This window comes from Motilimonas sp. 1_MG-2023, from assembly GCF_030547455.1.
Lineage (GTDB): Bacteria > Pseudomonadota > Gammaproteobacteria > Enterobacterales > CBDFNC01 > Motilimonas.
Genome location: NZ_JAUOPX010000006.1, coordinates 57672 through 115342, shown reverse-complemented (window position 1 = coordinate 115342; position 57671 = coordinate 57672). Strand labels below are relative to the sequence as shown.

Below are 57671 nucleotides of genomic sequence, written 5' to 3'. Positions count from 1 at the left end.
CCGGCAGAAACACGAATACGTCCCGGTTTAGAGTAATCACCTAAGTAATCACAGTTTTGTGCACAATAATTGGTATTGGCCCAATTAGAGTTAAACTCGGTATCCCAAGTTTCGCCAGCATCAATAAAAAAGCTGGTTCGAACTTGACGAGTGTAAGCCTCATCTAAAAATGGCGTCGGCATGATTAACTCGGTACTCAAGGTATAAACGGCATTACCACCAACAGAGTCATCGGTAGCAACAACTGTGTTATTACCGCCTTGGTTTTGTATGTGTAATGCCTTTGGACCGACGGTGTTACTAGTGAAACCACGAATAGTGCTAAAGCCACCCGAGTAGAAATTTTCAAAAAATGGCAGTATTTGATCGTTGTCATCAATCGTACCATAACCATTCCCATACCCAGCCGTCCCTCGAGCCAAGAACGACCAATTACCATCATCGGTAATGCGGTAATAATTTCGTATTTCGTAGTTAATTTTAAAATATTGTAAATCAGAGCTTGGCACCGTTACCTTACCAAATAAAGATTGGTACGATCCTGATGTCGCAAACTGACCGCGATCAAGGGTGTTGCGCGTCCAACTGGCAGTAAAGTCTAGGGTATCAAAAGCCACAGAACCGTCATCTTCGAGTTGGCTTCTATAAATATCCCAGAACTGCTGAACTTGAGTATAGGATTTTAGCTGCGATATTTTGTTTCGCTCTAAACCAACACCAAAATTAAGTCGATTAAATTCATTCACAGGGAAACCTAAGTTCCCCCTAATTCCGTATGTGGTGTTGTTATAGTCAACAATGTTAGCTTCACCAGCCTCAAATTCGGTATAGAACAGACGCCCGCCGGCACTCACACCATCACGGGTGAAATAAGGGTCAGTAAAGTTTAAATCGATACTTTTAGAGTAATCGTTTAATGATACATTAAAACCAACCGCGTTACCTGTCCCTAAAAAGTTATTCTGCTGTACGCCTGCTGATAAACTAATACCAGACTCAGTACCATAACCAATACCGGCATTAACAGAGCCCGCCGCTTGTTCTTTAACTTGTACGTCAACATCCACTAAATCTTCGCGGCCTGGCACACGGTTTGTATTGATATCTACGGATTCAAAAAAACCTAAACGATTTAAACGGCCACGTGATAACTCAATATTTTCACTTGATAACCAAGTTCCTTCCATTTGACGCATTTCACGCCTTAGCACCACATCTTTAGTTTCTTGGTTACCACTGATATTAATGCGACGAACATAAATACGTTGCCCTGGGTCAACAGCAATGGTTAATGAAACGGTCTTATCATCATCGTTAACTTCTGGATAAGTGGTTACCTTAGGATAGGCATAACCATGACGACCTAGGTACTTACTAATTGACTCTTCCGCTGCTGTGACATCGGCACCGGAATAAGTATTACCCGCAGCCAGTGCAACTATCTGCGTAATATCCTCTTCTTTACCTAGCAAGTTACCAGTCAAAGCAACATTTTTAACTGTGTACTTTTCACCTTCATCCAAGTTAACCGTAATATAGATACCTTTACGATCAGGAGTCATTGCCACTTGGGTTGCATCCAAGTTAACGCGAATATAGCCGCGGTCAAGGTAGTAGCTGCGTAATGTTTCTAAATCACCCGCTAGCTTTGGCTTCTGATATTTATTGTCGGCAAGAAAGTTCCACCAAGGCGCACTGTCGGTTAGTTCAAGCTGTTTTAATAAATCTTCTTCACTAAAAACAGTGTTACCAACAATATTTATTTGTTGGATCGCAGCACTGCGTCCTTCGACAAAGTTGAACTTCAAATCAACACGATTACGTGGCAAAGGAGTCGCAATGGCGGTTACTTTTGCACCGTATTTACCCACGCTGTGATAAAAGTCTTCTAGGCTTTTTTCTATATTTGCGAGAGAAGTTCGGTCCAGCGCTTCACCAATCCGGACACCGGACGCCTTTAGCGTCTCTTGCAACTGCTCTTCTTTAATTGCTTTATTGCCCGAAAGCTCAATATTGCTGATCGTTGGACGCTCAAGCACCTGAATAATGAGTTGGCCATTATCACGATATACTTTTACATCTTCAAAATTACCTGAACCGTAAAGTGACTTAACTGCCTGAGATAGAGCGAAAGAATCGACATCATCACCAACTCGTATTGGTAGATTTAACAGCGCAGCACCGAGGGTTACACGTTGTAGCCCTTCAATTTTAATGTCTTCAACAGTAAATGATTCAGCTATCACCGAATGTGAGAATAAACATGCGCCCATTAATAAGCTTGGGGTTAAGAATCTGCGTTTAGCCATCTTGTTATTATTTGTCCTTTATGCCCTATAACAGGTTGAAGTCGTTGAGCAGCGCGACGCTCATCAAGAGTAAAATAAAAGCGCCACCTATTCTAAAACCGATTTCTTGGATCCGCTCAGGGACGGGCTTACCACTAATAAGCTCTATACAGTAATAAAGCAAGTGGCCGCCATCAAGTACCGGAAGCGGAAATAAGTTGATTAAACCTAAATTTACACTGATTAATGCGACAAAACCCAAAAAATAGACTAATCCATAGCTTGCACTAGCACCCGCGCCTTTTGCAATAGAGACAGGCCCACTTAAGTTATTGATAGAAATAGTACCTGTAATTAGCTTACCTAAGGTGTCAAAGGTTAATGCTGTCAGGTGCCAAGTTTTCTCAATCCCCCGAGTAAGGGAATCAACGGGGCCATACTGGGTGGTAATAATATATTCTCTAGGGTATGAATCAACAAGAGGCGAAACGCCAATATGACCAATTTCATTACCTAACTCATCTTTCCTCACCTGAGGTGTGATATTAAGTGATAGTGTCTGATTATCCCTTAACACTTCAATAGCCATAACTTGAGCTGGGTGCGTACGGATCTCCTCTACCCATTGCTGCCAATTCTGCAGCGCGTTACCATTAGCACTAATAAATTTATCGCCAACAGCTAACCCCGCTTGCTCGGCGGCAGAGTTAGGTGTTATTTGCGCGACTTCTAAGTGGACTGTTGGCCGATAGGGTTTGAAGCCTAAGCTCTCAATAGGTGATACTTTCTTGGGATCAAACTGCCATTGACTTAAGTCAATGACCACTTGTTTAACTTGATTGCTCGCAGGGCCGATATAAGAAAGAGTCAGTTCCTCATCCCCAATGTAGCCAGCCAACGCTAGATTCACTTCTTGCCAATCAGGTGTTTTAGTATCACCAATAGCGATCACTTCAAAAGGGGTTTCAAGGCCCGCAGCAGCTATTGGTGAGTTAACCTCAACCTCGGGCACCATAGGTTTAACAGTGGTGGTGCCAAGCATAAACACAAGCCAAAAAGCGATGATGGCCAAAATAAAATTGGCAGCCGGTCCTGCGGCCACTATTGCAATGCGTTTCCAAACCGATTGACAATTGAACGCTAAGTGCAAATCTTGCTCTTGCACTTTCTCTAAACGGCTGTCGAGCATTTTGACATATCCACCCAAAGGGATTGCAGCAAGAGTGTACTCAGTGCCATCTTGTGCCGTTCGGGTGTATAGAGACGGACCAAATCCAACAGAAAAGCGCTGCACTTTAACGCCACAGCGCCTTGCGACCCAGAAGTGACCAAATTCGTGGATGGTCACGAGAATTCCCAACGCAATAATAAAAGAGGCCGTATTCCAGAAAAAGTCTATCATGGCTAAGCTTGCCTCACCCTTGTTGCAACTAAACTCAATGCCTTATTACGTGCTAAACCATCTAGAGCCATCACCTCTTCAATTGATGAAGCCTGGCTATTAGCAAACATGGATAACACATCCGCGGATATTGATGCGATTTGGTCAAAACGAATTTTGTGTTGTAAAAAAGCCTCTACCGCAATTTCATTTGCGGCATTGAGTAAAGTGGTAGCACCTTGCCCTGCGTAACAAGCTTCAATTGCAAGTTTAAGGCAGGGGTAACGTTCAAAATCTGGCGCAGCAAAAGTCAACTGACTAATTTGTGTAAAATCAAGGGGAGCAACCCCACTTTGAATACGTTCAGGATATTGCATGACATGAGCAATGGGGGTGCGCATATCTGGTAGCCCCATCTGCGCTAATACAGAACCATCGATGTACTGCACCATCGAGTGGATCACGGATTGCGGGTGTATCAACACTTGAATATCAGATTTTTCGGTATTAAACAGGCGCTTCGCTTCAATGTACTCTAAGCCCTTATTCATCATCGTAGCCGAATCAACTGAAATTTTTGGCCCCATTGACCAGTTTGGGTGATTGACTGCTTGTGCTGGAGTAAGGTGCTTGAATTCACTAATAGGTGTGGTTAAAAATGGTCCACCGGAGCCCGTTAATATCAGTTGTGAAATACCACTTTGTTTGAGGTTACAGTGACCAATAGCTCCTTGGCATTCAGGCGGTAAACACTGAAAAATAGCATTATGCTCACTGTCAACGGGTAGCACTTGCGCACCGCTGCGTTGCGCCGCGTCCATAAATAGCGCCCCAGACATCACTAAGGCTTCTTTATTAGCTAGGAACACTTGTTTACCAGCATTCACCGCTGCTAAGGTCGGAGCAAGACCGGCCGCGCCAACAATAGCGGCCATAACAGCATCAACTTCAACACCAGCGATACATGCTTCAAATTCAGCTTGGTCAACTAAGACTTGAGTTACATCTTGCTGCAACTGCTGTTTCAGCTGTGTATTCGCGCTAGGGCATGACATAAAAGCGAAGGGAACTTGATGAAGGCGACATAGCTCAACCATCTTGTCGACGTTACGCCACGCACTCAACAAAGTCAGCGACATCGTTTCAATGTTTTCAGCGTAAACAGCTAAAGTGCTGCTACCAATAGAGCCTGTTGCGCCAAGAATTGCCAGTTTTTTCATCACAAATTACAACCAAGCAATATAACAAAGGGTAAACACCGGCAACGCGGCCGTTAAACTATCGATGCGATCAAGCACGCCACCATGACCCGGCAACAATGTTCCACTGTCTTTAATGCCCGCTTGACGTTTGAACATACTTTCACTCAAATCACCTAGGCTTGATGCCAAGCTGGTAATAACAGCCGCAACGATAAACAAAAGTTGTTTGTCAGCTTCAATTGCAAAAGCATACATAGCAATAAAAGCAATGATCACCGTTGATATCAAACCACCAACAAAGCCTTCAATGGTCTTGCCGGGGCTTACCTTAGGTGCCAATTTATGCTTACCCAAGGATTTACCCGTAAAATAAGCGCCGGTATCGGCGCCCCAAACCAATAACATAACGAAAAGCACCAACCACGCGCCTTGCTGCGGCTCGTGGTAGAAGTTAACACTGCGCAACGTTAATAACGACCAAAAAAACGGCATTAAGGTCAGCAGACCAAATATTCCTTTTAGCCAAGCTTGGCTTTGCCATAGTTTTGCGCTGTTAGGGAAAGTGAGCACCAACGCTAAACAGCATAACCACCATAAACCTCCAGCACTTAATATACCTAAGACATAATGGTTTATCTGCGTCAGCCAAATCCCCTCGACCGGAATAGCGATTAAGGAAGCGCCCAACACCAAGCCAAATGGATAGAGGATAAATGCTCGCTTTTCACGAGAGACGAGGCTTCCCCATTCACGAGAAGCTAACAAAAAAATGGCAGCAACCAGTAAAGAAAATAGTTTTAAAGGAAGTAAAAAAATGGCGGCTATGGTCATTGGAGCTAACACACCGGCCGTAATAATTCGTTGTTTTAACAAAAAGCTACCCTTGTTTTAATGCTTGCACTTGAGCACTGGTATGGCCAAAGCGTCGTTCCCTGTTACCGAAACTAGACAATGCCAAAGCAAAGCTATCTTCGTTAAAATCTGGCCAAAGTGTATCAGTAAAGTACAGCTCTGCATATGTCAGCTGCCAGAGTAAAAAGTTACTAATGCGTTGCTCCCCACCTGTGCGAATCATTAAATCGACGTCTGTTAATGGCAGTTTTCTAATTTCATTATCTAGCGCCTGTTCGGTGACGTCCGCTACTTTAATGTCGCCCGCTAGCACCTTACCCGACAATGCCTGTGCCGCTTGCGCGATGTGCCAACGGCCACCATAGTTTGCCGCAATATTTAAGATTAGACCTGAGTTATCTTTAGTAAGCTGTTGAGCTTGTTTTATTTTTTCTTGTAGGCGCGGTGAAAAAGCACTCAAATCACCAATAATGCGTAGACAAATATTATTTTTATGTGATTTTTTTACTTCACGATTAAGTACCGTGAAAAACAATTCCATGAGTGTTGAAACTTCAGCAGGCGGCCGTTTCCAGTTTTCACTACTAAACGCAAACAGGGTCAAGGTTTTAATTTTATTTTGCGTGGCAAACGATACACAACGTCTTACAGATTTAACACCGGCTTGATGACCAAAAACACGAATTTTGCCTTTTTGCTCTGCCCAGCGCCCATTACCGTCCATGATAATTGCAACGTGTTGAGGAACGACATTCATTTCCTGCACAAATAACCTCTCGTGATGGACAAAAAAACGCCGTGTTAACACACGGCGTTAACAGCTAATATCTAAGCGAATTTAGATTTCCATTAGCTCTTTTTCTTTAATCGCTAGAATACTATCCACTTCTTTAATGGCTGCATCCGTTAATTTTTGCACATCATCTTCAGACTTACGTAATTCGTCTTCACTGATTTCTTTCTCTTTTTCTAATGCCTTTAAATCACTATTAGCATCGCGACGAATATTACGGATAGCCACACGGCCAGCTTCAGCTTCTGCACGAACGACTTTGATAAGGTCTTTACGGCGCTCCTCCGTTAACGCAGGAAGAGGAATGCGAATCACGGCGCCTGCTGAGTTAGGGTTCAGCCCTAGGTCGGAAGACATAATTGCTTTTTCTACCGCTTGGATCATTGCGCGATCAAATACTGTCACGGTAAGCGTACGAGAATCTTCAGTACTTACGTTACCCACTTGGTTAAGAGGGGTATCTGCGCCGTAATATGATACGGTGATGTTGCTTAATAAACTTGGATGCGCGCGGCCTGTTCTAATTTTAGACAGTTGCGATTTCAGTGCATCGATACTTTTGCTCATGCGCGTTTGAGCGTCGTCTTTAATTTCATTAATCACGGTATATTCCTTTTAAACATTTTAGGCTAGATTATATCAACCAAGTAGCCTTATTCTTCTTCTGAAACACTTGGCGCTTTTATCACTGTGCCTTCACTTTCACCCATAACCACGCGACGTAGCGCTCCAGGCTTGTTCATATTAAACACACGGATTGGCAGACCATGATCACGAGCCAGTGTAAAGGCCGCAAGGTCCATTACCTTCAGCTCTTTTTCAAGAACAGTAGAATAATCAAGTTCATCATACAAAACCGCATCAGGATTTTTCATAGGGTCAGCATCATAAACACCATCAACTTTCGTTGCTTTTAGCACGGCGTCAGCTTCAATTTCAATGCCACGTAAACATGCTGCTGAGTCAGTCGTAAAGAAGGGGTTGCCAGTACCGGCTGAAAAGATAACCACTCGACCAGACTTAAGTAGGCTGATTGCTTCTGCCCAGTTATAATCGTCACACACACCTTTTAACGGAATGGCGGACATCAAGCGAGCATTAACATATGCACGATGCAAAGCGTCACGCATGGCTAAACCATTCATCACCGTTGCCAACATGCCCATGTGGTCACCCACTACGCGATTCATACCCGCTTTCGCTAAGCCTTCGCCGCGGAATAAGTTACCGCCACCGATGACCAATCCAACTTGAACACCTAGTTCAATTAATTCTTTAATTTCTTGCGCCATGCGTTCTAGTACTTTGGCATCAATGCCAAAGCCTTCTTCGCCCATCAAGGCTTCACCACTTAGTTTTAACAGAATTCGTCTATAGCTTGGTTTCGGATTGGTACTCATTTTACGCGATTCCTAGTTGCAAAACAGCCGCAGCAATGGCCGCGGCTAATACTTATGATCTACAAAAGCAGAGCTTACTTAGCTTTAGAAGCTGCAATTTGCGCTTCAACTTCAGCAGCAAAGTCTTCTTCTTTCTTCTCGATACCTTCACCCACTTCTAAACGTACGAAGCTAGAAACAGAGATACCTTTCTCTTTAAGCACAACGCCTACCGTTTTCTTTGGTTCCATGATGAAAGGTTGGCCAGTTAGGGCAACTTCACCTGTGAACTTCTTCATACGGCCAGCAACCATCTTCTCAGCGATTTCTTGAGGTTTACCCTCATTCATCGCGATATCGATTTGAATTTCACGCTCTTTTTCAACAACTTCAGCTGGTACGTCTTCAGGGTTAACGTATTCAGGCTTGCTCGCTGCAACGTGCATTGCAATGTGCTTAAGTGAATCAACATCACCTTCACCTGCAACAACAACACCAATTGTCGAACCGTGCGAGTATGAAGCCAGGTTTACACCTTCAACGTAAGACACGCGACGTACATTGATGTTTTCACCAATTTTAGTCACAAGTGCAATGCGCTTTTCTTCGAATTGCGCTTGTAGCTCTTCGATGGTTACTTTAGAAGCAACAGCTGCATCAGCCACTTCATTAGCAAAACTTAGGAAGTTCACATCTTTAGCTACGAAGTCTGTTTGACAGTTAACTTCAACTAAAGCCGCAACATTACCTGCAGTTTTGATTAAGATAGCACCTTCAGCAGCAATGTTACCTGCTTTTTTAGCCGCTTTTGCTTGGCCATTTTTACGCATAAATTCGATAGCAGCTTCGATATCACCATTGGTTTCTTGAAGTGCTTTTTTACAATCCATCATGCCCGCACCGGTACGATCGCGCAGTTCTTTAACTTGAGCAGCAGTAATTGCCATTTTGAGTTTCCTCAACAATAAAAAGATGAAAAACAGGGGCCTGAGGGCCCCTGTTAACCAAAAAAAATGGTTTGGTTAATAAGGGCGAAAGCCGTTATTACTCTGCAGCTTCTTCTACAAAGCCGTCTTCTTCAGCCTGTACAACGATATCTTGTTGACGACCTGCTTTTACTGCATCAGCAGCAGAAGTTAGGTATAACTGTACCGCACGGATAGCATCATCGTTACCTGGAACAATGAAATCTACGCCGTCTGGGTTTGAGTTAGTATCAACGATAGAAACTACAGGAATGCCTAAGTTGTTCGCTTCTTTGATAGCGATATGCTCATGGTCTGCATCAATGATGAATAGTGCGTCAGGTAGACCGCCCATGTCTTTGATACCACCTAAGCTTTTCTCTAACTTCTCAAGTTCACGAGAACGCATTAGCGCTTCTTTCTTCGTTAGCTTATCAAATGTGCCATCTTCAGTTTGAGCTTCTAGCTCTTTTAGACGCTTGATAGACTGACGAACAGTTTTCCAGTTTGTTAACATACCACCTAACCAGCGGTGGTTTACGTAGAACTGGTCACAGCTTATTGCTGCTTCTTTTACTGCCACGCTTGCTGCACGTTTAGTACCAACAAAAAGAACTTTACCTTTTTTCGCAGAAACGCCAGAAATGAAATCCAGAGCTTCGTTGAACATTGGAACTGTTTGCTCAAGGTTGATGATGTGTACTTTATTACGAGCGCCGAAGATGAAAGGCTTCATCTTTGGGTTCCAGTAACGAGTTTGGTGACCGAAGTGCACACCAGCCTTCAGCATTTCGCGCATTGATACATTAGCCATGTTAAATTCCTCTTGGGGTTAGGCCTCCACACATCCCATAATCTCGACCCTTAACAGGCACCCCGAAATATGTGACGATGTGTGTGTGTTGTTTAATTAAGTTGATTTCGGGTTGTCGGCTACTTAATCGTGACCGATTATTGGTTAACAATGTAATTTCACATTGCCAATTCCCGGCGCGCTTTATACCATACCCAAGTCATAATCACAATCTGAGATGCGGAATTGGCGACAAAAACATCCCCGCGCCAGTCACACAAAAGAAGAGATAATCATGAGTGTAGTAATCAAAACAGCTGAAGAAATTGAAAATATGCGCATTGCTGGGAAACTGGCTGCCGATGTGCTAGAAATGATCGAACCCTTTGTTGTAAAAGGGGTAACAACAGACGAGCTGAATCAAAAATGTCATGATTTTATTGTTGATGTACAACAAGCCATCCCCGCACCATTAAATTATCACGGCTTTCCTAAATCTATCTGTACCTCGGTAAATGAAGTGGTTTGTCATGGTATCCCAAACCACAAAAAACTACGTAATGGCGATATTATTAATATCGACATCACAGTGATTAAAGACGGTTATCACGGTGATACATCAAAAATGTTTGTGGTCGGCGACGCGAATCCGTTGACGAAAAAATTAGTGCAAAACGCACAAGAATGTTTATACAAAGGCATTAAGTTAGTTAAACCAGGTATTCGCCTTGGCGAGATAGGTGCAGTGATACAAGCCCATGCCGAACAAAACGGGTTCTCGGTTGTACGTGAATATTGTGGCCACGGTATTGGCGCAACCTTTCATGAAGAGCCGCAAGTGCTGCACTATAAAAGCAAAACCGACCCCAATGCGTTGCTTATTTTAGAGCCTGGCATGTGCTTCACCATTGAACCTATGATCAATTTAGGTAAGCGACATACTAAATTAGATAAAAAAGATGGTTGGACGGTCACAACCAAAGACGGTTCCCGCTCTGCACAGTGGGAGCATACTTTACTGGTGACAGAAACAGGCTGCGAAATATTAACCCTACGTCAAGACGAAACCATTGAACGAGTGATTAATCACGCCTAGGCCAATTCCACTACTTTAACCATAAATAGGAGCTGCCCATGCAAGCCACTGAGACATTAGCTTTAGACGACCTGTCACTTAAGAGTGTCAAAGAGGCAATGGCGGAGTTTAACGCTAAACAAGCAGCGGCCTTCAGTCAGCTGGATGATATCAGTGAGCTGGTGCTAGAGCGCTCCGATTTTATGGACCAGCTGTTAACTCGACTTTGGCATAAATTTACCGATGGAATGGCGAAAGAGCTTAGCTTAGTCGCTGTTGGCGGCTACGGTCGCGGTGAGCTTCACCCAAAATCAGACATCGACTTATTACTATTAAGCGCTCAGCCTCTTTGCTCTGAAATCGAGCAACAAATCAGTGCATTTATTACTTTCCTGTGGGATTTGCGTCTCGAAATTGGCCATAGCGTAAGAACCATTGATGATTGTATTCAATTGGGGTTAGAAGATATTACTATTGCGACAAACCTTATTGAGAGTCGTTTAATCATTGGTAATGAAACCACCTTTACAACCCTTAAAACGCGATTACATGCTCCAACATTTTGGCCTTCTACTGCCTTCTTTAGTGCGAAACGCGAAGAGCAACGCCAGCGTCATCTCAATTATCGCGATAATGGTTATAGCCTTGAGCCTGACATAAAAAGTAACCCCGGCGGTTTACGTGATCTTCATACCTTATATTGGGTAGCAAGGCGCCATTTTGGCGCAGCGAACTTACTTGAAATGACCATCGATAATTATCTCACCCAAGCTGAATATCGTGAGTTACTTGAGTGTCAGAACTTTCTTTGGAAGATCCGTTTTGCCTTACACCTCGTCACTAATCGTGCCGACAACCGCCTACTGTTCGACTACCAAACCGATGTTGCCACCAAACTAGGCTATCAAGGACAAGGTAATGCTGGCATAGAGACCATGATGAAACAGTTCTATCGCACCATACGGCGAGTGGCAGAGCTGAACGAAATGTTACTACAACATTTTGATGAAGATATTTTAGGCAATGCTGAAATAGAATCAGTGCCCATTGATGATCATTTTCAGCTCAAGGGCGATCTGATCGTACTCGTGACGGCTGGGGAATTTTTTCATCGTCCCGAAAGCATTTTACAACTGTTCCTGCACATTGCTGACAACCCAAATATCAAAGGCATTTATTCCACAACCTTACGTGAAATTCGAGAAAGTCGACGTCGACTCACGTATTGGTTACAAGACATACCACCTTGTCGTGAAAAATTCATGGCTCTGCTTAAACACCCTAGAGGAATGGGCTTACCCCTTACCTTAATGCACAAATATGGCGTTTTAGCCGCTTACATTCCGCAGTGGAATAAAATTTTAGGACAAATGCAATTTGACCTCTTCCACGCTTACACTGTAGATGAACATACTCATCGACTGATTAAGTATATTTACAATTTCCCGACCAAGGAATCAAAAGTAGAACACCCTATTTGTGGCGATCTTTTTCCAACTATTAAAAAGCCTGAATTACTTTTTTTGGCCGCTATTTTTCATGATATAGCCAAGGGGAGAAAAGGCGACCATTCTGAACTCGGCGCCATTGATGCCCAAGCATTTTGTGATTTACACGGTTTAAGTGCTCATGATGGTCGTTTGGTCGCTTGGTTAGTTAAACATCATTTAGTTATGTCGGTAACAGCGCAGCGCCGTGATATTCAAGACCCAGATGTGATCACCGAATTTGCGCGTGTTGTACAAGATGAAAAATACCTTAATTACCTGTTGCTGCTTACCGTCGCCGATATTTGTGCAACCAATGATGATGTTTGGAATAGCTGGAAAGGCGCGTTACTCAAAGAGCTCTATTATCAAACCCAGAAAGCCCTCAGACGAGGCCTAGAAAAACCCATTGACGTACGTAGCCGTATCCGCGATCACAAGCAACAAGCACTGAACAAGTTACTCAGTAAGGCATTTAACTCAAACGCCGTAGAAACCCTTTGGAAGCGCTTTAAAGCAGACTATTTCTTACGCCACACACCGTCGCAGATTGCTTGGCACAGCGAGTATATTCTGCAGCACTATGAGAAAGACAAACCCCTAGTGGTGATCAGCAAGCGCGCCTCTCGAGGAGGCAATGAAGTGTTCATCTATTGTAAAGATTCATTAGACTTATTTGCCACTGTGGCCACCGAGTTAAACAATAAAAACCTCAACATTCACGACGCGACCATTATGAATAGTCGTGACGGCTACACCCTAGACACGTTTATTGTGTTAGAGCCAGATGGCGAGCCGTTAGCCATCGACCGAACGCGTGAAATAAAGCCGGCATTAGAGCAAGCATTGACTCACCCAGAAAAAGTGGTCGCACGCACCCAGCGATTGTCGCGCCGAAAAAAGCAGTTTTCGGTCGCCACTCAAGTGAACTTTCTCAGTAATAAAAATCATCGCACCATGATGGAGTTGATTGCTTATGATTCACCCGGCTTACTAGCAACCATCGGGGATGTTTTCCAAAAGCTAGATGTGGTGCTGCATACAGCAAAAATCACCACAATAGGTGAACAGGTAGAAGATTTTTTCATTGTCACTACCGAAGACGGTCACGCATTAAACTCTGAGCAGCAAAATGAATTAAAACAAGCATTAGTTGCTGCTCTCGCCTGTGACGCACACTCTTAAACATCATCAAATAGGTATCTGTTAGCTCAGCTGACACCTGTTTGACCCGATAAAGTAACTTTTTTATCAACGAAGAAAACAGTACACTACACATCTCATTAATTAACGATTTGATGATGACAATGAAACAGTTTTTTGAATTTATCCCGCTAATTATTTTTTTCGTTGCTTACAAATTTTACGACATCTATGTTGGCACTGCCGCGCTGATGTTAGCAACCGGTATCATGCTCGCTTTCAACTGGTTTAAATATAAAAAATTAGAAAAAATGCACCTCATTACCTTTGTGATGGTCATTGCATTTGGTGCTCTCACCCTTATTTTACGTGATGATGCGTTTATAAAGTGGAAAGTCACGGTGATTTATTGCCTGTTTGCTGCGGGATTATTGTTCAGCCAGTATGTGCTTAAGAAGAACTTAATAAAACAAATGCTCGGTAAAGAGCTCACCCTACCTGAGGCAGTTTGGCATAATTTAAATATTGCTTGGGCGGTGTTTTTTATTTTCTGCGGTACCCTGAATGTTTACGTAGCTTTCTACCTATCGCAAGATATTTGGGTCAACTTTAAAGTATTTGGTTTGATGGGTTTAATGCTCATTTTTACCTTTCTCACTGGTATTTATTTATACAAGTATCTCCCTCAAGAAGATAAGGAATAATCTTATGTGGTACTCCATCTATGCTTCAGATGTTGCTAACAGCTTAGCACTGCGCCAGCAAGCTCGGCCAGCTCATCTTGCCCGCCTAGAAGCACTAAACGCCGAACAACGCCTGTTGGTGGCAGGTCCATCACCAGCCATAGACAACGAAAATCCAGGGGATTCAGGCTTTACCGGATCGGTAGTAATTGCTAAATTTTCGTCTATTGATGAAGCGAAGACTTGGGCAGAGCAGGATCCTTATGTAGCCGCAGGTGTTTATGCAAATGTTGAAGTCAAACCCTTCAAACTCGTTCTGCCTTAACCCCTCCTGAATAATTTTCACACATAATAAGCCAGCACATGAATAATTCCTTCATGTGCTGGCCCCATTCATATTTATCCACTGCTCTTGCCAAATACTTATGTTGCCAAATAAAGTTTAGCAACCACTTTATTGATACATTTCACAATAAAGAGTAAAAAACCATTTATTATCAAATTTATCTCCTACCTTTACCCCTGCAACTAACAAAATAATCAATAGAGGATAATTATGAAACTACGTACGTTTATTGCCGCATCTTTATTTGCAGTAACATCTATGAGCCAAGTTGCCTTAGCAGCCGATACAGCAACAGATACTGGCGCTACTCAAGAGATAACAGCAGTTAGCCAACAAGTGATTAATATTAATACTGCAACTGAAGGCGAGCTCACTAAAATAAAGGGGGTTGGTGAGAAAAAATCAAAAGCGATTATTGCTTATCGTAAAGAGATTGGTCAGTTTAAAAATGTCGACCAATTACTTGAAGTAGATGGTATTGGCCAAAGTATTTTAGATAATAATAAAGATCTATTAGCAGTAAAATAGACGCGCCAGCCTCTCTAGGTGTCACTCGATTATAGTGGCACCGATTCATTCTTTGATACATCTAATTTCAACACATTGCCCAGTTGAGAGGTAAAGTTTAACTTAAGCAAGTTAGGGAGCGCGATCCGATCCTGCTGATACCTGTGCCCTGCTAATATACCAAGTCCCATCCCCGTGTATTGAAATAATTTATTAGGGGGGGCAAAGCCAGCATTTGAATAAGTCAGACAATGTCGGCTAGCATCAAGATAACATTGGATTGCATTAACTGGATGTGACAATGCTAAATCATGTATTTGATCATTTAGAAAGCGAATCATTTGAGCTGGTGATCGCAAACGATAATGGCTATTTGACTGATGTTGACGGTATGAGTCATTAAGTAAACTTTTAAGCAAAACCCCTATAACAGCCGCTTCAGTACCAAACAAAGAAACATCAAGCACAAACACACATACCTCATGCTGACTTAATGGATAATGAACAAGTAGCAAACCCAACGGTTGCGAGTCAACACGGAAAGAAAAACCACTGATGTCAAAGTTTTTTGCACTCGCTAACTCTTGCATCAAAAGCGTAGAAGCTGGATCATCTTGACGAAAGTGGGCCATATGACTCATTAATTCAGCATCGGCCATATGTTTATTCGATAGTACTTCAAAACCCGATAATTTCGGTTTTAAAATCGATAAAATACTTTGTTCTATTGTGAGCCAGTTTTGCAGTGGCTTCATGAAGTAATCTTTCGCGCCGTGACGCAATGCTTCTTCTATCTCAACCATTTCACTTGCTGCCGATATGACAATAACAGGCAGATTCGGATACTTACGCAAAATAGACTTAATGACTTCCTGACCGTTCATTTCAGGCATATACAAATCGCACAGCACTAAGTCTGGCTTTAAATCGGCAACAAGAGTCAGCCCATGACGGCCATTTTCTGCTTTTGCAACGATAGCGCCCCGTTGCTTTAAAAAGGCCGCTAATTGCTCGCGAAAAACCGCCTCATCTTCAATAACTAGAAAGGTAAAGTCAGCAAGTGTATAACTGCTTTTACTCATTCATAAACTCTTCCAATTCTTCATCTGATAGAGACGGCCCTATAGGGGAAACAAGGTTAGAGCCTTCCGTTTGAAAGTTCTGATATTGAATATAACTATCACGAATAAAAATATACGAGTCCAGTGATTGCTTAATTAAAGGATCTTGATCCAATAAAATAGCACGTTTATATAGCGCGTCTGTTCCCCAATGAAGTAAGTATTCAAAGTAAGTAAACTCACTGAATGGGAAATACAGCCCATCAACAATCCCACCGACCAATTTTCGAGTGGTGCGAGGGCCATAAAATGGCACCATGAGGTAAGGCCCATGATTGACCCCAACCATCGCTAATACGCTTTGGAATTCGGCCCTATTACGCTTTAAACCACTGCGCCCAGCAACATCAATCAACCCACCAATACCAAATGTAGTATTGACTACAAAGCGCATGACGCTCCCCATTGATGACTCAATATCAAGCATCAACAAATGGTTAACTGCGCTAGAAGGCTCATCAAAGTTCAAAATAAAGTTATTGATGGCTTCTCGGCTCCCCTCAGGGAGATGCAGATAGGCTTTAGTCGCGGGAACATAGATTGACTGGTCTAGGGCGTAGTTAAAATCCCAAACTACGCGGTTCACCCCTTCAAAAGGATCGCTAATTAGACTGTCGTCGACAGGCTTAATGGCTGCTACAGATGCAGAGAAGAACAAAAAAATTCCCACTATCACTACAGATAGTCGGTTAAATAAAGCGTAGATCACATACATACCTATAAAATACACAAAAAGAGCATTAAACCAGTCAGCACTGCAGCGCTGACTAGATTAATAGTAACACTATATCTTATGATCGATGGCTATTTCTATGACACCTTTTTGACCCGATTTAATCACACTACTCTCACCTTCCCACTCTCCTGCCGCAACCGCTACATTCTCATCATTAGATATGCGAGCCTTGATAATAAACTCAGCTTGTTGGCTTAACTTTAACTCAGGCATCATCGCGTCAGCATCAGACAAGGTGACAGTGGCTGGAAACTCAGATAAAGGCAGTTTCTTTGCCGCTAGTGGCATCTTAGGACCATTAACCATTTGCGCAAAAACAAACAAATAACCCGTTTCAGGTAAATCGACTTGCTCGTTAATCGTCACTTTTACTTGATAAGTCATCGAGCCTGCTGGCGAGCCCTTTTTCGCCTCATTTGCTTTCGCCAGTTGCTGCTGGGCATAAGCGATACTGTTTTTAACCATGCCATAGCGTTCACTCGATGGCGCGAGCAAAGGCAGTATTTTACGCCAGCGTTCAATCGCGCCCGCAAAGTCTTCTTGTTGCAGCGCCATAAAGGCATAGACAGATAAGGCTGGAATATTATCTGGCTCAAGCCCTACGGTAGCAATAATCAGGTTTTCCGCTTGTTTAAGCTTTAACACATCCTCTGTCTGCAACAACGCTTGAGCATATGCGACACGTACATGACTGTCTGCTGGCGATAGTTTATAAGCTTTATGTAGTGCATCTTGGGCCAATTGGCCGTCGCGTAAGGCAAAAGCAAGGCGGCCCAACATCAACCAACCTTGCGTGTCATCGGGTTGATTAGCAAGATGAGTACGTAAGGCTAACATAAAATCGTCAACTTCTTGTTTTGAAGGAGGCTGGCCATCCTGCATGGTCATTTTATGCTGTAGGGCTTCATAGTTGGTCATCACACTTTGCCAATGACTCACTTGTTGACCCGCGCCATATTGTAAATATAGGCCAATACATACCCCAAAAAATAATATGATTCCTGGGAGCAATAGCAAAGTTAAATTAATACGCTGAGCCGATGATTTAGCCTCTACCACATCTTCTAACAAATTTTGCTGCAGTTCAGTCAGAACCGCAGCTTGCTCAGCCACAAGCCCCTGCTCAACGTCTTGCTCAATTTCTTTAACGCGTCCTTTGTACAAGGTTTTATTCAGACTATCTCGATCAGCTTCAATCACTTGACGGTTTCTTAAAACCGGTACGATTAAAGCTAAGCTAGCAATGACTAACAGCAAAATACATAACAGCCAAAAAAGCAGCATTAGTCTTTATCTCCATTTAAAATTCGCTCCAGCCTTGCTTGCTCTGCTGGATCCATCACCGGTTTTTCAGCTAAGGCGGCATTTTTACGCGTTCTGAAAACCAATACAGCTAACCCACCCAACACAAAAAATAGCGGCCCTAACCACAAGAAGATCGTCGCGGGTGTCATGGGTGGATCATAGGTGACAAAATTACCAAAACGAGCGGCCATATAATCAACCACTTGCTCCCTATTCTTGCCTTCTTTAACTAATTCATATGCCTTTTGGCGTAAATCTTGTGCCAATGGCGCATTTGAATCTGCAATGTTTTGGTTTTGGCATTTAGGGCAACGCAACTCCTTAGTTAACTGCTGATAAAGAACTTCCTGCTCTTGGTTATCAAACTCGTAAACTTGAATTGCTGCTAAACCCGCGCTGCTCATCAATGAAATAAGCAATAAAGTAATAATACGCATTACTTCAAATCCTTAAAAATAGGTAATAAGGTTTGCTGCCAAACGTGATCGTTAACATCACCGACATGACGATATTGGATCACACCTTGACTGTCTATTAAGTAAGTTTCAGGTGCCCCATACACGCCTAAATCCAACCCTAACATGCCGTCTTTATCGTACAAGCTCACTTGATAAGGATTACCTAAATCCGTCAACCAGCGAATGGCTTTTTCTCTATCGTCTTTATAATTCAAACCTACAATGTAAACACCGTCAGCAGCCAACTTGTTCAAGTAAGTATGCTCTGCATAACAAGTTGGGCACCAAGTCGCCCAAACATTAAGTAACATCGGCTTACCTTTGAAAATCGACGCATCATGACGCGTTTCTGGCTCATAGAGATCTTGCAAGGTAAAAGTGGGTACGGGTTGACCAATCAACGCCGACTCTAATTTAGATGGATCAGAATACAATCCCTTAAATAAGAACACCACGGCCGCTAAAAATATCCCCAAGGGCAGCAGAAAGAGCCAAAGACGAGGCTTATTGTCCATTACTCATTCCTTTTCCACTAAAGCGATAGCGCTTATCTAACATCATCAGCACTCCGGCAAAAGCCATAATGAGGGCCCCAAACCAAATCCAACGGATAAATGGTTTGTAGTAAATACGTAATGCCCAAGCGCCATTATCCAGCTGCTCACCAAGAGCCGCATAAAGATCGCGAGTGAAACCAGCATCAATCGCTGCTTCAGTCATCACATTGCGCTGCACCCGATAAAAGCGTTTTTCTGCGCGCATGGTCGTCACGTACTTATCACCTCTATCCACTCGCAACACCCCAGTATGACCATCAAAATTTGGGCCTTTTAGCGCATCTACCCCTTCAAAGGTAAAACGATAATGCTCAAATTCAATTTGATCCCCAGGCACCATTCTCACATCTTTTTCAATGCTGTAATTTTGCGTCATGGTGATACCTATGACCATCACAGCAAAACCAATATGGCCAGTAATCATCGCCCAGTGACTAATACTGAGTTTTTTAACCCCAGTGAAAAAACGATGACGATGAGTTGCTCGCAGCCAAGTTTCTTGGCAAGACGTTACCACAACCCAAACCCCTAAGAAGCAACCCAACAAAGCCAGCCAAGTAACGTAAGGGGTACTGACCATAATGTAACAAGCGGTTAGAACAACGGAGGCGACAATGGCAACCAACAGTGTTGCGACTAAATCACCGGGATTTTGTTTTTTCCAACGAACCAACGGGCCTACACCCAATAGCAACATAAATGGCACAATTAATACGGTGAAGATACGATTAAAGAAGGGTTCACCAATCGAAATACTGCCTAAGCCCATTTCTTTATGTACTAAAGGTAATAGAGTTCCCAGCAACACCACAATAAGAGCAGCAATCAGCAAAATGTTGTTGCCCAGTAAAAATGACTCACGTGAAAACAAGCTGTAACTACCACGGCTTTTAACTGCATTGGCTTTAAAAGCATACAACAGCAGCGAGCCACCAATAACCATGATCAAAAAGCCTAAAATAAATAAGCCTCGCTCTGGATCACTGGCAAATGCGTGCACCGACACTAATACGCCAGAGCGCACTAAAAACGTCCCCAATAAACTTAATGAGAAAGCCGAAATAGCCAACAGTACCGTCCAAGCCTTAAATACACCCCGCTTTTCTGATACCGCCAAAGAATGAATCAGTGCCGTGCCCACTAACCAAGGCATAAATGAAGCGTTTTCTACTGGATCCCAAAACCACCAGCCTCCCCAACCGAGTTCGTAATAAGCCCACCAGCTACCAAGGGCAATACCTGCCGTTAGGAAGACCCATGCGGCCATCGTCCAAGGACGTGACCAACGTGCCCAAGCTGAATCTAAACGGCCTTGCATCAAAGAAGCAATCGCAAAAGCAAACGCTACAGAGAAGCCCACATATCCCATGTAAAGCATTGGAGGATGTAAAATCAAACCGATATCTTGCAGCAGCGGGTTTAAATCTCGGCCATCAACAGGAAAGTAAGGTAAGGTGCGCTCGAAGGGGTTGGAAGTGACAATCACGAAGAGGTAAAAACCTACTCCCAACATCCCCATGACGGCTAACACACGTGCGGCAGACTCTAATGGCAAATTTTTACTGAGCAATGCAACTGCGGCAGTCCAGCCAGATAAAATCAGCATCCACAATAACAAAGAGCCCTCATGTGACCCCCAAACCGCTGAAATACGGTACTGCAATGGTAGTTCGGAGTTGGAATGTGAGGCCACATAAGCCACCGAAAAATCGTTTACAATAAAGGCGTATGTTAAACAGGCATAAGAAAGCCCAACAAACAAGAACTGGCATACAGCTAAGGTTCGAGCACTATTCATTAACCCTGCATGCCCTTTGTAAGCGCCCCAAAGAGGATAAAAACTCAACAAAGCAGCTAAGCCGAAAGCAATGATTAAAGTAAATTGACCGAGTTCAGGGATCATTTATGGGCGCCTTCTAACTGTTCTTCGGTGTATTCAGGCTTGAAATGTTGCATCCCTTTAAGTGATTCAGCAATTTCAGGGGGCATATACTCCTCATCATGCTTAGCCAACACTTCCGACGCCGTGACTGTGGTCGCATCTTTTAAAATGCCCATTGCTACAATGCCCTGCCCTTCACGAAATAGATCGGGTAAAATACCATCAAACTCAACAGTGACTAAATCGCCACCCGCATCATAGAGTTTGAAGCTCACCTTTAAACTGCTTTGGTCCCGTACTACAGAACCCGGCATAACCATGCCACCAATTCTTAACCGCTGACCAACTTCTGGTTTAACAAGCTGTTTGCCTTTACCTTTAACCAGTTCTGAAGGCGTGTAAAACAGATCAATATTTTGCGATAAGGCATATAACACCAAACCAATTGCTGAGCCTATACCGAGTACTATCGCCAAAATAACGGCAAGGCGCTTTTTGCGTCTTGGGTTCATAACGTATTCTCCATACTGCGAGCGGCTTGCATACGCTTGTTGCGCTCAATGTTATTACGTACTTGTTTAAATAATCGTGCCCGCTTCATTCGCGTGTCAATGACTATCCCTAGCATGCTGATAAACGTCGCACCAAAAGACAACCAAACATAAAAGCCATAGCCGCCCATCGCAAAAAAATCAGCCCAACTTACAAATTCCATTACTTACCCCCCATCACTAAGGCTTTAACCCAAGGACGATGACTTTCTCTTTGCAAAATTTCATTACGAAAACGCATTAACATTAGGGCACCAAAAAATGTCGCAAATGCTAATAACATAATTAACAGCGGCCAAAGCATTGAAAGCGCGATGGATGGCTTATCAAACTTGGTAATGGAAGCCCCTTGATGCAAAGTATTCCACCATTCCACCGAGTAATGAATAATAGGAATATTAATCACGCCAACTAAGGTCAGAATACCGGCCGCTCGCCCTGCCAACACTTTGTCTGAAAACGCGTTATATAAAGCAATCACACCCAAATACAAAAATAACAAAATCAATTCCGAGGTCAATCTAGCATCCCAAACCCACCAAGCGCCCCACATGGGTTTGCCCCAGGCCGCGCCAGTAAATAAAGCAATAAAAGTAAACACTGCACCCACAGGAGCCATCGCCGCGACGGCCATATCTGAAAGGCGAATTTGCCAAACCAAACCGATAAATGCCGCCACGGCCATACTGGTGTAGGCTCCCATAGACAAAATAGCAGCGGGAACATGTATATAAATGATGCGAAAGCTATCACCTTGCTGATAGTCCGCAGGCGCGAAAGCTAAACCCCAGACTAAGCCAACAGCAAAAGAAATGCAGCAAACGACAGTAAACCAAGGTATAAGCTTTCCAGCCAGTTCATAGCTAGTTTGCGCTTTGGCATAAGGGTGTAACCACTTCCACATAGATTGACTCTCTATTTTATTAATGAGCGAACCATGCCCACTTAATCATAAAAACAATGTTGTAAATACAACGTCGTAAAACAATACACTTTGTTGGCAACCCACACCCATTTAAAGCTAAACGGGTACGGGATAACACTAAGAATTAGCTAACACTAACTCGTAACGATGCGGCAACTGCAAATGGTGCAAGGGTAATCGCAGTGACAAGCATTGCGCCCATAATAGCTAAGGCACCAATGTACGACTGGCCAAAGTTAGCAGCATCAATCGCCATGGTCGAAAAAATCAATACAGGAATACACAAAGGCAGCATAATTAAGCTAAGAATAACCCCCCCTTTTCTCAAGCCAACCGTCAGCGCAACACCTATTGCACCAATAAAACTCAAAATAGGAGTGCCTATCAGCAAAGTGAATAACACGGCCCAGTAAGTATTGAGATCAAGTGAAAGTAGGACCGCAATTAAGGGCGATATTAAGATAATAGGCAGGCCCGTGAGTAACCAGTGGGCAATGATCTTGGCCGTGACCAACAAAGATAATGGATAAGGGCTGAGCATTAATTGCTCTAAACCACCGTCGCTAAAGTCATCTTTAAACAAACGCTCGAGTGAAAGTAGTGACGCCAACAACGCTGCCACCCAAATAATGCCAGGGGCGATGCGTAACAACAACTGGGGCTCTGGCCCAACGCCAAGAGGAAACAAAGTGATCACTATGATAAAAAACCATAAGGGATTAAACACGTCAGCAATACGTCGAAAAGCCGTTAACAGTTCACGCCGCATGACCTGATAAAAAGCGTTTAGCATTTTTCCGCACCTATACCAACATACAACTCCTCTAATGATGGCTTGACCATCACCAGTTTAGAAAAATCAGCCGCGGGCAAATTTAGGTCTTGATGGGTAGTGAGTAAGATCATGCCTGAATTCTCTGCATGTTTAACAAACAGTTGCTCTAATACTTTCACGCCATTTTTATCAATGGCAGTGAACGGCTCATCTAAAATCCATAGCGGCGCCGTTGAAATCCAAAGCCGTGCCAATGCCACTCGCCTTTGCTGACCGGCAGATAATTGCGCGGCGGGCACCTCTTCCAGCCCAGCTAAACCAACCTGTGCCAACACACTGTAAAGATCGCCTTGATAGCTAGGCTCAAACATTTTTTGATAAAAACGTAAATTTTCAAGTGCACTTAACTCAGGCTTTACCCCACTCTGGTGACCTAAGTAGAGTAAATTTTGTTGATACGCTTCACGATCGTCAGATATAGCTAACCCTTGCCACAATACTTGGCCATGGTAAGGTGTCATAAGTCCAACTAATAAGCGGAATAAGCTGGTCTTGCCCACTCCATTTGGACCTTCAACTTGGATGATCTGACCGGGTTTAACTTTAAGCGATAAACCCTCGAACAGTAACCTGTCTTCTCTCACGCAACTGAGGGATTTTGCTTCCAGCATGGGTTACGCACTATGATTATAATTGGCTGCGGATCATAGCACAGATAATACCTTGTATTAACCAGTGTTCTCGCAGTTTTAGCTTGGTTTTACCGACATTTCACCTCAGGATAGATGATGGCTCAAAAGATAAACTCAACTCCGCCCCTCTCGCAACCCGCAAAGGTTCTGGAGAAAAAAGAGTTTAACAGTAACCGGGTAGCAAATAGCTCACCCGATCTTTTAGCTCCCAGCTCAGCAGAAGAAGTTAATAAGCAAATGGCTCAACTAACTCTCTTGGCAAAAAAACAACCTCTGTCTTCGCATTTGTCTCAGCTTATCGCCTTATTAAAAAAACTCCCCCTCACAAGTCAACCTAAGGCGCTACATACTTTGCTGGGTCAGCTGTTTCCCACTAGCCCATCGGCATTAACATCGTTACTGCAACAGCTTTTATCCCCTGAAAAAAATAAGGCCAATCAACTGGCACTGCGCTGGATCGCATTGACAATGAAATTTAAAGACTTGCAAGCCTCTAGTTTAGAGCACGCGATAAAAGATGTACTACAAGGAATTCAAGTATCGCAACATGATACTCCCAACCATCAAGTGTGGTTGATGCAATTACCATGGTTCATGCAACAGCAATTAAAAACAGTGCAACTGAAGATCAAACAGCCAAAAAAAAGCGAAAAGGGCAAAAAAAAATGGCAAATACAACTTAAGCTACCTATCAGTGACCATGAAATGTTAGCCCATGCAGTGATAGAGGAATCGATAGTTGATATAAAACTTTACACGACTCATGAGGCAGATTTAGCGAGAATACAAGCTTACCAAGGCTTGTTAAGCGAGCAACTTAGCAAAGCTGGTGTACGAAACCATTGCCAAAGCTTCCTCGGAAAGGTTACTGAGGATTTTTGTAAAGAAATACACAATGAAGCAGCTATCAATATCATCGTTTAATATTTAAGGATTCGGTATGAAAAAATCCATTGCTATTTCATATTTGGATAAATCTAAGTCACCTGTGGTTAGCCAGAAAAAGCAGGAACATGAAGCAGAAGCGTTAAATAAAGCCGCTCTCGAAGCAGGCTTAATCGTGCATCAAGATGAGCACTTACTTTCACTTTTAGACAGTTTAGAGCAGGGAGAAGAAATTCCAGAAGCTCTATATACAGTAATCGCCGAACTGATTAGTTTCTCATACTTACTCCAAGGAAAGTTCCCAGAACATTGGAATCATCCCCTAGAGCAAGTCGATATCAAGATATAGCCATTAATCAGTGCAGGTAAACTAACGAGACTTACCGTGTAAACTGAGCAACAACTCAGCTTCCGCTTTTGGTAACTCACACTCATTCATCAGTTCTTCTAAACCAGCGCCAAGGGCGACCATTTTCACAGCGCGCGTATACAGTTTATTGTCAGGTGCGGTATCAACAATTTCTTGTTGTTTTTCGACGGCCTCTTTCAACCCTTCATTTAATTGATGAAATTTTTTCCCTAAGCCAATTGAGCCTGAATGCAGCTCTCTGATTTGCTTATTGAGGGACTCTTTTGATTTTAATAGCTCTTTTGTTAATTGCTGTAAGGCTTGTATTTTCTTCGCCTGCTTTTTTTGCACCAGCGCCGAAAAAACAAGAGAAATAATAGCTAACAGTAATGCGAGCCCAATTAGGCTCGTCTGAATTAATGGGTCTAACATGGCTTATAATGCGCTCATTTCATCCCACTCTTCATCACTGAGTAACTTGTTCAAATCAACAAGAATCAGCAACTGGCCATCACGGTTACTGACGCCTTGAATAAATTTAGCGCTTTCTTCCGTTCCAACATTAGGCGCGGTATCTATTTCAGAGGCGCGCAGGTAAACCACTTCCGCCACACTATCAACCATAATACCGATAACTTGCTTTTCAGCTTCAATAATCACGATACGTGAATTGTCACTGACCTCTGATGGACACAATCCAAATCGAGAACGGGTATCGATAACCGTGACAACATTACCACGCAAATTAATAATGCCTAATACGTAATCAGGCGCACCAGGCACGGGAGCTATTTCGGTATAACGTAATACCTCTTGTACTTGCATAACGTTAATGCCGTAAGTCTCTTGCTCTAATTGAAATGTTACCCATTGTAACACTTCATCTTCAGACACATTTTCGGCTACATTTCGTTGTTCACTCATCCGCTTTCCCTCTAACCTAGAATATCGCTTTCTAACATAAAATTAGCACGACACTGATAATAATGGTTTAAAAACTCGCTTGTTTTAACAAAAACTTTGAAGAAAGACTTTTAAGCCCCTTCTATATTCACGCCACGCGACAACAACTTAACTAATTCACTTACATGAAGTAATGCGCACATCTTTTTCTTTACCATTCCTGCCAACCAAGGACGTTTACCTTCTTGATGGCGCCACTTAACTTGATCTTTGGTCAGCTTCTCTGTCCCTATCAAATTACAGCAACTTAGCCCCCAAGAAGTATCACCAAGTAAGATAAGATACTTATAATCGATATCTTCAGGGGCATTATCCGTCATCACCCATTTAGCGGTATCAACAACATTGAGCTTTTTTTCTCGTTGCGTCATCATGCCAGCAAACCAAGCAGGCTTACCGAAAATACTGGTCACGTTATCGATTTTGTGGATCCCGCCTAGCTCAGTCAACATCACAGCAAAAGATATGCCCGCAACTTCAAAAAACAAAGCTTGAAATTCATCTTCTGGCTCAATGTTTCGCCATTGATTAGACTCTGCTTGACTAACTGCTGAACTGACCTCACCTTTTATCTGAGTATCGATAACCGCTTCAACGCTTTGCTCAGGCTCAGGCTCAGGCTCAGGCTCAGGCTCAGGCTCAGGCTCAGGCTCAGGCTCAGCAAACACTAACTCACTAGGCAGCACAGAGCCAAAGGAAACTAAACCCGTTAATTGTGAGTCAACCTCTTCTAATAATGAATCAACACCGATTGATTGCTGTTCTGCAGCCAATGGCTGCGTTAACAACTCAGGCTCTGGCTGTTCAGGAGCAACGTTATTAAGTAGATTTTGTAGCGGCAACTCGCTGTTTGGCCTTGCACTTACAGCACGAGAAGTAAACGAAGCACGCGACTCTGACACAGGTGTAGCTTTTGCTTCCTGTTTAGGCTCGTCAAGCAACGCTGAAAAATAGCGTTCCATCGCGTCTTCATTGGGTAAACGACTCATTATTTAGCCTGATTCCTATTATTAATTCTAATGCTTAAGCATGCCACATTTAGGCTACTTTGATTGCTCTTTATTCTCTAATTGCTGTAAATGATTAAGTAATGTTTCATATGCAAATACCCCACGGCAGTTTCGAGAAAAGGCAGAAGGTGGAATATGCTTTAAACTTGCATCACGAAATTTAGTATCAATCGGGATCACTGAATTCCACGCATCCCTCGGATGCTTATCTTTAATTGCTTGCAACGTATTTAAAGACGCTTTAGTACGCTTATCAAACATGGTTGGAATAACACAATACTTAAATGGTTGTGGCCGCGAACGCTGCATAATATCGAAGGTACGGATCATCCGCTCTAAGCCTTTTAAGGCAAGGAACTCAGTTTGAACTGGAACCAATATCCGACTGCAGGCTGCTAATGCATTTACCATCATCACCCCCAATACAGGTGGACAATCTATCAATACATAATCATAGTCATCTCTGACTTGATCGAGTGCTCGCTTTAGAAATAGTCCCATGCCTTCTCGATTGCCAAGCACGCGATCAAGCGTCGCCAAAGCCATATTCGCCGGAATAATATCTAACCCCTCAAATGGTGTTTTTAAAGTATATCGCAATACCGTCGCCTTATCAGGTGAATGGGTCTGAAAAAGCTCATACAATGTGCCATCGATTAGATCTGAATCGTATCCAAGATAGCTTGTTAGGGAAGCATGAGGATCCGTATCAATTAACAAAACGCGGTGACCCCGTTCAGCAAGTAAACCTGCTAGGGAGATAACTGTGGTCGTTTTGCCAACCCCACCCTTTTGATTTGCAACTGTCCAGACTATCAAGTATTTATTCCTGTCGTGTGGTTATTCGTAAGCCACCATTTGGTAACTCAACTTCAATTATTTTACTGTAATCTGATGTATCGGCCGATGTTTCTGAAAGTATAGGCTCTATCGTCGCCTCTGTGGTGAGATTCCCTGATGCATTAACCGATGGAAGCGCCGTACTGGGCGGCTCATAAGCATACTTAGATAACGCGATCACCACTCTGCGATTTTTACGCCTGCCCGCGGCATCTTTATTACTGACAATCGGATAATATTCGCCATACCCCTCGACAGCTAATCGGGCTGGGTTAATACCATTTTGCTCTAATAGACGTAATATACTGGTCGCACGCGCGACTGATAGTTCCCAATTAGAGGAAAACACTTCATTGTTAATTTTTTGATTATCTGTGTACCCCCTGACTCGTAAAAAGTTGCTTACGGGTAAAAGAATGTCAGCAATTCGAGTGAGCAACTGCGCCGACGAGTTAGAAATTTGCGCACTGCCACTGGGGAAGATAATGCCACTACTAATATCAATGGTTAACCAATCACCATCAAGCGTGACGCTGGCTTGACCATTCTCTAATTCTTTTAAAAGGCTTTCATTTAATTCTGTTTCAAGGGAGGTAAGTGGCGCGCCTAGCTTATTCCGATCTAAATTCGAAAGATCTTGGCCACCATCAACAATTGAGCCAGCATCCTCTAATAATCCAGCCCCTTGCTCTTCTATTATTTCATCTGCTTCATTAGTTAAAATACCTTCAGTATCTGAAACTTCGACATGTTTTGAGAACTCTTTTGTTGCCGAATAAAAGTTCTCTATGACAACCTTATATTTGTCTTCATTAACTGTTGCTGCGGCGTAGAGGACAACAAACAGCGCAAACATCAAGGTCATATAGTCAGCGTAAGAAACCAGCCAACGTTCGGTGTGGTTATGCTCTGGGATATGTTTTTTTTTAACGCGCCGAGTCATATTAGTGACTCTCAACAGAAAAAGACTCTAACCGACGCTCTATAACTAATGCATTTTCTCCATTAACGATGGACACTAACCCTTCAATAGTCATTTCATGGTAAAGTGCTTGTTTGTAATTGAGCGCCCTTAATTTGTGGCAGATGGGTAGAAAAATAAAGTTAGCAAAGCCGACGCCATAAATAGTCGCCACAAAAGCAGCTGCGATACCGCGACCAAGCACACTTGGATCATCAATATGAGACATAGCTTGGATAAGCCCCATAACCGCACCTATTATACCCACTGTAGGGCTGTAGCCCCCCATCGCCTCATACACCTTAGCACTACGTTCATAGTACTCTTGCTTAAGGTCAACTTCTTGCTCTAACACACTACGTAATGTTACGGCATCGATCCCATCGACTATCATGGAGAGTCCTTTCTGAGTAAAAGGATCGATATTCTTATCTTCAATAGTCGACTCCAAGGCTAAAAAACCTTGTGCTCTTGCGATAGAAGACCATTGCTTTAAGTGGGTAATTTGCCGCTTTACCGGGTATACAGGGGGATTAACTAATTGAGGAAGCATCATTACCGCATGGCGAAATTGATCGGCGGTGGATTGGAACAGAACAGCACCTAGAGTCCCCCCTACCACAATAACAAAGGCGGCAAGGTTGAGTAAAAATGAAAGATTCCCTCCCGTGAATGACTCAGCAACTATCAATGAGGCGAATGCTAGAAATAAACCAAATAGCCCCAAGATATCCATTAGGAAAATTCCGTCATTATACGCTGAGCCACTTTATCAAGAGGCAATGATTCTGAAGAAATGCCTTCTTTGGTTACAGCTTGGGGCATGCCATACACCACACACGTTTTTTCATCTTGCGCCCAAATAGTTGCCCCCATATTTTTCAACATTCTGCCACCATCGCGACCATCAGCTCCCATTCCGGTTAATACGATAGCTAAAACCTTGCTTTGATAGAGCTTAGCTAAAGATGCAAACGTAATATCAACACAAGGCTTATAATTAACCTTATCGTTACCATCAATAATACGAATACGGGCACTGGCTCCTCGGCCTTCAACTAGCATTTGCTTACCACCGGGCGCAAGGTAAGCTTGCCCTTTGACAATAGGGTCGCCGTCTTGTGCTTCCTTAACCTTAATTTTACATAAGGAATTAAGCCTAGCAGCGAATGCTGCTGTAAAAGTAGCAGGCATATGTTGAATCAATAATATAGGCAGTGGAAAGTTCGCTGGAAGCGCTGTTAAGACTGTTTGCAATGCAACAGGACCACCAGTAGAAGTGCCAATAGTGAGAATATCGTAGCTTTTGCCAGTTCGTTTGAAATTAATGGGAGCACTACGAACCTCATTGACCGTGGTGGTGCGTGCAACCGGTGCCGCCGCGCGAGCGTTTAATTCAGGCCTTCTTTTTAGTTCTGCAGCAGAAGCTGAACCCACGGCAGCTGAAGAGCGTAAATTTGCTGAAGCGGCGCGGGGAGAAAAAACGCGACGCCTGGCTATCGCTTTCACTCGCTGTTGTAAAGTGCGAGTTGCTTCTTCCTTATCACGCGCGATATCTTCAAATTTTTTCGGCAAAAAGTCTAGCGCGCCAGCCTCTAGTGCTTCTAAAGTGGCTGTCGCACCTTGATGAGTCAAAGAAGAAAACATCAAAATAGGCGTAGGCGTCGACGCCATGATTTCACGCACGGCTGAAATACCATCTAACACCGGCATTTCAATATCCATGGTAATCACGTCGGGCTTCAGCCGCTGCGCCATTTCAACCGCTTCACGGCCATTTTTAGCTGTATCAATCACCTCTAACATTGGGTCTTGATTGATTATTTCACTTACACGTCTTCTAAAGAAGCTCGAATCATCTACAACTAATACCTTTATTGACATCTACCTTCTCAACTTCGAAGCATTAAGCGTAATGCTTTAATAAACTTGGGATATCCAAAATTAATGCAATACCACCATCACTGGTTATAGTGGCACCCGCCATGCCTGGCGTGCCTTGTAGTAAATCATCAAGGGCCTTAATCACCACTTCCTCTTGTCCAATTAGACTGTCAACCACGAAACCAACTTGTTTCATACCTAATTGCACTATCACAACATGGCCTAGACCTTCCCGCTTTTTACGGCTAGGGGCGGCACCATTTCTAATCAACCAATCTTGTAAATAGAACAGCGGAATGGCTTTTTCCCTAACAATAACAGTCAACTGACCATCCACTATATTGGTCTTACGTAGATCCAAGTGGAAAATTTCATTGACATTCGTTAAAGGTAAAGCAAATGTTTGCTTACCAACCAGTACCATGAGTGTGGGTAGGATCGCTAGTGTAAGCGGAACTTTAATTTCTAATCGAGTTCCAGTCCCTAGATTTGAATCAATATGAATTGCACCATTCAACTGAGTGATACTGGTTTTAACCACGTCCATACCCACGCCGCGACCTGAAATGTCTGAAATTTCAACCTTGGTTGAAAAGCCCGGGGCAAAAATAAGATTATAGGCCTCAGTGTTCGACATTCTTGCTGCTGTATCGGGATCGAGAATACCTTTGTTAATAGCAATGCTTTTAAGTTTTTCTGCATCCATTCCAGCGCCATCATCTTGGATAACCAGTAAGATATGGTCGCCTTCTTGCGAAGCTGAAAGTTTAATTTGCCCCATTCTTGGCTTGCCATTTTGTTCACGCACATCAGGCATTTCTACCCCGTGGTCCACCGCGTTTCGCACTAAGTGAACTAAGGGATCAGCAAGCGCTTCAACTAAGTTTTTATCTAAATCCGTATCCTCACCTTCAAGGGTAAGATTAATGTCTTTCTTTAGTGTTCGCGCTAAATCTCGCACCACCCGCGGAAAACGGCCGAACACCTTCTTAATTGGTTGCATGCGGGTTTTCATTACCCCGCCTTGCAAATCAGCAGTAACAACATCTAAATTAGCAACGGCCTTAGCCATTGCTTCATCACTGCTGTTGATGCCTAAACTCACTAAACGGTTTCGAACCAGTACAAGCTCGCCCACCATATTCATTATTTCATCTAAGGTGCGAGTATCAACTCGTACTGTAGACTCGCCTTGAGAAGGTGGATTGGCCCTGCTCGCAGCAGGTTTGTCCGCAGCAACAGGCGCCTGAGGCTTAACTGCAGCCGCTGGGGCAGGAGCTGGGGCAGGAGCTGGAGCGACAGAAGCAGTATCTTTAACGGGTTCACTGGGCTCAGGTGCACTAGCTATAGTTGGGCTTTGCCCTGCACCATGCAATTCATCGAGTAAACGCTCAAATTCATCATCGTCAATAACACTATCATCTGCTGGCGGAGGAGCCGCAGCAATTTTGTGCTGTCCCTTCCCGTGTAGCTCGTCCAACAAGGATTCAAATTCATCATCAGTGATGTCTCCCGAGCTAACACTTGGCGAAGCTGTAGCTTTCGATGGACTTGAATTACCATGTAGCTCATCAAGTAATCGTTCAAACTCATCTTCGGTAATTTCATCAATGCCAGCACCATCAGTTGCAGAACTTTCCTGTGTCATTTCAGGCTCAGGTGCAGCTATCGGTTCGGGGGTAATAGGAGGCTCAGGGGAGGCCACGGGCTCAGCTCCAGCGGGCTGACTCAGTTTATGCAGGGCATCTAGGATAGCTTGTGGCGCAGGCGTTAAAGGCTCTCGGGCCTGCACTTGCGCAAACATTTCATTAATGCAGTCCAAGGCTTCAAGGATAGTATCCATTAACTCAGAACTAACAGGACGGCCACCATTACGTAATGTGTCAAACACATTTTCCGCACCATGACAACAATCTACTAATTCAGTAAGAGAGAGGAAGCCGGCTCCTCCTTTAACGGTATGGAAACCTCGAAAGATGGCATTCAGTAAATTGGTATCATCCGGCTGTTTTTCCAAGTCAACCAATTGCTCAGAAAGCAGCTCGAGTATCTCGGCAGCTTCTACCAAAAAGTCTTGTAAAATGTCTTCATCGACCTCAAAGCCCATGCGCTACTCCTAGAATCCTAAACTTGATAACAAGTCATCAACATCATCTTGACCCGAAACGACATCATCTCTCGACTCGGCATTCATTATCGGGCCTTCAGCTTCAATCCCTGATATTCGAGGTGCATCGGTACTACTTTGTTTTGGTTTTTGTTCAAACTCACCAAACATAGTCAGCATTTCTACCAATTTCACTTCCACTTCCTGAACTAAAGTGATTACGCGCCGGATCATCTGACCCGTTAAATCTTGAAAATCTTGAGCCATTAAAATTTCAGTCAATAAGTGTTTTAACTTATCGGCGTCCTGCTCTGAATCCTTAAGGATCTTGTCTAACTTGTGACAAAGTTCCTTAAATTGAACCAGTTCGATTTCTCGATTCATCAAGCTGTTCCAACCTGGCAAAACTTGTTGGATGTTCTCATTGAGTCGATCGGCTAAGGGCAAGCTTTCATCCACAGCATCCATGGTTCGGTTCGCCGCTTTATCCGTCATTTCTATCACGTAAGTCAGTCTATCTTTCGCATCCGGTATTTCACTATTTGCTAATTCAGATAAGCGATTATCGTTTTGAAAATCAATTAGCGAGTCATGCAATTGACGCGTCAGTAAACCAACTTGCTCAAACAGTTCGTTCTTAGAGGGATCTGACAGCACACCAGAAATCAAAGAATTCGCCTGTGCAACTTCGCCAAGCTTAAGTAGTTCAACCAAATGCTGTGCTTGCTCAAGCGAAAGCAGTGCTTCGTTGGTGCTTGTCATCACGCCCCCTTACTGAAGTCGTTCGAAAATTTTATCAAGCTTTTCTTTCAACGTTGCGGCAGTAAATGGCTTAACAATATAACCATTCACACCTGCTTGTGCCGCTTCAATAATTTGTTCACGCTTGGCTTCAGCCGTTACCATCAGCACTGGCAGATGGCGAAGGCTTTCGTCTTTACGTACCTCTTTTAACAAGTCAATACCTTGCATTCCTGGCATGTTCCAGTCGGTAACAAGAAATTCAAAATCGCCATTCTTCAGCATAGGTAACGCTGTGCTACCATCATCCGCTTCATGGGTATTGTTGAATCCAAGATCACGCAATAGGTTTTTAATTATTCTTCGCATTGTTGAAAAATCATCAACAATTAGAATCTTCATGTTTTTATCCAACTTATTCTCCTCAAATGGCAGTTGGTTGTACTCAACTCTATGTGCTGAAGTGTTCTGTAACATACTACAAATCAGTATAGTTACTTAATATCATATCAACAGGCTAAGTTTGCCAATCAAGCATTCGCCCTTTTAAGCGGTGAATAGCTTGGCTGTGTATTTGGCTAACTCTCGACTCACTGACACTTAACACTTCACCAATTTCACGTAAATTTAGCTCTTCATCATAATATAAAGATAATACAAGGGCTTCGCGTTCGGGTAAGGATTTTATACAAGATGCGAGGTCATACTGAAATTTTTCTTCAAAAACCCCTTCAAATGGCGAATTTTCATCCAGCTCACTCGATGGCAAGGAATCTTGGCCTACGGCCAAGTCTTCGATACCGATTAGTTTACCACTGTTTACATCTCTGAGCATGGCATGGTAATCGTCAACACTCACTTGTAACTTGTTAGCGATATCACTGTCTTTGGCATCAGAGCCCAACTCTTTCTCTACGCTGTCGATAGCTTGTGCAATGAGACGGCTGTTCTTATGCACGCTTCTCGGCACCCAATCACCACGACGCATTTCATCAAGCATGGCACCTCTGATGCGAATGCCGGCAAAGGTTTCAAAGCTTGCTCCCTTGCTCGCGTCAAAATTCCGACTGGCTTCAAGCAAACCAATCAGACCCGCTTGAGTTAAATCTTCGACCAACACACTCGCAGGTAACCTCGCCATTAAGTGATGTGCAATCCGTTGCACTAAGGTTCCATAGCGTTCAACCAGTTCATTCGGCTGAACTTGACTGGTGTAAGCATGGACTTTATTCACTAATTTTCTCTCTTTTGTCTGCTGTGTTATCAAGCAGTTTTTCGATAAAAAACTCTAAGTGGCCACCAGGCTGATTGGGTACTGGCCAAGTGATCGCTTTGCTGGATAAGGCTCTAAATGCCAATGATGAAGGAGATTTAGGAAAAGACTCAACGACTAATTTTTGCTTGCGTACTGATTGACGAACATTGTTATCAAATGGAATACAAGCGACAAGCTCTAAGGCCGTGTCTAAAAAGCGATCAGTCACACGCGTTAACTTAGAAAATAATTCTTGCCCTTCGCGTAAGCTGCGAACCATATTAGCGACAATCTTAAAGTGAAACACGCCATATTGCGTATTTAACAACTTAATTAACGCATAAGCATCGGTAATTGACGTAGGTTCATCACAGACCACCACCACGATATCTTGGGCTGCTCGAGCAAAGCTGAGCACCATATCTGATATGCCCGCAGCAGTATCGACTAACAGCACATCAATAGGTGTTTGCAACTCACTAAACGCTCGAATAAGGCCAACGTGCTCAGCTGGCGTTAATTCCACCATGGATTTTGTGCCAGACGTAGCAGGTATTATTTTCATCCCTTGAGGCGCATCAATGATCACTTCATCTAAGGTGCATTCACCCGATAAAACATGGGATAGATTTTTAGTCACACGAAGGCCGAGTAGTACATCCACATTTGCCAACCCTAAGTCAGCATCTAGCACTAACACGCGTTTGCCTTGTGCTGCGAGAGAAGCGGCCAAGTTCAAGGTAACGTTAGTTTTACCCACGCCCCCCTTACCGCCTGTCACGGTAATCACTTTAACTTTGTTATTTTTCATCATTCGCAGCCCACTCGCCTGATCATTTAACATCGATTTATTCATAATACTCCGAAGTGTGGCAGTCATCTGCTTCGCTATACCACTGATGTTGGTCTTTCGCCATTTCCTGCTCCATTAAACTTAACGCGCTGGACACCATATATTTGGCGCTGGCTATTTTGATATCTTCAGGCACCCTTTGACCATTGGTAATATATGAAATAGGTAAAGCATGCTTAATTGTAACACTTAGTATTTCACCTAGACTCAAACTTTCATCTAGTTTCGTGAGAATACAACCAGATAAGGGTATTCTTCGAAAATGTTCGATGGCTTCTTGTACAACTCGACGCTGAGAAGTGGCGGGGATCACCAAAAAGCTGCGAATACGCACTCGCGAGTTTTTCATCAAGGTTTCCAGCTGCTCAGATAAACGAACATCTCTCTGTCCCATTCCGGCTGTATCAATCAGCACTAATCGCTTAGTTCGCATTTGATATAAAATATCAGATAGCTCATCGGCATCCTTGGCGACGCGAACCGAACAACCTAAAATTTTACCGTATGTCGCTAGCTGTTCATGGGCGCCAATACGATACGTGTCGGTGGTAATCAAACCGACTTGGTCAGCCCCATGTTCCATGGCAAAACGCGCTGCTAGTTTAGCAATGGTGGTGGTTTTACCTACCCCTGTTGGCCCTAACAGGGCCACTGCGCCGCCCAATTTAAGAATTTCGTTTTCACCTATGGTCACTTGATCTTCAAGTAATTGAGATAAGTATTGTTTCGCTTCTGCAGGTGAACAACTTTCAGGAATACAACTGGCTAGTTGATCCGAAATGTCATCGGAAAAACCACATTTATTCAACCATTTAATTAGCATTGCTCGAACTGGCTCTTTGCGCTCTAGCTCTTGCCACATCAACCCTGAGACTTGGTGCTCTAACAATTTACGCAGCGAAGCCATTTCTTCGCGCATGGAATCTAAGATCTTATCATCCTTGCTATTATTACTTGGCGCAGACTTCACTGGTCGCGCTGGCGCAGGACGCGGTTTTGGTTGTTCCCACTCATTTTGTTCCATCAAAGTGGCGGGTTTCGCACTCGGCCTTGCCGGTTTAGCCATCGGACTGCCTTGTTTTTTAAGCAGTGCTGACAGTGAATCAGCAAGGTTTTGCCCAGAGCGTGCATTAATTGTTTTAGCTTGCTCCATGGCGGCATTGCTCACTTGAGTTGAGTTAGCGCGTGGGCGATTGGACAAAACAACACTGTCTTCCTTCAAATCACGATTTTCTTTTACATCGCGAGATTGCGCTTTTGATTCTGTGGCCGCTTGATAATCTACTGCCGCAACAATCTCAATACCACCGGTGACTTTTTTGTTGGACATGATCACTGCGTCTGGCCCTAAAATGTCCTTCACTTCAGCCAGTGCTGCGCGCATATCTTTGGCAAAAAAACGTTTAATTTTCATACTGCAGTCTCCTGTCGATTACTGCCCGACAGAGTTAACGATTCTAATCTGCTTATCTTCAGGAACTTCTTGATATGACAGAACTTGTAATCCAGGGATTGTGTTTTTAACAAATTTAGCAAGGGTAGTACGTAATACGCCTGACGTTAGCAAAACAGCGGGCTGACCTGCAAGCTCTTGCTGTTGAGACGCTTCAAATAATGCGCGTTGGATCCGCTCTGCTAGCCCAGGCTCTATACCTGCACCATCACTCCCGCCAGCCTGAATAGAATTATGCAAAATCTGCTCCAACTCTGGTGATAAGGTAATAACTGGAATTTCCGGCTCTGCACCGACAATATTTTGACTGATCATGCGTTTTAACGCGATCCGACAAGCCGCCGTCAACACTTCTGAATCTTGGCTTTTCACGCCGTAATCAGACAAGGTTTGCACTATCGTCCGAATATCACGGATTGGCACGCCTTCATTGAGTAGCCCTTGCAACACTTTTACAATCACCCCTAGTGGTAAAATGTCAGGTACTAGCCCTTCTACAAGTTTAGGATGACTTTTTGCTAATAGGTCTAATAAATTCTGTACTTCTTCATGCCCTAGTAATTGCGCAGCATGATTAGTTAATATTTGACTCAAATGTGTGGCTACAACGGTTGCTGCATCAACAACTGTATAGCCCATGGCTTGAGCATGCTCACGCTGACTCGGTGAGATCCAAAGTGCATCAAGTTGAAATGCTGGTTCGATGGTTGGTACGCCATCCACCGTACCAAATACCTGACCGGGGTTTATCGCCATTTCTTTGTCATGTAGCACTTCAGCCTGACCGCTGGTCACCCCCATGAGGGAGATACTGTAATAACTTGGCGGGAGATCTAAATTATCACGAATATGGACAGGGGGGACCAAAAAGCCTAGCTCTTGCGATAATTTTTTACGTACCCCTTTAATTCGCTCTAATAGCTCACCACCTTGGCTTTTATCCACTAATGGAATCAATCGATAGCCAACTTCCAAGCCGATCGTATCCACAGGTTGCACATCATCCCATCCCAATTCTTTCGTTTTATTGGCCGGATGACTACCCGCTACATTTTTCTCACTGGCAACCAAGGCCTGAGCAGCTTGCTCTTTTTGTTTTTTCATTAACCAATATGTTCCGCCCGCAGCACCGAATCCCAAAGACAAAAATGCAAAGTGCGGCATGCCTGGCACTAACCCCATCACAATTAAGATACCTGCGGTGATCATTAAAGCTTTAGGGTTACTGAACATCTGGCCCATCACCTGTTCACCCATGTCTTCAGAGCGATTTTCACGGGTGACTGTGATTGCAGCAGCAATAGAAAGTAATAAGGAAGGGATTTGAGCAACAAGACCATCACCAATAGTTAGCAAAGTGTAGATCTCGGCCGCATCGCTAAAGCTAAGGCCATGTTGCGCCATACCGATAATAAAGCCGCCAATGATGTTGATGAATAAGATCAGGATACCGGCAATTGCATCCCCTTTTACAAACTTACTGGCACCATCCATCGAACCATAGAAATCAGCTTCACGCGTCACTTCTTCGCGCCTGACTCGAGCTTGCTCTTGGTCGATCATCCCAGCGTTCAAATCAGCATCAATTGCCATTTGTTTACCGGGCATGGCATCGAGGGTAAAGCGGGCACTTACTTCCGAAATACGACCAGCACCTTTGGTCACCACGACAAAGTTGATAATCATTAGAATTAAGAAGACGATTAAACCAACAGCATAGTTGCCACCGATGACCACCGAGCCAAAAGCCGCGATCACATTACCTGCAGCATCACCGCCCTGATGCCCTTCAAGTAACACCACTCGCGTCGAGGCTACATTTAATGCCAAACGCAATAACGTCGCAATCAGTAACACAGCCGGAAACGAGGCAAAATCTAATGGCCGCTTTGTATAAATAGACACTAAAAGGACAATGAGCGCTAAAGCAATATTAAAAGAGAATAGAATATCTAATAGAAACGCTGGCATAGGTAGGATAACCATGCCTAAGGTTGCAAGAACCATTACCGGCGCACCGACGCCTTTTAGCAGTTTATCCCTGTGCTGCCAGTAGCCAGCCAAGTTTGACTTTAAATTCATTCATATAATTCGACAAAAAAATGACGTTTTAACACTATGCAATAAATACGCCTAATGCAATAAGCTGAGGCAGAAGTTAGGCAATTTAAAGCATAAAAGTTCGCTTTAGTTCAAATTTCTAGTATTTAAACCCTTGTGGCATATCAAACTCTTTGGGTAAAGGTGTTGGCCTCTTACCGCGTCCTTTGCGAAACTGTTCAAGTTGAAAGATATAAGCAAGGATTTGCGCCACTGCAACAAACAGTTCATGGGGAATTTCGCGATCAAGCTCGGTAGTATGATAAATAGCCCGGCATAGTTGTGGTGAGCTCATTACTGGCACTTCATACTCTCGCGCAATTTCTCGAATTTTAAGGGCAATTTGATCCACCCCTTTCGCGACGACCATGGGGGCTCCCCCTTTACTTGGGTCGTATTTTATGGCCACAGAGTAATGAGTCGGGTTTGTTACAATAACATCTGCATCAGGTACTTCTCCCATCATGCGTCGCTGCGCCGCTTCCATTTGTAAGCGCCGAATTCGCCCTTTTACTTCCGGCTTACCATCTTGGTCTTTATGCTCATCTTTCACTTCCTGCTTGGTCATTTTTAATTGCTCTTTTTGATGCCAAATTTGATAAGGCACATCCACCACAACAATCACCAATAAACTCATACATAAAATAAGAAACATCCAAAGCAGCATGTCCAATGCCGCTTCTGCGCTGGAAGGAAATGGAGTTGAACTGAGCACCAATATATCAGCAAAACTAAAATGCAATATCCCCCATACACCACATCCAATAACGGCGACTTTCAAGATTGACTTTAACAGCTCCACTACTCCTTGAGTCCCAAACATACGTTTGAAGCCAGCCAGAGGGCTCATCTTGCTAAATTTGGGCATCATGGCTTCGGTACTAAAGTTCATGCCTCCCAATGCGATAGTACCTACCACGGCCGCTATAAACAAAGCAATCAGTATGGCTAGGGTTGGTAACACCATTTCAGCAATCCCTGTCGCAAATACCACCATCATTTGCGAAGGGTCAAACACCGCTTCTCGCTCAAAAGTAAATGCGTCCGTCATCATGATGACAAAAGCATGGCCAAGGCTGTCGCCAAGCATAATCAAAATAAAAGAAGCCATAATAAGAATAGCTGCCGTCCCCAAGTCCTTAGAGCGAGTAACTTGACCTTTATTTCGCGCATCACTGAGTTTTTTCCCCGTGGGGTCTTCGGTTTTTTCTTGGCCGTCAGCTTCTGCCATATTAAGGCTCCGTCATTGAATTAAGGTCTGTCAACGCCATTTAGTTATTTACCATAACTCAGGCAATCATTATCAATGTTAGGGTCGGCAAGCACCATTTAACAACTCACACATTAAGCTCGCACCACGTAGCCATTGGGCATCGAAATGCTCGACAACATTACCTATCGTCAGCCAGAGAATGAACAAACCAAATAACATACTAATAGAAAAACCAAGGGAGAAAATATTTAGCTGCGGCGCTGCTCGGGTCATAATACCAAATGAGAAGTTCACCAACAGCATCGCAACAATAGATGACATTGACATGGCGAGCGCCGCCGTAAACATCACGCCTAACCAGCCGGCTAATTTTTGATATTGTAAAGCTGATAAGCCTTCCATCGAGATAGGCAAAGTTGTGAAACTTTCCACTATCATGTAAATCATGACTAAATGGCCATCTACGGCAAAAAAAAGCAACGTAACTAGCATTAAATAAAACTGACCAACAACCGGAGAAGTCTGGCCATTAAGCGGATCCGCCATAGAGGCAAAGCCTAAGCTAGTTTGCATCGCAATAACTTGTCCCGCAATGACGAAAGTTTGCATCACAAATACCGATACCGTCCCCACCGCCGCGCCAATTAATATTTGCTGCAATACAATTAATACACTTTCTCCGGAAAACAAGGGGATCGGTGGCGGATCAGGTAACACAGGAACAACCATCAAAGTAATAGCTAATGAGAGCAATAAACGGATACGTTTGGGAGTCGTTTTGGCGCCAATCCCCGTCATCACCATCAATAAAGCAGCAATGCGACACAAGGCCCAAAGGTAGCTCGACAACCAAGTGATGACAATATCAGCAGGATAACTCATTAACCGACAACACTTGGGATTTGTTCAATCATGGAATAAAAGAATTCCATTAGCATTCTAAAGCCCCAGTGAGCGCCAAACATTAACGCTAAGATAGTGATAATCAAACGCGGTAAAAAACTCAGTGTTTGTTCATTTATTGACGTGGCAGCTTGGAAGATTGATACAATTAACCCAATGATCAAACTAGGAATAATACACGCACAAACTAAGATCAGCACTAACCATAAAGCGTGTTTAAAAATATCAACAAAGACTTCCGGTGACATAAACGCTCCTTATGATTTGGCTACAAACCAAAACTGCTGGCTAAGCTACCTATGATCAAGTTCCAACCGTCCACTAACACAAATAGCATTAATTTGAATGGCAATGACACAATCATTGGCGATAACATCATCATACCCATGGCCATCAGGATACTTGCTACCACCAGATCGATTATCAAAAAAGGAATAAACACCATAAAGCCAATTTGAAAGGCAGTTTTGAGCTCACTAGTAACAAAGGCTGGGATCAATACATGGATAGGGACTTCTTGTGGCGTTGCCACTTCAATATCAGCCATTTCAACAAACGTTTGAAGATCGGTCACCCTAGTTTGCGCCAGCATAAACTCTTTTAATGGCCCTTGACCTTGCTCGATAGCTTGAGCAAAAGGGATATCTTCCGCTAAGTAAGGCTGGATAGCCTGCTTATTGATGCGCTCAAACACTGGCGCCATGATAAAAAAAGTCATAAATAAGGTTATACCGATAATGACTTGATTCGATGGTGTCTGCTGTAAACCCAAGGCTTGGCGCAAAATACTCATGACTATCACAATGCGGGTGAATGACGTCATCATTATCACCATGGCTGGCAAAAAACTCATTGCCGTCATCAGCGCGAGCACTTGCAATGTCAGGCTATACTCTTGCGCACCATCGGGTCCGGTGGTCACAGTCAAGGCGGGTAATGCGCCTGTTTGTGCAGCGGCGGTACCGCTGATTAACAATAAAGCCGCTAGCCATAGCCAGTGATGTATCTTTCTCATTTCTTTTTCATCATTTTAGCGAGTTGCTCCGCAAAATTAACTGATTCAACTGGTTGAGGCTGCCAAGGCTGATCTAATTTATCGATGAGGTTAATTTGTTGCGCCGTCGCCGCTAACAAATATTGCTGCTCGCCAAGCTGCACCACCAGTAGCTTCTCTCTTCGCCCTAACGGAGTTGAGGCAATCACTTTAATCCCTTGCTGGCCAAAGTGACGGCCTAACTTACTTTGGTTAAATAGCCAAGCTAACGCAAGAATGAGCAAAATAACGAAAATTAAAGCCGATAATACCGCCATCACATCGACACTAGGCGGCTCAGGTGCCGCCCAACTCGGTAAGGAAACAAACAAACTAGATACCAACAGCAGTAATTTCATTATTTTAGTTTCTTGATCCGCTCAGTTTGGCTAATGACATCGGTTAAACGAATGCCAAACTTATCGTTTACCACGACCACTTCACCGTGCGCTATCAAAGTACCATTAACTAATACATCCAGTGGCTCACCCGCGACCCGATCTAACTCAACCACTGAGCCTTGATTTAATTGAAGCAGGTTACGAATACTGATTTGACTGCGCCCAACTTCCATCGAAATTGTAACGGGAATATCCATAATGGCATCCAGTCGGCGTTTTTCTTCTGCCGAAATTGAAGGGCCATCATCAGTATCAAATTGCTCAAGCTCTGCGGGCTGAGCGCCCCCTTCAGCCTCTTCTAATGCCGCCGCCCACTCATCGGCCATTTGCTGGTCATCACTCATCTATCTCATCCTCTAAAACTTCTAATTGGCTAACATCATTATTAATGCGTTTGCCTTGTCTGGTCACTAGCTCAAGCTCTGTTTTCACCGAATCAGGACGTTTAAGTTTTTCGGTGATCCGCACTGCATAATTGTCTTTGGTTCTTCCCATCTTACCGCGATAAGTGGGCAAATCTTCAATGAAAACCGTCATCGTATCCGGCATTTCAATGGGGATAATATCACCTGCTTTTAAATCCATGATGGCGCGCAAACTTAACGTAGTTTCCAATAACTTAGTGCTCAGCTCTACAGGTACGTCCATGATTTCGTCTTTTAGGGCCTTGCTCCACCTAAAGTCGGTATCTTCCTTATCACTTTGCACACCCGCATCAAGCAATTCACGGATAGGCTCTAGCATTGAATAAGGCATTGCGATATGGAAATCCCCGCCGCCACCGTCCAGTTCGATATGGAAGGAGTTCACCACGATCACTTCTGTGGGGCTAACAATATTGGCCATGGCGGGGTTAACTTCAGAGTCGAGATACTCAAATTCAGCATCCATCACCGGTGCCCAAGCATCGTGATAATCTTCAAACACAATTTTTAATAGCATTTGAATTATCCGACGCTCCGTCGGGGTAAATTCTCGCCCTTCAATTTTGGCATGATAACGTCCATCACCACCAAAGAAGTTTTCCACTAAAATAAAGACCAGCCGCGCCTCCATGGTTATCAACGCGGTGCCTTTTAGCGGCCGAAATCGCACCATGTTTAAACTGGTCGGTACAAATAAGGTGTGTACATACTCACCAAATTTAAGCATTTGTACGCCATTAATAGACACTTCAGCAGTACGGCGCATCATATTAAATAGACTGATGCGTAAATGACGGGCAAAACGTTCATTAACCAACTCCAACGTTGGCATTCGACCACGAACAATACGATCTTGCGACGAGAAGTCGAAATTGACCGCATTGGCATTATCAATGGGGGATTCGTCTTCTTCCTCTACATCATCAACACCATGTAAGAGGGCATCAATTTCGTCTTGTGATAAAAGATCGCTCATTATTAATCCATTACACCTTTAAGGATTATTGCAATACAAAACCAGTAAATAACACGGCTTCCACTGTTGGCGCAGAGGCCACTTCATTCATCGCTTTCTGAACTTCTTGCAGGGACTTTTTACGTAATTCACTTTTACCTGACTCACTGCGTAATTCTTCTTCAGTTGCGGCACTAAACACACTTAACAAGGTACCTTCAATTAATGGAATATGCATTTTGGTCAGGTTCTCATTATCAACCCCACGCACCATTAATTGCACCTTGATTTGCACCAAGCGATCTCTGCCATCACCTGCCACGTTAAAAACAAAGGCGCGAGGCATGCCAACATAAATGGCTTTAAGTGTCGAGGCATCCACCTTCGGGGCTGTAGATTTCGAATCATTACCTTCAGTGGCAGCCGCTTCATCTGAACCCGCTAAGAAAAAATAGGCAGCGCCACCACCGCCTGCGAGTAACACCACGACTGCAACAATGATAATAATTAACTTACCTTTGCCACCTTTCTTTTCATTCAGTTCCAGATTTTCATTTGCTTCGTCAGCCATACCATCAGTCCATAAAGAATAAATCAGTTTAATTATTGCATAACAATAGCTTTAGACCATAGCTTGGCTAAGCATAAAAATCGATTGCTGAGTTTGACTGCACATAATTTCGCACAGTTTGGGTCGGTGAATCCTCAACTATGTTTGATTGTTGAGCAGTGCTGGCTTGTCCTGAACCACTTCCTTGAGCGGAATCACCACCTTGTTGTGAGCCACTTTGCTGTTGGCTTACATGACTTTCGCCTAGGTTAATTCCCTGTTGAGTCAGCATTTCACGTAACCGAGGCATATGCTGATCGAGTAGCTCTTTACTCTGTGGTTGCGTCGTTTGAATACTGACTGATAACTGATCATTTTGCATCGAAAGTTTGACATGCATACTGCCTAACTCAGCTGGATCTAAGCGTATTTCTGCCTGCCCTATCCCTTTATTCATCATCATGGTGATCCGCTCACGCATAATAGTGGGCGCCTCACGAGAAGCGAGCTCAAACTTTTGTCCCAATTCAAATTGGCTAGTTGTTTGTGCTTGCTGAGCATTTATATTAGCCGTAGCTTGACTATTCAAACTTTGCGCGGCGGTTAGTTGTTGCTGGTGATGATGTAAACCTTGAAATGTTTGACTTACAGGTGCTGTTGACTGGCCCGCCGGTTGTACAAAATTCATTGGCTGAGGGGCATTATCTCTGTCTGTATTAACTTCTTTAAAATTGCTCTTAAATGATTCTATTGCCTGATTTTCTTTAAGTAAACGCTCCTGCTGAGCAAGTTGACTAACCTGCTCTTTAGCTTGCAGCTTCGCTGTACTTGGCTCAACTTTCTCACCCAAAGAAGCTGGTTTTTCCTGGCTATCGGACATGCTAGCGCCCAGTGTATTAACAAACTCACTTGGCTTAAATTCAGTTCGCTTAGCCATCACATCTGATTCAGTATTGATTACTGGTGCACTTGCAACAATATTCCCTTTCGCATCTGTCGTCACATTGGTGCCTTTTTCCTTCGACGACACTAAGCCTGCATTAACCACTGCAACGGATTTATCCGCTTCTTTTTCAACATCTGTTACGACCGCATCCGTCTCAGCAATGTTAGTCGTCTGTGTATTTAAAGGCTTAAGTTGAGGATTAGCTCCCTGATAACCTTCACTTTCGGCTAATAATGTCGCCTTAGTTTCTGCGCCTTGTACCTGATGGCTATCTGAACGCCTAACAGTATCGTCCGCCTTCGGCTCTTGGTTGTTCAGAGCTGGGCTAACGACTCGAGTATCTTGCTGCTGGTTGGGTTCGCTAGTATCCGCTTTTGGGATGTCTTTTGATACCAAAGCGTCCGCTTCTTTAGCTGCCAGTGTATCAAACTGCTGTAAAGCTTTCGCTTCCTCCGTCTCCGGATTAACCCCTTCTTCAGAAACGAGTGGGCCTGTTTCTTGCGCAGCTTGCTTTGCTATTTTTATTTCTGATTGATTCAGCGCTGAGTGCGGATCTGTCACAACAACGTCATCATCTAGTTTAGAGGTCAATTTATTGAGTAAAGATTCAATGCTGTCAGTACTTTTAATTTTGCCTTGTTCAAACTGAGGTGATGCTTCAGCATTACTAATAGAAGAATCTGCACTCAAATTCGCTAGGCTAGGAGCATCATTCAATGGCTTATAGGTCGACGCTGAGTCTTCTTCTGATTGTTCATTAGACTCCTGTTGCAATGCTTGCTTTAAGGCTTGGCTGATAGAATTAAGTGCGGTCACAGGTTTAACCGCAGAGTCCGTACTATCAGCTCGCAGAGCCTTAGGGGTCTGTTGCTCTGCTTGCTTAATTTGAGCAAGGATATCTTGCCCTATGTCAGAGGCTACAGATTGCTTTTCGCTACCGTCAGTTGTCGCCGTTAGCGACTCATTAGCCTTTTTTTGGCCATCTTCTATTTTCTGTTTATCTGCAAACTCTTTTTCAGCCTGAATATCTTGATCTTGCTTAGCACGTATTGCCTGTTGCTCATTTTCAATATCAGCATGTTGCTCCGCCTTCTTAGCTTTAGCAGCCTCATAGGTTTGCTTAAATTCAATATGTCTGTCAGCTTCTTGATCCATAAACGCCGCAGAGTCATTCGGTTGCGATACAGAGACATTATTTAACTGAGATTGAACTGATTGCATCATACGTTACATCCGTATTATTGAGCGGCAAACACTTGCCGAAAAGCCAACATAGGCGACTGTTAAATTACTGAAGCAAAAATCGATCCAATGATACTACTAACGAGATGAGTGCTTTTGAAAGTACTGAAAGTTTGAAAATTCATCGAGCATTTTTTGCTCTTGCTTATCCGCTTTTCGTTGTGCTACTTGCTTACGTTTAGCCAGTAAAGATTCAACTGCTTTACGCTGACTTTGCACTTGCACCCAGTTGCGTTTTTTTACGTCAACTTGATGCATCACCTGTGGCAAGGCCTGTTGCTGTTGCTGCATCGCGTTTTCTAATTTAACAATAAATTTTTGATAGTAAGTAAAACTATCGGCATACAAGCCCGCTGCACCTTTGTCATGCATTTGTTGAACGTATTGATTGCGGTAATTTTGCAAGTTAGCGAACTGCTGGCGAAACTCAATAAGTTGTTGCTGGGCTTGTACCATTTCTTGCGCGGCTTGTTGTTCGTGCTTTATGTGTTGCTCTAGAACCAAGTGCAATGCTTTATCCGACATATCAATATCACCCTTTACAACTTAATAACCCGTTGCCTGCTAACAATGACGCAAACTCTTAACGCTGTTGACCACTGTTGACAAATTCTTGCGCCAATCCAGCTAACTGACTCAAGCTGTTCTCATAAGTAACAGACTCTTTCATTGGCTGTTGCAAAAAGTGATCCAATCTTGGCTTAATTTTCATCGCTTGATCAATACGCGGGTCACTGCCTCTCGAGTAGGCGCCGATAGTGATTAAATCTTTATTTTCTTGATATAGCGAATAAGCTTGCTTAATGGCTCGCGCCAGCATTTGATGCTCATCACTTGTCACCATTGGCATAACCCGACTAATCGATTTTGCGACATCAATAGCAGGGAAGTGTCCCGCATCGGCTAGCTCACGAGCAAGCACTATGTGGCCATCCAAAATGGCCCGTGCAGCATCGGCAATCGGATCTTGTAAATCATCCCCTTCCGTTAACACGGTGAAAAATGCCGTGATCGAGCCTTGTCCGCCACTGCCGTTACCTGCTCTTTCTACCAAAGCTGGTAACTTAGCAAATACCGAAGGCGGATAACCTTTGGTAGCAGGCGGCTCACCAATAGCTAATGCTATTTCACGTTGCGCTTGCGCAAAACGGGTTAAAGAGTCCATCAGAAGCAAGACACTTAACCCTTGATCGCGAAAATATTCCGCCACGGTCAACGCGGTTTCACAACCTTTTAATCGCATCAACGGTGATGCATCGGCCGGTGCAGCAATAACCACCGCCCGCGCGCGCCCATCTTCACCTAAAATATCATCTATAAATTCTTTTACTTCACGGCCACGTTCACCAATCAAGCCTACCACCACTACATCGGCACTGCTGCCTCGTGTCATCATGCCAAGCAACACACTTTTACCTACACCAGATCCAGCAAAAAGCCCCATACGCTGACCTTTACCCACAGTAATCATAGCGTTAATGGCACGAACACCTACGTCCATAGGATGGCGGATAGGATCTCTGGCAAGGGGATTGATACGCGCAGCACCGTATTTGACTCGTTCGTGGCTCATAATGTCGCCTAGGCCATCTAACGGGTTGCCCACCCCATCAATCACTCGACCCAGTAGCTCCATGCCAACGGGGATCCCCTGCGTCTCGTTCATTGGGATCACGCGCGCGCCAGGCAACACACCGGATAAACGTTCGCTTGGCATTAGGAATAATTTGTCACCCGAGAAGCCAACCACTTCGGCTTCAATTAGCCCTTCCATCGTTTCAACTTGACACAAACTACCTAAAGGAGCGGTACAGCCAATGGCTTCTAACGTTAGCCCAACTACACGCGTCAATTTTCCGGCGGCAACCGGTTTAGGTGATAAATGGGCAGCTTGATAATGGGATAAACGACTAGCCAGCGGGGTCATGAGGAGGCTCGGTTATGGTATTGGGGTCGTCATTATTTTCAACGCTTTCGCGCGCATTAGGAGGTAATTCTGTACTATCTACCGAAGTGACTTCATCTGTATTTTCCTGTTCATGGACCACACTATGAACCGGCTCCGGTAACGGGTCAGGCAGCATCTCCTGTACTTCTTTCTCGGCATCCCCTAAGGCTTGTTGTATATGTGCATTATTTTGCGTTAAAAACTGTTTTAATACTTGGTTTATTCGCATTTCTAACGGGTAATCGACACTGGATAATTCCGTTTTAACCTGGCAATCGCCGCGCTGTAAACTCGGCTCGGCAATTAAGCTCCAGCCACGTTTTTCACACTCTTGCGCACTATATACCGTTTCAATCATGGCAATATCATCAGGGTGGAAGTGCAACTTCGCCGTTTGAGTGGCAAAAGGCAGCACGTCTATGGCTTGCTTCAATGCCCCAAGTATCACTTTTGGATTGGTAGTTACTTCAGTTTTAACAATTTGTTGTGTTAGCTGCAGTACTAAATTCACTAGCTGCTGCTCTACTTCTTGATCTAAATGAGCAACGGGCTGACATAAATCTTGTGTTAGCTTAGCCCAAATAGCGGATTGTTTTGCGATTTCATCCGCGCCCTGTGCTAAACCTTCGGCGATACCTTGCGCTAAGCCTTCAGCGTGCCCTTTCGCTAAGCCTTCGGCTTTTCCTTGCGCTTCACCTTGTTCAAATCCAGCTTCTCGTCCTTGCTCAAACCCTTCTTGGTAAGCGTCTTCACGGATAGCTTCTATTTCTTCGAGGGAGGGAGGCTCAGGGGGAAGTTCTTCAATTTCTTCTTCTACCTCTCGATGAAACCAATCAGGAGGCATATTAAGGGCATTAGTATCGGTGCGCTTAACAGGCTCTTCTACCTCAGGTATTTGCCAAAGTTCTGGCTTACTGTCGTGCTCTGGTGAATGAGGCATTATAAGAATTCATCCCCACCGCCACCACCGAGCATAATTTCACCCGAGTCAGCTAAACGTCTTGCAATAGAAAGAATCTCTTTCTGCGCCGATTCCACTTCACTGACGCGCACCGGCCCCATCGCTTCTAGATCATCAGCCAACATTTCGGCAGCACGTTTGGACATATTGCGCATGATTTTCTCTTTCAGCTGATCATCCGCACCTTTAAGGGCACGCTGCAGAACGTCTTGGGCGACGTCACGTAATAGTGCTTGTATACCGCGATCATCGACATCAATTAAGTTATCAAATACAAACATCAAGTCTTGAATTTGTTGGCTCATTTCTTCGTCTGACTCGCGAATAGAGTCCATTAATGGGCCCTCAATACTGGTATCTAAGTAGTTCATAATATTGGCTGCGGCTTTCAGGCCACCCATTTTCGCCGCTTGTGCACCAGCTTGACCGGCAAACTGTTTTTCCATGATCTCATTGAGCTCTTGCAGTGCCGCGGGCTGAACCTCTTCAAGGTTAGCAATCCGCATCATCAAGTCGAGGCGAACGCGCTCAGGGAACTGACTCATGATCTCGGATGATTGCTCTGGCTCTAAGTAAGATAAAACGATGGTTTGAATTTGCGGGTGCTCGTTTTGAATGATACTGGCCACTTGACGAGCATCCATCCACTTGAGGGAGTCTAAACCGCGCGCACCACTGCCCATAACAATTTGATCAACGAGATTACCCGCTTTATCTTCACCTAAGGCTTGGGTCAAAGCATTACGTACAAAGTCTTCACTGCCAATACCAATGTTGGTGAATTTTTGAATATCTTCGAGAAAACTACGGTGTACGGCGGTGACTTTTTCTTGCGAAAAATCTTGCATTGACGCCATCGCCATACCTAAACGTTGCACTTGTTTGGGCTCTAAATGACGAAAAATTTGCGCGGCGTCTTCTTCGGTTAAACTCAGCATTAAAATGGCTGATTTCTCTACGCCAGCTAAATTCGCAATATCAAATTTTTCGGGTTCTTTTTTTTCATCAGGCATCAGAATTCAACCAATCTTTAATTACTTGAGCTGAAAGATCGGGTTCATTGGCCACCAACGCCCGAACCGCTTTCACTAAATCTTCGTCTTTATGCAAATCAGGTAAATTGAAATGGCCATCTTTGATACCAAAATCCAACTCATCACCCGAGTCTGCAGCGACTAACCGTAGATCATCATCACCTGACAATGACCCTACTGCACCGCCCATTTCAAAATCTTCCTTGTCAATCGACTCAGGGTAAAGCAGTTTCTTAAGCATAGGTCTGATAATGGCAAATACCACTATTAAAATAACCAGCATTGAGCCGCCGAAGCGCAACATTTGATAAAACTGATCAGACTGCCAAAATGGAGGTGGCTCGATATTGTCCAATTCAGGACGATTGAACGGCACGGTCACCACTTCTAAAATGTCACCGCGATTCACATCAAACCCTAAACCACCTTGTAATAGGCGACGAATACTGGCGAGCTGCTCTTGGGTTCTTGGCACGCGAGTGACTGCACCTTCAGCGCCGGCTTCAGTTTGATAATCAACAGCAACCGACACAGTTAGACGACGCACAAAGCCACTTTGTTGACGAGAATGACTAATGGTCGTGTCTAACTCATAGTTTCGGGTGGCTTCTTTATGGCTACTGCCCGGTGCGCCTCCGCCATTCCCCCCTGTCGCGTCTTGAGGAATATTTGCATCCATCGGCGGCTGGTTGGTTAACGCCCCCGGAACATCAGCACCATCACCGCCGACGGTTGAGTTTTCAACGGTCATCTCACTACGCAATGCAGGTATATCGGGGTTATAGCGTTTCTGGGTTTGCTCTACCGCAGTGAAGTCCATAGTCACATCAACTTCTGCGGTATAGTTATCGAAACCGACCACTGGAATTAAAATTGAGTCGATTTTATTTTTGTATTCCTCTTCCCGTTTGCGCTCTAATTCAAATTCTTTACGGCTTTTAGCCGCTAACGGGTCTTGGCTACCTGAATTGAGCAAGCGACCACGTTGGTCGGTAACGGTAACACGAGATGGTTCAAGGTTTTGTACTGCTGACGATACCATGTCGACAATGGAATCCACTTCTTCTTGGGTCAGGCTATCGGCGCGGCTAACCGTCAATACTACCGTTGCACTGGCTTTTTGTTCACGACGCGTAAATACATTTTCTTTTGGAACTGCAAGTAACACTTGCGCTTTTTGCACATTTCTCATGGCTTGAATAGCAAGGGCTAGCTGACGCTCTCGACTTAGTTTCAAGCGTTCACTTTCAAGACGTTGGCTGACGCCAAAGCCCATGTCTTGCATTAAAATCTCATCGCCTTTTTCATCAACCGGGCCGACCCCGTTTCGCGTCAAGCGTAACTTAATTTGTTGATAATCTTCAGCCACCACTAAAATAGTGTTGCCTTCTAGCTGATATGGGATTTTTTCTTGATCTAAAAAATCGAGGGTAGTGATCAGTTGCTCTGTTTGAAAATTACCTAATGGACGGTAGTCAGGTGCTTTACCCCAGAACCATAAAATAACCACAATAGCTAAAACAATAGCCAGACCAATAATAATGGTGACTTGACGCAATACGTCAACATTACCGAGCATCGCCAAAGGAGAGCTTTTTTGCTCGCCTTGCTCGAGTTGATCAGTTTGACTCATGGCTGTGCTACCGCCGCCTACCATTAAGTCTGTATTTTGATTTGCTTCAGCCACTTAAATGATTCCTTACTACACTGGCATACTCATGATTTTTTATAATACGCTTCAACCATCTTGTTACGCACTTGTATTAACTTTACTTCAGTCACTTAAATAATGCTTGGCTACACTGGCATACTCATGATGTCTTTATATGCCTCAACCATCTTATTACGCACTTGTACCGTTGCTTCAAAAGCAACGCTGGATTTACTGGCAGCAATCATAACATCGCCCAAGCTGACATCGCGGTCACCCATCTCAAAGCGGTTTCGTAACTCACCTGTATTCTGCTGTAAGCCATTTACATTGTCGATAGCCTGTTTCAGAAGTTGTGAGAAGTCCCCTTGTGCAGACTGGGTAGCGGGGAGTTGCGATTCTAAACCTTTTGCTTGAACGGATAAGGCTTGCATTTCATTGAAAAGGGATGATGTATCTGAAATATTCATACTGACCTCTGTAATATGCCTGTCAAATTGTTGACTAAAGCCCTGTTCGGCCTGTCGTTATATTAATAAAAGCAATTTTCAGGCCAAAATAAAAAAGACGGCCTCGCCGTCTTTTTTGTTATTTTAAATCAGCTAGTTATTAATTATATAGCCATTCCCATTTCTTTCATTCGAGCCAATTTGTAACGCAGTGTTCGCGGGCTAATCCCGAGCTTTTCAGCTACATCTTTCCGTTTCCCATCACAGGCTTTTAAGGCATCAAGAATAATAAGATGTTCTTGCTGTTTTAGTTCATCGCCCAGTTTTTCCTCGACGATGGCCGTAGAGCCAGTATCACTATTATTTTGTGCGATAAATGCTGTTGAGCTAAATGGACTTTGCTGCTCGCCGGCTTGACCTGCTGCGCTCAATTCGTCTTCTAATATCAAGTGGTCAATATCTATATCGGTACCACCAGATAATATCAAGGCGCGTTGCACCACGTTTTCCAATTCGCGAACATTACCCGGCCAAGGATAATGGGTAAGACGGTGCGCCGCTGCGTCTAAAATTTTCGGTGTTCGCTCTGAGTTGGCATGGCGCTGTAACAAATGCTCCGTCAAAGGAATAATATCACCTGGACGTTGACATAGAGGTAACCATTGCAATGGGAACACGTTCAATCGATAGTAAAGATCTTCACGGAATAACCCATCTTTAACCGCTTGTTTTAAATCTCGGTTACTGGTGGCTAAAACCCGAACGTCTAGTTTCACTGTTTTACGACCACCTAAACGCTCGACCTCTTTTTCTTGCAGCACGCGCAGCAACTTAGATTGTAGACTTTGCGCCATCTCGGTGATTTCATCGAGTAAGATAGTGCCACCTTGCGCTTGTTCAAACTTACCCGGGCACGCTTGCACTGCGCCAGTAAATGCCCCTTTTTCGTAACCAAACAGGGTCGCTTCCAGCATATTTTCTGGGATTGCTGCGCAGTTTATCGCCACAAAAGGCTGATCAGCGCGTGGTGACATATCATGAATATAGCGAGCCATGATTTCCTTACCCGCGCCGCTTGGGCCAGTCACCATTACCGATGCATCGCTTTTGGCAACCTTAGCGGCAAGGTTTAATAGCGCTTCGGTACTCGGATCGCCATACACGGGCGTGCATTTTTCACATTTTTGCGCTGGCGCATAACGGCTAACTTGATTTAGTAGTACTTCAGGAGCAAAAGGCTTAGCCAAATAATCAATCGCGCCTTCGCGCATGGCTTTAACGGCATCATCAATGGTGGCATAGGCCGTCATCAGCAACACCGGAACTTCTGCATACTTGGCTTTAATATTTTGTAACAAGGTTAAACCCGACATGCCGCCCATTTGTATATCACTAATGACCAAGTCAAATTTACGACGGCTTAGCTGCACTAATGCCGCCTCTCCACTATCGGCTTCGGTACATTCGTAACTGGCTAACAATAAGGTATCGACTAACGCTTCACGTAAGCCTGCATCATCTTCAACCACTAAAATTTGTGCTGTAGACATAAGGTTATCCTCCTACTACTTGCGCTGGCACACTGGCGATTGCATGTAAGGGTAAACATAAAGTAAAGCAACTGCCCTGCCCCACCACTGACGTCACTTTCATTTCACCTTCATGGGCTTTTGCTACCGATTGCACCACGGCTAGCCCTAACCCCGTGCCCTGCGGTTTAGTGGTATAGAAGGGCTGAACAATTTCGGGGAGTTGCTCTGGCGCGATACCTGGACCATTATCTAACACGCTGATTTCCACTTGTGAGTCAGCATTACAACTGGCACGCAAATGAATTTTTGCGCCGCTGCCACAGGCTTGCAACGCATTATGGATCAAGTTTCCGATAGCGCTAGCCAAGGCATTTTTATTGGCGAGTAGATAAAGATCTGGGTCAGGTAACGCAATGCTTAAGCTAGCATTGGCTCGCTCCATCATCGCATCACAGCCTTGCTTCACTTCTTGTAATAAACTTTGAATTGAAATGTCTGCGACAACTTGCTTTTCACCGCTGCGGGCAAATAACAACATATCAGTCACTTGGGTTTCTAAGTCTTGCAGGCGGCTCATTAGCTTTTTCTGAAAATTGACACGAGACGTTTCAGGCAAGCTGGTACTGCCTAAGTTAGCGGCATACAACATGGCCGCTGATAACGGGGTGCGGATTTGGTGCGCTAACGAGGCCACCATATTACCAAGGGCTGATAAGCGCTTCATCTGCGCCATTTTATCTTGCAGTTCACGGGTTTGAGTAAGGTCGGTTAAGGAAATCAACTGCCCAGAAAAACCTTCGAGAGGAGAAATAGACAGTTGAATTTTACGTCCATTGACCAAAGATACTTCATGGCCATCATCAGCTTGAGGCGCAAAAGCACGGCGAATGATATTAAACCAAAACTCACCAACCAGAGGGTCACCTAACAAGTCAATGGCAACTGGATTAGCTTGAGTCACCAGACCATTATTGTCGAGCAAGATCACGCCAGAGGGCAGTAAATCGAATACGTTAGCCAAGGAGCAATGTTGTGCCCTTAACATGGCAAGCTCACCGGCAAATTCTTCTTTCGCTAATGTCGTTTCTATCACAGTCAAAACCCTGGCGCTTATAAACTTATAGCTTGATAATGCTAGTTTCGTGCCAGAATTTTAAACTGTTATATTTTAGTCAGATAGACAATAAATGAAGCCGTAAAACAACTGTTACTCTTTTGAAGAAAGGCTGTATTTCTTCATTTTTTCAACTAAGGTGGTACGTCGCATACCTAATTGCTCAGCGGCGCGAGCAACCACGCCTCCTTGCTGGTCAAGCGCTTGGCGGATCATATCCACTTCAAACTCTGCCAACATATCTTTCAAATTGACACCTTCTTCAGGCAACGCCGAGGCAGCACTACTTTGAAACCCTTCGCTCAGCAAATCAAACTCATCTTCGGTTGGCTCTTGTGCTGTTTTCGTGTTCGCCTGCTTTTCGTTACCGTAGTCATCGTTAAAAATACTTAGCAAAGCTTCACGCTCAGCGAATGCACTGGGCAACTCCATGGTTGCATCTTCGGTTTCCAGGTGGCGATATTTAGCGGGCAGCTCTGCCACATCCACAATCTTGTTCGGGTGCAGTATCAACAAGCGCTCAACCAAATTTGATAACTCACGTACATTACCCGGCCAAGAATGTAGCATTAAAGATTCAATGGCGCGTTGCGTAAAACGCAGTGTGGCGTTGTGCATGGTTTCATGGCGGGCCAATAACTCTTGTAGCAATAAAGGCACATCATCTTCACGCTCACGTAAAGCAGGTGTTTCAATCGGGAACACATTAAGGCGATAGAATAAATCTTCACGGAATCGCCCTTGTGCAATCATGTCTTCAAGGCCTTGATGCGTCGCCGCGATGACTCGCACATTAGCATGTAACGATTTAGCGCCGCCAACACGTTCAAAGGTACGCTCTTGTAATACTCGCAGCAGCTTCACTTGCATCGGCATTGGCATGTCACCAATTTCATCCAGAAATAAGGTGCCGCCTTCAGCTAATTCAAAGCGCCCCTTGCGCGCCGCAAAAGCGCCAGTAAATGCGCCTTTTTCATGGCCAAACAACTCACTTTCCAGCAGGTCTGGTGGGATAGCGCCACAGTTAACCGGTACAAAAGGGCCATTTTTACGATCTGACATTTCATGGACCGCGCGAGCAACCACCTCTTTACCGGTACCTGACTCACCTAAAATCAACACACTGGCCGCAGTGCCCGCTACCTGCTCAATTAAATGGCGCACCTCTTGAATGGCATCGCCCTTGCCCACCAGCATTTTTAATAAATACGAGTTTTGGCTTTGATCTTTAAGCTCACCGATTTGACTCAAATAAGACTGGCACTGATGCAGCAAGCGCGTCAGTTGATCGTAACTAAATGGCTGACTTAACCGACCTAAATAATTTGCTGCATCTAAATCAAGGCTTTCGCACACCCCAACAAAGGGTAACTGTGGATGCTGCTGGACAATTTCAAGAGCTTTTGACGGCGGTATCTCACCCAAAAGGACGCCTTTATATCGAGTAATGATTTCAACTTGATCCAAATCGGCTAAATGCTCAGACTCCTCCCCAATAAAGGATAAAATCGTTTGCAGTAACCGTTGGTTCTCTTCGTTACTGTCGATAATCAACACAGATAAAGGTGCGGCCATTGGATATCCTCATAAACTCAAACCGCTGGAAAATTGACTAAAGGCGGTTTATTGACGCACCCATTCTAGAGGATCTGAATCAGACTACAAGTTCAGAACCGAACATTAGTCACAAATTTGACGTTGATTAGATAATTGACGCTTAATTGGTCGAACGAACCCTTTATCATCAATAAACTGAGTACCTATACTGACACTGTTGGTATAAATAATGCAAAATAAGACAAATTGAGTTGTTCTACTGGTGTGTATAGGCACCCTCTAAAATAAGCGATGCAATAGTATGTTTAATAACAAAAACATTTTAATTACAGGTGGTACAGGTTCTTTTGGTAAAAAATGCATTGAAATACTTTTAGCCAAGTATCAGCCTAAAAAAATCATCGTCTATTCAAGAGATGAACTTAAACAATTTGAAATGCAGCAAGACTTCAGTCAGCCA

60 protein-coding genes (2 of these 60 cut by a window edge) are annotated in these 57671 nt (G+C 43.9%); 8 read left to right on the top strand and 52 right to left on the bottom strand.

The window, feature by feature from the left end:
* From bamA to rpsB, 9 genes are all read right to left on the bottom strand, one after another.
* Window positions 1-2309: the 5' portion of an outer membrane protein assembly factor BamA gene (bamA, locus tag Q4519_RS04970; RefSeq protein ID WP_303510161.1), read on the bottom strand. The gene continues 121 nt to the left of window position 1, outside the view; 2309 of the gene's 2430 nt are visible here — the first part of the coding sequence; the start codon lies at window positions 2307-2309; the stop codon falls past the left edge of the window.
* Between the two features lie 25 nt (window positions 2310-2334).
* Window positions 2335-3690: a sigma E protease regulator RseP gene (gene rseP / locus Q4519_RS04965; protein WP_303510159.1), complete on the bottom strand. Its 1356-nt coding sequence runs from the start codon at window positions 3688-3690 to the stop codon at window positions 2335-2337.
* A 2-nt stretch (window positions 3691-3692) separates the two neighbouring features.
* Complete coding sequence (gene ispC, locus Q4519_RS04960) at window positions 3693-4889, bottom strand: 1-deoxy-D-xylulose-5-phosphate reductoisomerase (protein WP_303510158.1); 1197 nt, start codon at window positions 4887-4889, stop codon at window positions 3693-3695.
* A gap of 6 nt (window positions 4890-4895) precedes the next feature.
* The gene (locus Q4519_RS04955; protein ID WP_232800436.1) at window positions 4896-5744 is read right to left on the bottom strand and encodes a phosphatidate cytidylyltransferase; all 849 of its coding nucleotides are present in this window, start codon (window positions 5742-5744) and stop codon (window positions 4896-4898) included.
* Window positions 5745-5748: 4 nt separating this feature from the next.
* The gene (uppS, locus tag Q4519_RS04950; protein ID WP_303510155.1) at window positions 5749-6480 is read right to left on the bottom strand and encodes a polyprenyl diphosphate synthase; all 732 of its coding nucleotides are present in this window, start codon (window positions 6478-6480) and stop codon (window positions 5749-5751) included.
* An 81-nt stretch (window positions 6481-6561) separates the two neighbouring features.
* Window positions 6562-7119 carry a ribosome recycling factor gene (frr, locus tag Q4519_RS04945; protein WP_232800434.1) on the bottom strand — a complete coding sequence of 186 codons (558 nt, stop codon included), beginning with the start codon at window positions 7117-7119 and terminating at the stop codon, window positions 6562-6564.
* Between the two features lie 50 nt (window positions 7120-7169).
* Complete coding sequence (gene pyrH, locus Q4519_RS04940) at window positions 7170-7916, bottom strand: UMP kinase (protein ID WP_232800433.1); 747 nt, start codon at window positions 7914-7916, stop codon at window positions 7170-7172.
* Between the two features lie 74 nt (window positions 7917-7990).
* On the bottom strand, window positions 7991-8842 hold the full coding sequence (tsf, locus tag Q4519_RS04935; protein ID WP_303510150.1) for a translation elongation factor Ts: 852 nt from the start codon (window positions 8840-8842) through the stop codon (window positions 7991-7993).
* 97 nt (window positions 8843-8939) lie between these two features.
* Complete coding sequence (gene rpsB, locus Q4519_RS04930; protein ID WP_232800431.1) at window positions 8940-9674, bottom strand: 30S ribosomal protein S2; 735 nt, start codon at window positions 9672-9674, stop codon at window positions 8940-8942.
* A 274-nt stretch (window positions 9675-9948) separates the two neighbouring features.
* On the opposite strand from rpsB, the gene map reads away from it, so the two are divergent.
* The 5 genes from map to Q4519_RS04905 all read left to right on the top strand — a co-directional run bounded on the left by map (window position 9949) and on the right by Q4519_RS04905 (window position 14915).
* On the top strand, window positions 9949-10749 hold the full coding sequence (gene map / locus Q4519_RS04925; protein WP_303510147.1) for a type I methionyl aminopeptidase: 801 nt from the start codon (window positions 9949-9951) through the stop codon (window positions 10747-10749).
* A gap of 38 nt (window positions 10750-10787) precedes the next feature.
* Window positions 10788-13400, top strand: coding sequence for a bifunctional uridylyltransferase/uridylyl-removing protein GlnD (glnD, locus tag Q4519_RS04920; RefSeq protein WP_232800429.1), 2613 nt, complete (start codon window positions 10788-10790; stop codon window positions 13398-13400).
* Between the two features lie 122 nt (window positions 13401-13522).
* Window positions 13523-14062 (top strand): septation protein A, encoded by a 540-nt coding sequence (locus tag Q4519_RS04915; RefSeq protein ID WP_303510145.1) that lies wholly within the window; start codon window positions 13523-13525, stop codon window positions 14060-14062.
* Between the two features lie 4 nt (window positions 14063-14066).
* Window positions 14067-14366, top strand: a complete 300-nt coding sequence (locus Q4519_RS04910) for a YciI family protein (protein WP_232800427.1) — start codon at window positions 14067-14069, stop codon at window positions 14364-14366.
* Between the two features lie 231 nt (window positions 14367-14597).
* On the top strand, window positions 14598-14915 hold the full coding sequence (locus Q4519_RS04905) for a helix-hairpin-helix domain-containing protein (protein WP_303510143.1): 318 nt from the start codon (window positions 14598-14600) through the stop codon (window positions 14913-14915).
* A gap of 29 nt (window positions 14916-14944) precedes the next feature.
* Here the strand turns inward: Q4519_RS04905 and Q4519_RS04900 are convergent, their stop codons facing one another.
* The 11 genes from Q4519_RS04900 to ccmA form a co-directional block, all read right to left on the bottom strand.
* Window positions 14945-15976, bottom strand: coding sequence for a response regulator (locus Q4519_RS04900; RefSeq protein ID WP_303510140.1), 1032 nt, complete (start codon window positions 15974-15976; stop codon window positions 14945-14947).
* On the bottom strand, window positions 15969-16724 hold the full coding sequence (locus tag Q4519_RS04895; RefSeq protein ID WP_303510138.1) for a VacJ family lipoprotein: 756 nt from the start codon (window positions 16722-16724) through the stop codon (window positions 15969-15971). The genes Q4519_RS04900 and Q4519_RS04895 overlap by 8 nt, the downstream gene beginning before the upstream one ends.
* A 75-nt stretch (window positions 16725-16799) precedes the next feature.
* Entirely contained in the window at window positions 16800-18035 is a 1236-nt protein-coding gene (gene ccmI / locus Q4519_RS04890) for a c-type cytochrome biogenesis protein CcmI (RefSeq protein ID WP_303510136.1), read from the bottom strand.
* Entirely contained in the window at window positions 18035-18493 is a 459-nt protein-coding gene (locus tag Q4519_RS04885) for a cytochrome c-type biogenesis protein (protein ID WP_303510133.1), read from the bottom strand. The genes ccmI and Q4519_RS04885 overlap by 1 nt, the downstream gene beginning before the upstream one ends.
* Window positions 18493-19029 (bottom strand): DsbE family thiol:disulfide interchange protein, encoded by a 537-nt coding sequence (locus tag Q4519_RS04880; protein ID WP_232800421.1) that lies wholly within the window; start codon window positions 19027-19029, stop codon window positions 18493-18495. Before Q4519_RS04880 ends, Q4519_RS04885 begins: the two co-directional genes overlap by 1 nt.
* Complete coding sequence (locus Q4519_RS04875) at window positions 19019-20974, bottom strand: heme lyase CcmF/NrfE family subunit (RefSeq protein ID WP_303510129.1); 1956 nt, start codon at window positions 20972-20974, stop codon at window positions 19019-19021. The genes Q4519_RS04880 and Q4519_RS04875 overlap by 11 nt, the downstream gene beginning before the upstream one ends.
* Complete coding sequence (gene ccmE / locus Q4519_RS04870; RefSeq protein ID WP_303510126.1) at window positions 20971-21465, bottom strand: cytochrome c maturation protein CcmE; 495 nt, start codon at window positions 21463-21465, stop codon at window positions 20971-20973. Before ccmE ends, Q4519_RS04875 begins: the two co-directional genes overlap by 4 nt.
* On the bottom strand, window positions 21462-21668 hold the full coding sequence (gene ccmD / locus Q4519_RS04865) for a heme exporter protein CcmD (protein WP_232800418.1): 207 nt from the start codon (window positions 21666-21668) through the stop codon (window positions 21462-21464). Before ccmD ends, ccmE begins: the two co-directional genes overlap by 4 nt.
* Window positions 21668-22408 (bottom strand): heme ABC transporter permease, encoded by a 741-nt coding sequence (locus tag Q4519_RS04860; RefSeq protein ID WP_232800417.1) that lies wholly within the window; start codon window positions 22406-22408, stop codon window positions 21668-21670. The genes ccmD and Q4519_RS04860 overlap by 1 nt, the downstream gene beginning before the upstream one ends.
* A gap of 145 nt (window positions 22409-22553) precedes the next feature.
* Window positions 22554-23222, bottom strand: coding sequence for a heme exporter protein CcmB (gene ccmB / locus Q4519_RS04855; protein ID WP_232800416.1), 669 nt, complete (start codon window positions 23220-23222; stop codon window positions 22554-22556).
* The gene (gene ccmA, locus Q4519_RS04850; RefSeq protein WP_232800415.1) at window positions 23216-23875 is read right to left on the bottom strand and encodes a cytochrome c biogenesis heme-transporting ATPase CcmA; all 660 of its coding nucleotides are present in this window, start codon (window positions 23873-23875) and stop codon (window positions 23216-23218) included. Before ccmA ends, ccmB begins: the two co-directional genes overlap by 7 nt.
* 117 nt (window positions 23876-23992) lie before the next feature.
* On the opposite strand from ccmA, the gene Q4519_RS04845 reads away from it, so the two are divergent.
* Both Q4519_RS04845 and Q4519_RS04840 read left to right on the top strand, forming a co-directional pair.
* Window positions 23993-24820, top strand: a complete 828-nt coding sequence (locus tag Q4519_RS04845) for a hypothetical protein (protein WP_303510120.1) — start codon at window positions 23993-23995, stop codon at window positions 24818-24820.
* Between the two features lie 16 nt (window positions 24821-24836).
* Entirely contained in the window at window positions 24837-25130 is a 294-nt protein-coding gene (locus Q4519_RS04840; protein ID WP_232800413.1) for an EscU/YscU/HrcU family type III secretion system export apparatus switch protein, read from the top strand.
* 21 nt (window positions 25131-25151) lie between these two features.
* On the opposite strand, the gene Q4519_RS04835 is transcribed toward Q4519_RS04840, so the two are convergent.
* From Q4519_RS04835 to Q4519_RS04680, 32 genes are all read right to left on the bottom strand, one after another.
* The gene (locus tag Q4519_RS04835) at window positions 25152-25562 is read right to left on the bottom strand and encodes a DUF2802 domain-containing protein (protein ID WP_232800412.1); all 411 of its coding nucleotides are present in this window, start codon (window positions 25560-25562) and stop codon (window positions 25152-25154) included.
* Between the two features lie 3 nt (window positions 25563-25565).
* Window positions 25566-26054 carry a chemotaxis protein CheW gene (locus Q4519_RS04830; protein WP_232800411.1) on the bottom strand — a complete coding sequence of 163 codons (489 nt, stop codon included), beginning with the start codon at window positions 26052-26054 and terminating at the stop codon, window positions 25566-25568.
* Window positions 26055-26164: 110 nt separating this feature from the next.
* The gene (locus tag Q4519_RS04825; protein ID WP_303510116.1) at window positions 26165-27082 is read right to left on the bottom strand and encodes a chemotaxis protein CheW; all 918 of its coding nucleotides are present in this window, start codon (window positions 27080-27082) and stop codon (window positions 26165-26167) included.
* A gap of 54 nt (window positions 27083-27136) precedes the next feature.
* Window positions 27137-27922, bottom strand: coding sequence for a ParA family protein (locus Q4519_RS04820; RefSeq protein ID WP_232800409.1), 786 nt, complete (start codon window positions 27920-27922; stop codon window positions 27137-27139).
* 4 nt (window positions 27923-27926) lie between these two features.
* Window positions 27927-28886, bottom strand: a complete 960-nt coding sequence (locus Q4519_RS04815) for a flagellar motor protein MotB (protein WP_303510110.1) — start codon at window positions 28884-28886, stop codon at window positions 27927-27929.
* Between the two features lies 1 nt (window position 28887).
* Window positions 28888-29640 carry a flagellar motor protein gene (locus tag Q4519_RS04810; RefSeq protein ID WP_232800407.1) on the bottom strand — a complete coding sequence of 251 codons (753 nt, stop codon included), beginning with the start codon at window positions 29638-29640 and terminating at the stop codon, window positions 28888-28890.
* Entirely contained in the window at window positions 29640-30788 is a 1149-nt protein-coding gene (locus tag Q4519_RS04805; RefSeq protein WP_303510106.1) for a chemotaxis response regulator protein-glutamate methylesterase, read from the bottom strand. The genes Q4519_RS04810 and Q4519_RS04805 overlap by 1 nt, the downstream gene beginning before the upstream one ends.
* A 22-nt stretch (window positions 30789-30810) precedes the next feature.
* Window positions 30811-32895 (bottom strand): chemotaxis protein CheA, encoded by a 2085-nt coding sequence (locus Q4519_RS04800; RefSeq protein WP_303510104.1) that lies wholly within the window; start codon window positions 32893-32895, stop codon window positions 30811-30813.
* Between the two features lie 9 nt (window positions 32896-32904).
* Window positions 32905-33657 carry a protein phosphatase CheZ gene (locus tag Q4519_RS04795; protein WP_232800404.1) on the bottom strand — a complete coding sequence of 251 codons (753 nt, stop codon included), beginning with the start codon at window positions 33655-33657 and terminating at the stop codon, window positions 32905-32907.
* Window positions 33658-33666: 9 nt separating this feature from the next.
* A complete protein-coding gene (gene cheY / locus Q4519_RS04790; protein ID WP_232800403.1) occupies window positions 33667-34050 on the bottom strand; it encodes a chemotaxis response regulator CheY in 384 nt (127 codons plus the stop codon).
* A gap of 103 nt (window positions 34051-34153) precedes the next feature.
* Window positions 34154-34870, bottom strand: coding sequence for an RNA polymerase sigma factor FliA (locus Q4519_RS04785; RefSeq protein WP_303510099.1), 717 nt, complete (start codon window positions 34868-34870; stop codon window positions 34154-34156).
* Entirely contained in the window at window positions 34863-35735 is an 873-nt protein-coding gene (locus tag Q4519_RS04780) for a MinD/ParA family protein (RefSeq protein WP_282561093.1), read from the bottom strand. The genes Q4519_RS04785 and Q4519_RS04780 overlap by 8 nt, the downstream gene beginning before the upstream one ends.
* A gap of 4 nt (window positions 35736-35739) precedes the next feature.
* Window positions 35740-37158, bottom strand: a complete 1419-nt coding sequence (gene flhF / locus Q4519_RS04775; protein WP_303510097.1) for a flagellar biosynthesis protein FlhF — start codon at window positions 37156-37158, stop codon at window positions 35740-35742.
* Between the two features lie 18 nt (window positions 37159-37176).
* Entirely contained in the window at window positions 37177-39279 is a 2103-nt protein-coding gene (flhA, locus tag Q4519_RS04770) for a flagellar biosynthesis protein FlhA (RefSeq protein WP_232800400.1), read from the bottom strand.
* 118 nt (window positions 39280-39397) lie between these two features.
* Window positions 39398-40528: a flagellar biosynthesis protein FlhB gene (gene flhB, locus Q4519_RS04765; protein WP_232800399.1), complete on the bottom strand. Its 1131-nt coding sequence runs from the start codon at window positions 40526-40528 to the stop codon at window positions 39398-39400.
* 78 nt (window positions 40529-40606) lie between these two features.
* Window positions 40607-41392 (bottom strand): flagellar biosynthetic protein FliR, encoded by a 786-nt coding sequence (gene fliR / locus Q4519_RS04760; protein ID WP_232800398.1) that lies wholly within the window; start codon window positions 41390-41392, stop codon window positions 40607-40609.
* Window positions 41392-41661 (bottom strand): flagellar biosynthesis protein FliQ, encoded by a 270-nt coding sequence (gene fliQ, locus Q4519_RS04755; RefSeq protein WP_232800397.1) that lies wholly within the window; start codon window positions 41659-41661, stop codon window positions 41392-41394. Before fliQ ends, fliR begins: the two co-directional genes overlap by 1 nt.
* 20 nt (window positions 41662-41681) lie before the next feature.
* Window positions 41682-42428, bottom strand: coding sequence for a flagellar type III secretion system pore protein FliP (gene fliP, locus Q4519_RS04750; protein WP_232800396.1), 747 nt, complete (start codon window positions 42426-42428; stop codon window positions 41682-41684).
* Entirely contained in the window at window positions 42425-42805 is a 381-nt protein-coding gene (gene fliO, locus Q4519_RS04745; protein WP_303510089.1) for a flagellar biosynthetic protein FliO, read from the bottom strand. The genes fliP and fliO overlap by 4 nt, the downstream gene beginning before the upstream one ends.
* Window positions 42805-43191, bottom strand: coding sequence for a flagellar motor switch protein FliN (gene fliN, locus Q4519_RS04740; protein ID WP_232800394.1), 387 nt, complete (start codon window positions 43189-43191; stop codon window positions 42805-42807). Before fliN ends, fliO begins: the two co-directional genes overlap by 1 nt.
* Window positions 43184-44248, bottom strand: coding sequence for a flagellar motor switch protein FliM (fliM, locus tag Q4519_RS04735; protein WP_232800393.1), 1065 nt, complete (start codon window positions 44246-44248; stop codon window positions 43184-43186). The genes fliN and fliM overlap by 8 nt, the downstream gene beginning before the upstream one ends.
* 25 nt (window positions 44249-44273) lie before the next feature.
* Window positions 44274-44798 (bottom strand): flagellar basal body-associated protein FliL, encoded by a 525-nt coding sequence (fliL, locus tag Q4519_RS04730; RefSeq protein ID WP_232800392.1) that lies wholly within the window; start codon window positions 44796-44798, stop codon window positions 44274-44276.
* Window positions 44799-44865: 67 nt separating this feature from the next.
* Window positions 44866-46947: a flagellar hook-length control protein FliK gene (locus Q4519_RS04725; protein WP_303510081.1), complete on the bottom strand. Its 2082-nt coding sequence runs from the start codon at window positions 46945-46947 to the stop codon at window positions 44866-44868.
* Between the two features lie 96 nt (window positions 46948-47043).
* Window positions 47044-47490 (bottom strand): flagellar export protein FliJ, encoded by a 447-nt coding sequence (fliJ, locus tag Q4519_RS04720; RefSeq protein WP_232800390.1) that lies wholly within the window; start codon window positions 47488-47490, stop codon window positions 47044-47046.
* Between the two features lie 58 nt (window positions 47491-47548).
* Window positions 47549-48892 carry a flagellar protein export ATPase FliI gene (gene fliI, locus Q4519_RS04715; protein WP_232800389.1) on the bottom strand — a complete coding sequence of 448 codons (1344 nt, stop codon included), beginning with the start codon at window positions 48890-48892 and terminating at the stop codon, window positions 47549-47551.
* Window positions 48876-49853 carry a flagellar assembly protein FliH gene (fliH, locus tag Q4519_RS04710; protein ID WP_303510077.1) on the bottom strand — a complete coding sequence of 326 codons (978 nt, stop codon included), beginning with the start codon at window positions 49851-49853 and terminating at the stop codon, window positions 48876-48878. Before fliH ends, fliI begins: the two co-directional genes overlap by 17 nt.
* Window positions 49853-50887: a flagellar motor switch protein FliG gene (gene fliG / locus Q4519_RS04705; protein WP_232800387.1), complete on the bottom strand. Its 1035-nt coding sequence runs from the start codon at window positions 50885-50887 to the stop codon at window positions 49853-49855. The genes fliH and fliG overlap by 1 nt, the downstream gene beginning before the upstream one ends.
* Window positions 50880-52595 carry a flagellar basal-body MS-ring/collar protein FliF gene (gene fliF, locus Q4519_RS04700; RefSeq protein ID WP_303510074.1) on the bottom strand — a complete coding sequence of 572 codons (1716 nt, stop codon included), beginning with the start codon at window positions 52593-52595 and terminating at the stop codon, window positions 50880-50882. The genes fliG and fliF overlap by 8 nt, the downstream gene beginning before the upstream one ends.
* A gap of 110 nt (window positions 52596-52705) precedes the next feature.
* A complete protein-coding gene (fliE, locus tag Q4519_RS04695; protein ID WP_233053070.1) occupies window positions 52706-53029 on the bottom strand; it encodes a flagellar hook-basal body complex protein FliE in 324 nt (107 codons plus the stop codon).
* 143 nt (window positions 53030-53172) lie between these two features.
* Window positions 53173-54558: a sigma-54 dependent transcriptional regulator gene (locus Q4519_RS04690; protein ID WP_303510071.1), complete on the bottom strand. Its 1386-nt coding sequence runs from the start codon at window positions 54556-54558 to the stop codon at window positions 53173-53175.
* A gap of 4 nt (window positions 54559-54562) precedes the next feature.
* The gene (locus Q4519_RS04685; protein ID WP_303510267.1) at window positions 54563-55585 is read right to left on the bottom strand and encodes a PAS domain-containing sensor histidine kinase; all 1023 of its coding nucleotides are present in this window, start codon (window positions 55583-55585) and stop codon (window positions 54563-54565) included.
* A 162-nt stretch (window positions 55586-55747) separates the two neighbouring features.
* Complete coding sequence (locus tag Q4519_RS04680; RefSeq protein WP_233053072.1) at window positions 55748-57229, bottom strand: sigma-54 dependent transcriptional regulator; 1482 nt, start codon at window positions 57227-57229, stop codon at window positions 55748-55750.
* A 283-nt stretch (window positions 57230-57512) separates the two neighbouring features.
* Between Q4519_RS04680 and pseB the strand changes: the two genes are divergently transcribed.
* Window positions 57513-57671 carry the start of a UDP-N-acetylglucosamine 4,6-dehydratase (inverting) gene (pseB, locus tag Q4519_RS04675; RefSeq protein WP_232800382.1) on the top strand. The gene runs 831 nt beyond the window's last position, so the window shows 159 of its 990 coding nt (coding positions 1-159); it begins with the start codon at window positions 57513-57515; its stop codon lies off the right edge, out of view.

Excerpts from the sequence above, each read along its gene's own strand:
- rseP (WP_303510159.1), bottom strand. The coding sequence starts at position 3,690 with ATGATAGACTTTTTCTGGAATACGGCCTCTTTTATTATTGCGTTGGGA.
- ispC (WP_303510158.1), bottom strand. The coding sequence starts at position 4,889 with ATGAAAAAACTGGCAATTCTTGGCGCAACAGGCTCTATTGGTAGCAGC.
- uppS (WP_303510155.1), bottom strand. The coding sequence starts at position 6,480 with ATGAATGTCGTTCCTCAACACGTTGCAATTATCATGGACGGTAATGGG.
- pyrH (WP_232800433.1), bottom strand. The coding sequence starts at position 7,916 with ATGAGTACCAATCCGAAACCAAGCTATAGACGAATTCTGTTAAAACTA.
- tsf (WP_303510150.1), bottom strand. The coding sequence starts at position 8,842 with ATGGCAATTACTGCTGCTCAAGTTAAAGAACTGCGCGATCGTACCGGT.
- rpsB (WP_232800431.1), bottom strand. The coding sequence starts at position 9,674 with ATGGCTAATGTATCAATGCGCGAAATGCTGAAGGCTGGTGTGCACTTC.
- map (WP_303510147.1), top strand. The coding sequence starts at position 9,949 with ATGAGTGTAGTAATCAAAACAGCTGAAGAAATTGAAAATATGCGCATT.
- glnD (WP_232800429.1), top strand. The coding sequence starts at position 10,788 with ATGCAAGCCACTGAGACATTAGCTTTAGACGACCTGTCACTTAAGAGT.
- Q4519_RS04915 (WP_303510145.1), top strand. The coding sequence starts at position 13,523 with ATGAAACAGTTTTTTGAATTTATCCCGCTAATTATTTTTTTCGTTGCT.
- Q4519_RS04910 (WP_232800427.1), top strand. The coding sequence starts at position 14,067 with ATGTGGTACTCCATCTATGCTTCAGATGTTGCTAACAGCTTAGCACTG.
- Q4519_RS04905 (WP_303510143.1), top strand. The coding sequence starts at position 14,598 with ATGAAACTACGTACGTTTATTGCCGCATCTTTATTTGCAGTAACATCT.
- Q4519_RS04900 (WP_303510140.1), bottom strand. The coding sequence starts at position 15,976 with ATGAGTAAAAGCAGTTATACACTTGCTGACTTTACCTTTCTAGTTATT.
- ccmI (WP_303510136.1), bottom strand. The coding sequence starts at position 18,035 with ATGCTGCTTTTTTGGCTGTTATGTATTTTGCTGTTAGTCATTGCTAGC.
- Q4519_RS04885 (WP_303510133.1), bottom strand. The coding sequence starts at position 18,493 with ATGCGTATTATTACTTTATTGCTTATTTCATTGATGAGCAGCGCGGGT.
- Q4519_RS04880 (WP_232800421.1), bottom strand. The coding sequence starts at position 19,029 with ATGGACAATAAGCCTCGTCTTTGGCTCTTTCTGCTGCCCTTGGGGATA.
- Q4519_RS04875 (WP_303510129.1), bottom strand. The coding sequence starts at position 20,974 with ATGATCCCTGAACTCGGTCAATTTACTTTAATCATTGCTTTCGGCTTA.
- ccmE (WP_303510126.1), bottom strand. The coding sequence starts at position 21,465 with ATGAACCCAAGACGCAAAAAGCGCCTTGCCGTTATTTTGGCGATAGTA.
- ccmD (WP_232800418.1), bottom strand. The coding sequence starts at position 21,668 with ATGGAATTTGTAAGTTGGGCTGATTTTTTTGCGATGGGCGGCTATGGC.
- Q4519_RS04860 (WP_232800417.1), bottom strand. The coding sequence starts at position 22,408 with ATGTGGAAGTGGTTACACCCTTATGCCAAAGCGCAAACTAGCTATGAA.
- ccmB (WP_232800416.1), bottom strand. The coding sequence starts at position 23,222 with ATGCTAAACGCTTTTTATCAGGTCATGCGGCGTGAACTGTTAACGGCT.
- ccmA (WP_232800415.1), bottom strand. The coding sequence starts at position 23,875 with ATGCTGGAAGCAAAATCCCTCAGTTGCGTGAGAGAAGACAGGTTACTG.
- Q4519_RS04845 (WP_303510120.1), top strand. The coding sequence starts at position 23,993 with ATGGCTCAAAAGATAAACTCAACTCCGCCCCTCTCGCAACCCGCAAAG.
- Q4519_RS04840 (WP_232800413.1), top strand. The coding sequence starts at position 24,837 with ATGAAAAAATCCATTGCTATTTCATATTTGGATAAATCTAAGTCACCT.
- Q4519_RS04835 (WP_232800412.1), bottom strand. The coding sequence starts at position 25,562 with ATGTTAGACCCATTAATTCAGACGAGCCTAATTGGGCTCGCATTACTG.
- Q4519_RS04830 (WP_232800411.1), bottom strand. The coding sequence starts at position 26,054 with ATGAGTGAACAACGAAATGTAGCCGAAAATGTGTCTGAAGATGAAGTG.
- Q4519_RS04825 (WP_303510116.1), bottom strand. The coding sequence starts at position 27,082 with ATGAGTCGTTTACCCAATGAAGACGCGATGGAACGCTATTTTTCAGCG.
- Q4519_RS04815 (WP_303510110.1), bottom strand. The coding sequence starts at position 28,886 with ATGACTCGGCGCGTTAAAAAAAAACATATCCCAGAGCATAACCACACC.
- Q4519_RS04810 (WP_232800407.1), bottom strand. The coding sequence starts at position 29,640 with ATGGATATCTTGGGGCTATTTGGTTTATTTCTAGCATTCGCCTCATTG.
- Q4519_RS04805 (WP_303510106.1), bottom strand. The coding sequence starts at position 30,788 with ATGTCAATAAAGGTATTAGTTGTAGATGATTCGAGCTTCTTTAGAAGA.
- Q4519_RS04800 (WP_303510104.1), bottom strand. The coding sequence starts at position 32,895 with ATGGGCTTTGAGGTCGATGAAGACATTTTACAAGACTTTTTGGTAGAA.
- Q4519_RS04795 (WP_232800404.1), bottom strand. The coding sequence starts at position 33,657 with ATGACAAGCACCAACGAAGCACTGCTTTCGCTTGAGCAAGCACAGCAT.
- Q4519_RS04780 (WP_282561093.1), bottom strand. The coding sequence starts at position 35,735 with ATGTTAAATGATCAGGCGAGTGGGCTGCGAATGATGAAAAATAACAAA.
- flhF (WP_303510097.1), bottom strand. The coding sequence starts at position 37,158 with ATGAAAATTAAACGTTTTTTTGCCAAAGATATGCGCGCAGCACTGGCT.
- flhA (WP_232800400.1), bottom strand. The coding sequence starts at position 39,279 with ATGAATTTAAAGTCAAACTTGGCTGGCTACTGGCAGCACAGGGATAAA.
- flhB (WP_232800399.1), bottom strand. The coding sequence starts at position 40,528 with ATGGCAGAAGCTGACGGCCAAGAAAAAACCGAAGACCCCACGGGGAAA.
- fliR (WP_232800398.1), bottom strand. The coding sequence starts at position 41,392 with ATGAGTTATCCTGCTGATATTGTCATCACTTGGTTGTCGAGCTACCTT.
- fliQ (WP_232800397.1), bottom strand. The coding sequence starts at position 41,661 with ATGTCACCGGAAGTCTTTGTTGATATTTTTAAACACGCTTTATGGTTA.
- fliP (WP_232800396.1), bottom strand. The coding sequence starts at position 42,428 with ATGAGAAAGATACATCACTGGCTATGGCTAGCGGCTTTATTGTTAATC.
- fliO (WP_303510089.1), bottom strand. The coding sequence starts at position 42,805 with ATGAAATTACTGCTGTTGGTATCTAGTTTGTTTGTTTCCTTACCGAGT.
- fliN (WP_232800394.1), bottom strand. The coding sequence starts at position 43,191 with ATGAGTGATGACCAGCAAATGGCCGATGAGTGGGCGGCGGCATTAGAA.
- fliM (WP_232800393.1), bottom strand. The coding sequence starts at position 44,248 with ATGAGCGATCTTTTATCACAAGACGAAATTGATGCCCTCTTACATGGT.
- fliL (WP_232800392.1), bottom strand. The coding sequence starts at position 44,798 with ATGGCTGACGAAGCAAATGAAAATCTGGAACTGAATGAAAAGAAAGGT.
- Q4519_RS04725 (WP_303510081.1), bottom strand. The coding sequence starts at position 46,947 with ATGATGCAATCAGTTCAATCTCAGTTAAATAATGTCTCTGTATCGCAA.
- fliJ (WP_232800390.1), bottom strand. The coding sequence starts at position 47,490 with ATGTCGGATAAAGCATTGCACTTGGTTCTAGAGCAACACATAAAGCAC.
- fliI (WP_232800389.1), bottom strand. The coding sequence starts at position 48,892 with ATGACCCCGCTGGCTAGTCGTTTATCCCATTATCAAGCTGCCCATTTA.
- fliH (WP_303510077.1), bottom strand. The coding sequence starts at position 49,853 with ATGCCTCATTCACCAGAGCACGACAGTAAGCCAGAACTTTGGCAAATA.
- fliG (WP_232800387.1), bottom strand. The coding sequence starts at position 50,887 with ATGCCTGATGAAAAAAAAGAACCCGAAAAATTTGATATTGCGAATTTA.
- fliE (WP_233053070.1), bottom strand. The coding sequence starts at position 53,029 with ATGAATATTTCAGATACATCATCCCTTTTCAATGAAATGCAAGCCTTA.
- Q4519_RS04690 (WP_303510071.1), bottom strand. The coding sequence starts at position 54,558 with ATGTCTACAGCACAAATTTTAGTGGTTGAAGATGATGCAGGCTTACGT.
- Q4519_RS04685 (WP_303510267.1), bottom strand. The coding sequence starts at position 55,585 with ATGTTAAGGGCACAACATTGCTCCTTGGCTAACGTATTCGATTTACTG.
- Q4519_RS04680 (WP_233053072.1), bottom strand. The coding sequence starts at position 57,229 with ATGGCCGCACCTTTATCTGTGTTGATTATCGACAGTAACGAAGAGAAC.